Here is a 57,671-nt window from a genome sequence, read left to right as displayed (position 1 = left end):
CCGGACCGACTCCGCCCGTCACCGCCCCGCCGCGGCGGGGCTTCCCCCCGGAGTAGCCCATGCGCACCGCGTACCGGCCCCGCAGGACCCTCGTCTCCGCAGCCCTGTCCTTCCTCACCGCCGCCGCACTCCTGGTCCCGGCAGGGGCCGTGGCGGCCGCCCCCGTCCCCGAGGACGCGGCGGCTCCTGCGTCCGCCGAAGCCGCCCAGGCGGCCCTGGTGTGGTCCGACGAGTTCGACGGCGCCGCCGGAAGCGCCCCCGACCCCGCCAACTGGAACCACGAGACCGGCGACCACGGCTGGGGCAACAACGAACTCCAGAACTACACCGACAACCGCGCCAACTCCGCCCTCGACGGCAACGGCAACCTCGTCATCACCGCACGCCAGGAAGCGGACGGCAGCTACACCTCCGCACGCATGACCACCCAGAACAAGGTCGAACACGCCTACGGCCGCATCGAGGCACGCATCAAGATCCCCCGCGGCCAGGGCATCTGGCCCGCCTTCTGGATGCTCGGCGCCGACTTCCCCGACACCCCCTGGCCCGACTCCGGCGAGATCGACATCATGGAGAACATCGGCCGCGAACCCCACATGGTCCACGGCAGCCTCCACGGCCCCGGCTACTCCGGGGGCAACCCCCTGACCGGCTCCTACATGCACCCCCAGGGCTGGTCCTTCGCCGACGACTTCCACACCTTCGCCGTCGACTGGAGCCCCGGCTCCATCACCTGGTCCGTGGGCGGCAACGCCTACCAGACCTACACCCCGGCCGACACGCGCGGAAACCCCTGGGTCTACGACCAGCCCTTCTTCATGATCCTCAACATCGCCGTGGGCGGGAACTGGCCCGGATACCCCGACGGCACCACCCAGTTCCCCCAGCAGATGCTCGTCGACTACGTCCGGATCTACTCGGACGGCGGCGGCTCCGGCGGTACCGGTACGATCACCGCCTCCAACGGCATCTGCCTCGACGTGGCCGGGGCCGCGACGGGCGACGGGACCCCGATCCAGCTGGCGCACTGCAACGGCAACCAGGCCCAGCAGTGGACCGAGGGCGCCGACGGCACTCTGCGGGCGTTCAACAAGTGCCTGGACGTGGCGGGCGGCGCCACCGCCGCGGGCACTCCGGTACAGCTGTGGACCTGCAACGGAACCGGCGCGCAGCGGTGGACCCACGACAGCGGGACGCAGGCCCTGCGCAACCCGCAGTCGGGCCGCTGCCTGCAACCCCAGGGCCGGGCGCAGAGCGACGGCACCCGCATGGTGATCGCCGACTGTGACGGCAGCGCCGTCCAGCGCTGGAGCCTGAACGGCTGACCCCTCTCCCCAGCGCCGCCCGCCGACCCCCTCCGGCGGGCGGCGCTCCGCCCCGCCGCCTCTCAGTCCAACAGCGGCATCCGCCCCTCAGCCCCGGGGGGCCGACGTGTCCACCATCCGCCACGCCCCGGGGTCGGCCGGGGCGTCGGTGAAGGCGTAGCGCACGGTCTCGCGGTCCATGGCCAGCAGGGTCACCGACCCGGTCTCCCACGTCCTGCCCCCGCCCAGGTCGGCGCGGGCGACCAGGCCCGTCGGGTCGCCGGACTCGTCGGGGCCCGCCGAGCGGGGCGCGGAGTTGGCGGCCTCGTTGACCAGGCGCGGCCACTCCCCCCAGATCTCCTCCACCCCCTTCGCGCGGGACAGGTCGGCCGGGTCGGGTCGGGTGCGCGCGAACTCGGGCGTGTGGCGGGCGGCGCGCGGGCCGTCCGGGTCCAGCCCGGTGTTGACCACCATGCTCACGCCGACCGGCAGCGGACGGGTGTCCAGGCACCGGCCGTCCCAGCTGCGCAGTCCGGCCCGGTGGGCGTCGGCGTCCAGCAGGTGGAAGGGCGCGTAGAGGGTGGGGTCGTCGCCGTGCAGCGGGTCGCGGCCCGGGTTCCTGCCCGCGTGCGCGAGGGCGCGCAGCGGCAGTTCGCCCCGGCTGGCCGGGTAGGTGCCCTCCCAGGGCATGCGCCCGTCCCAGGGCCAGCCGTTGAGCAGGGCCGCCGTGCGCGGGCCCGTCGGGTCCACCGCCAGCCAGGTGCCCCCGGCGAGGCGGTCACGGCCGCCGACGAGGTCGGGCCGGTCGGGCCAGTGGCGGGCGGGCCGGTCCCAGGGACGGGAGGACATCTCGTCCCTGAGCGCGGCGATGACCAGGGGCGTGTCCGCGCCGGGGTCGAAGCCGACGATGACGGTGCACATGACGACCTTGTGACCTTTGCTGTGGGTCCCCGGTGTGGTGCGGTCCCCGCGACGGTGCGGGCGGAACGGGGATGTGGACAAGAGGTAGACGCAACCGTACCCGGAGGGGACCCTCGGCGGCGCTCCGCACGGGCCCGGGTGGTGCGGGCACCACCGGCGTCCGGGGGGACGGTGTGCCTGTTCCTGGTCCGGGAGTCTTCTAGTCTGTAGTCTCCCTCACCCTTCGCGTGTGCGGGGCGGATGCCGCGTCCAAGGCGCCTCCCGCCCGTCTCGTTTCCCGGACCACACAGGAGTAGTGCGTGCCCGAGCAACCCGACCGGACCGACGGCGGTGCGGACAGCACCGCGGACAGGCCGCAGGACGCGGTTCCCCAAGCCCCCGCCGGGGCCTCCGCCGATCCTGTCCCCGCAGGTCCCAAGGGCCCGTCGGGGCCTCCGCCCGAGACCGGCCTGACCGGTCAGCAGGTCGCCGAGCGGGTGTCGGCGGGGCGGACCAACGACGTCCCCGTGCGCGCGAGCCGCACGGTCGGCCAGATCATCCGCGGCAACGTGTTCACCCGGATCAACGCCATGGTCGCGGTGCTGTTCTCGATCATCGCCGTGATCGGCCCGGTGCAGGATGGCCTGTTCGCGATGGTCATCCTCTTCAACACGCTGATCGGCATCGTCCAGGAGCTGCGGGCCAAGCGCACCCTGGACAAGCTCGCCATCGTCAACGCCGCCCGGCCCCGGGTGGTGCGCGACGGCGCCACCGTGCGCGTGGCCACGCAGGAGATCGTCCTGGACGAGGTCCTGGAGGTGGGCGTGGGCGACCAGATCGTGGTCGACGGCACCGTCACCTGGGCCGGGGGGCTGGAGGTCGACGAGTCGCTGCTGACCGGCGAGGCCGACCCCGTGGTCAAGCGGCCCGGGGACACCGTGATGTCGGGCAGCTTCGTGGTGGCGGGCACCGGCCGGTTCCGGGCCACCAAGGTGGGGCGGCACGCCTACGCGGCGCGGCTGGCCGAGGAGGCGAGCCGCTTCTCGCTGGTGCACTCGGAGCTGCGGTCGGGCATCAACCGCATCCTGACCTGGATCACCTACGCGCTGTTCCCGATCGGCGCCCTGCTGATCTACAGCCAGCTGGTCCTGGGCGGGCACGTGGGCCTGGAGGAGTCGACCGCGGGCGGCCAGATCTCCGGCCCGCTGGCGGACGCCCTGCGCAGCATGGTCGCGGCCCTGGTGTCGATGATCCCCGAGGGTCTGGTCCTGCTCACCAGCATCGCGTTCGCGGTCGGGGTGATCCGGCTGGGGCGGCACAAGTGCCTGGTGCAGGAGCTGCCCGCGATCGAGGGCCTGGCCCGCGTGGACGTGGTGTGCACCGACAAGACGGGCACGCTGACCGAGGCGGGCATGAAGCTGGCCGGGATCCGCGACCTGGGCGGGCACGGCGGTGAGGCGTCCCCCTCGCTCGTGCTGGCGGCGCTTGCGGCCAGCGACCCCGACCACAACGCGAGCATGGCGGCGATCGCGCGCGGGTGCGAGGCCGCGGGCCAGGCGGCGCCCGACTGGACGCTCTCGGCGCTGGCGCCGTTCTCGTCCGCCCGCAAGTGGAGCGGGGCCAGCTTCCTGACCTCCGGTGGCGAGGAGCACTGGGTGCTGGGCGCGGCCGACGTACTGGCCTCCCCGCGGGACCCGGCGGCCGCCGAGGCGGCCCGCCTGGGCGCGCAGGGCCACCGGGTGCTGCTGCTGGCCCGCGCGTCGGTGCGGGTGGACTCCGACGAGGCGCCCGGGACCGTGCTGCCGGTGGCCCTGGTGGTGCTGGACCAGAGGCTGCGCGAGGACGCCGGTCCGACCCTGGACTACTTCGAGGAACAGGGCGTGGGCGTCAAGATCGTCTCGGGCGACCACGCGGCGTCGGTGGGCGCGGTGGGCCGTGAGCTGGGACTGGCGGGCGCGGACCAGCCGGTGGACGCGCGGGCGCTGCCGGAGGACGGCGACGAGCTGGCCCGCGAGGTGGAGGAGCGCTCCGCGTTCGGCCGGGTGACGCCCGAGCGCAAGCGCGACATGGTCAAGGGTCTGCGCGACCGCGGGCACACCGTGGCGATGACCGGCGACGGCGTCAACGACGTGCTGGCGCTGAAGGAGGCCGACATCGGCGTGGCGATGGGCTCGGGGAGCCCGGCGTCGCGGTCGGTGGCCCAGCTGGTGCTGCTGGACAACCGGTTCGCGGTGCTGCCGCGCGTGGTGGCCGAGGGCCGCCGGGTCATCGGCAACATCGAGCGGGTGGCCAACCTGTTCCTGACCAAGACCGTGTACACGATGACGCTGGCGATCATCGTGGGCCTGCTTGCTGTGGCCTACCCGTTCTTCCCCCGCCACGCGACGCTCATCAACGCGGTGACGTTCGGTATCCCGTCGTTCTTCCTGGCGCTGGCGCCCAACACCGACATCGCCCGTCCGGGGTTCGTGATGCGGACGCTGCGGCTGGCGATCCCCTCGGGCATGGTGGCGGGCTTCGCCGCGGTGACGACCTACCTGCTGGTGCTGGGCGGCCGGACGGTGCCCGACCCGGCCGACCGGACGGCGGTGGTCATCACGCTGTGCGCGACGACGCTGTGGGTGCTGCTGCTGGTGGCCAAGCCGTACGTGTGGTGGAAGGTGCTGATGGTGGGCTCCATGGTGGGCCTGTTGACGCTGGCGATGGTGACACCGCTGGGGCAGTGGTTCTTCGACCTGGACGTGAGCGATCCGACCAAGGTGCTGACCGGTCTGGCCGTGGCGGGTGTGGCGATCGTGGTGATCACGGTGATCCGGGTGGTGGACGACCGGATGATGGCCCGGTCCGAGGCGCGTGAGGCGGAGAGGGAGGACGAGCGCGAGACCGAGGAACGCACTCCTGAGCCGGTGTAGGAGGAACCCGGGCGAGCGGCCCGCCGCAGGAGGCTGAAGCGGGACAGCCGGTTACGGTTCACCCCCGAGAGCCGGCGTGGAGCCTCCCGTGGCGGTGCCCCGTAGGGGGTTGAGCCCTCCGCGGAGCCCGACCACCCACCCGTGGAGCCCGGACCGGCGGGAAGCTCCCGGAGGGTGTCGTGGACCGGACCGGCATCCGTGGCCGTCCACTCGCCCGCAAGCCCCCTGCCCCCGACCGTCGCACGGCCCCAGAAGGCAGGGCGTGGACGTTCCCTCTGCGGGGCCGGGGGCTACGCGGGTTCCACGGCGGAGCCCGGGAGAGAGCGAGGAGAAAGGACAGGGAGCATGCTGAGCGAAACCGACATGCGCCACCTGCGGCGCGCGGTCGATCTGGCCGAGGAGGCCCTGGAGGCGGGTGACGAGCCCTTCGGTTCGGTGCTGGTGTCCCGGGCGGGAACAGTGCTCTTCGAGGACCGCAACCGCGTCGCCGGGGGCGACCCGACACAGCACCCGGAGTTCGCCATCGCCCGGTGGTCGACCACCCACCTGAGCCCCGCCGAACGGGCGGCGGCGACCGTCTACACCTCCGGGGAGCACTGCCCCATGTGCTCGGCCGCCCACGGCTGGGCGGGTCTGGACCGGATCGTCTACGTGAGCTCCTCGGCGCAGCTCGTCTCGTGGCTGGAGGAGTGGGGCGTGCCCCCGGCGCCGGTGCGGGCCCTGCCGATCGGCGAGGTCGTACCCGGAATCGCGGTGGAGGGCCCGGTGGACTCCCTGGTCACGCGGGTGCGGTCTCTACAGGCCCGCTTCCACAGCCGGAGCTGACACCAGCTCCGACCGCCTACAGCGCGGTCAGCGGGGTGAGCCCGGTCAGTTCCTGTCGTCGTCGCTGGGCTCGAACTGCCCCTGGATGACGCGGCCCCGGTTCTTCGGGGCGGCGTCCCCGTCGGCCCGGGGACCGAACGGGCTCTGGCCGGGACCGAACGGCCCCGCTGCCGGACCCGCCCCCGGGCCGGGGGCGGTGGACCCGCGGACGACGAACTCCTCGTTCATCCGCTCCTGCATCCCGCGCACACGGCGCTGCGCCCAGGAGGCGAAGGCCCAGCGCAGGACGGGACGGGTGAAGGGGAGGACCATCAGCAGGCCGAGCACGGCGGTGATGAACCCGGGGATCACGAGCAGGATGCCGCCCGCCATGAGCATCAGCGGGTCGAGCAGGCCGCCGCGCGGCTGCTCGCCCGAACGCATGGCCTGGTCCGCGTCCCGGAAGGCCCTGGTCCCGGCCCGGCGCAGCACGGCCACGCCCAGGACCATCAGCGAGACCAGCGCGGCCAGCGTCCACGGAACGCCGATCCAACCGCCGACGGCGATCATCAGCCACACTTCGAGGAACGGCAGCGCCATCAGCGCCAGCACTGTCAGCAGCGGCATGCGTAACCATCCTCCGGGTCATCGGCGGGAGCTCCCTACAGGAGAGAACGCGCGCGCGGGCGCCAGGGTTCCCCCGGGCGTGTTCCTCTCGGAGGCGATGCGGACGCGGCCCTCCCAGCCGCGACGCGGGCGTCCCCCCTCAGCCACCACGACGTCAGGCGTGCGGCTGTGTCGGCGTACCCGCCCGTCCCTCCCGCTCAGACACGACGACGGCGCGTCAGGACAACCGCCACGACCGCCGCACCCAGCCCCAGAGCGCTCAGGAGGGCCTCCGGCACCGCGCCGAGACGGGTCGCGACCGTGGTGCCCTCCATCGCCTCCAACTCGGCCACGTGGATGTCAGGCACCCCCTCGGGCGAGCTGTAGGCCAGGGTCCCGTCGGGGTTGACCACCGCGCTGACGCCACTCGTGGAGACGACCACCGCCGGACGCCCGTGCTCGACGGCGCGCAGCTGGGTGATGGCCAGCTGCTGGTTGGTCTGGCCGGTGAAGTTGTAGTTGGCGTTGTTGGTGGGGATCACGATGACCTGTCCGCCCGCGGCGACGGACTCGCGCACCGGGAGGTCGAAGGCCACGTCGAAGCAGATGCCCACGGCCAGGGTGGTGTCGCCCACGGCCAGGGCCCCGGGCTCGCTGCCGGGGACGGCGTCGGAGCTGACCTGCTGGAGGCGGGACACGAACTGCGTGAAGAAGTCGCGGAAGGGGACGTACTCGCCGAACGGCACCAGGTAGCGCTTGTCGTAGATCTCGCCCGGTCCGGCCTCAGGGTCCCAGACCACGCTGCTGACGTACCGGGTTCCGTCGTCGTTGAAGCGGCTCATGCCCCACAGCAGGGGGACGCCCGCGTCGGCCGCGGCGGCGTCGATGATCTCGCGCGCCTGGGGGTCGCGGAAGGGGTCGATGTCGCTGGCGTTCTCCGGCAGCAGCACCATGTCCGGCCGGGGGTACTCCCCCGCGCGGACGGCGTCGGCGAGCTCGTGGACCCCGTCGGCGTGGTTGTTGAGGACCTGCATGCGCTCGCCCGCGATGGACATCTGTCCGACGTTGGGCACGTTGCCCTGGACCATGCCGACGGTGACGGTGTGGGAGACGTCGGGACGGCCGATCGCGGGGGCCAGCGTGCCGCCGACGACGACGGCCGCACCCGCGACCAGTCCGAGGGCGGCCGGGACCCAGCCGGACCGCGGCGGGCCGCCCTTCCGCGTGTCCGTCGCCCGCGGCGCGTTCTGATCGTTTCGGTCGTCCCGATCGTCGTTCCGATCACCGCGTCCGGCCCACCGGGCCCCCGCCGCCAGCCGCAGCGCGCTCCACAGCAGAAGGCCGCCGGTGAGGGCGACCGCGAAGGTCACCAGTGCCGAGGAGCCGAGAGCGGCGTAGCCGACGAAGGGCGTGTCGGGCTGGGCGAAGGCGAGCTTGCCCCAGGGGAAGCCGCCCAGCGGCCAGCGGGCTCGCAGGGCCTCCTGGGCCACCCACAGGGCCGCGGTCCACAGCGGCCAGCCCGGCAGGCGCATGGCCAGCGCCAGGGCCATCGCCATGGGGAGGAAGTAGACGGTCTCGGCTCCGGCGATGAGCAGCCACACGTCGATGCCGAAGATGTCCTGCCAGTGCACCAGCGGCACCATGAGCGCGGCCCCGGACAGGGCGCCGAGCCAGGCGGCGCGGCGCATCCGGCTTCCGGCGACGGCGAGGGCGAGCAGCGCGGCGCTGAGGGGGCCCAGCCACCACAGGCCGTAGGGCGGCAGCGCGAAGAGCTGGGCGAGACCGGATCCGACCGCGGCGAGCACCCGCCACAGCAGGTCGTGGCGCCCCCAGCGGTGTCCCAGTGCGAAGGCGGAGACGGAGGAGCGTGCCGGGTTCGCCGTCCGCTCCCGCCCCACCGGTTCCGGCGAGGGTCTGTCGGAGCCGTGGGCGCTGCCCTGCTCGGTGTGCTCGGCAACCACGTGGGGTGCTCGCTTTCCGCTGGTTGGTGAGAGGTGCTCGCGGTCAGCATATGGGGGGACGCGGAAAAGGCCCGAGCCACCCTTCGGACCGGCTCCGTCCCGTCGGCGGCGAGCTCGGAAGACCGTTGTCTACTGGATGTTCGGGCCTTTTCCGGGTCCAACCCCCCGCCCGGTCGCGGTACTCCACCCCTCACCCGATCCCAACTGCACCTGGCGCGTGATGCAGCGTCCAATCGGACGAGTGGGGGCCGCACAACCGGTCCGTCCAGTGCTGGACTGGTCGTTAGGTTACCCAGACTCCCCGACCCGATGCCTCAACCCGGCTGCCGTGTCGTGGCCGCCGACCCGAGGGCGTGGAGGGGAGAAAGGAAGGAACCGTCGGACAGGCTAACGCACCTGGGGCCGCCACGCCAGCTGAGCGGACGGGGTTTGTGTCTGACCGCAATCGGATCGACATCGACTCAAGTATGGACTTTTCGATCAGGATCGTGTCTGATGTGATCAGCACAACGGCCTGGTTCGATCAACTACGAAAGATCCAGGTCGGCGGCGCGGACACCCCGAGATCCGCGTCACCCCACATCTCGACCCCGGCCCGGGAGCTGACAACCATGGCGGAGATCGTCCTCGATGGCGTTGACAAGATCTACGGCGGCGACGTCAAGGCCGTCGACAACCTGAACCTGAAGATCGAGGACGGCGAGTTCATGGTGCTCGTCGGCCCCTCCGGCTGCGGCAAGTCCACCGCGCTGCGCATGATCGCGGGCCTGGAGGAGATCACGGGGGGCACGCTGGTCATCGGCGACGAGATCGTCAACGACCGTCCCCCCAAGGACCGCGACATCGCGATGGTCTTCCAGAACTACGCGCTCTACCCCCACATGACCGTCGAGCAGAACCTGGCCTTCGGTCTGAAGCTGCGCAAGGTGGCCAAGCCCGAGATCGCGCGCCGCGTGAAGGAGGCGGCCGAGATGCTGGGCCTGGAGCCCTACCTCAAGCGCAAGCCGGGCGCCCTCTCCGGCGGTCAGCGCCAGCGTGTGGCCATGGGCCGCGCGATCGTGCGCGAGCCGCGCGCGTTCCTCATGGACGAGCCGCTGTCCAACCTGGACGCCAAGCTGCGCGTGCAGATGCGCGCCTCCCTCAACCAGCTCCACGAGCGCCTGGGCGTCACCACCATCTACGTCACCCACGACCAGATCGAGGCCATGACCCTGGGCGACCGGGTCGCGGTGATGCGCGACGGACGCCTCCAGCAGGTGGACACCCCCAAGCGCCTGTTCGACGCCCCCAACAACCTGTTCGTGGCCGGGTTCATCGGCTCCCCGGCGATGAACTTCGTCGACGCCGAGCTGGTCGCCGAGGGCGACGACGCGGTGCTCACCTTCGCCGAGCACAAGCTGCCGGTCCCGGCCAGCGTCCTCGGGGAGCGCCAGGGCCTGCGCGACTACCTGGGCCGCAGCCTCATCCTGGGCATCCGCCCCTCCGACTTCAACGACGCCGACCTGGACAGCAACGGCGACCCGCAGATCCAGGTCAAGGCGAGCGTGACCGAGGAACTGGGCACGGAGATCAACGTGATCTTCACCGTGGACGCCCCGCCGGTGCGCCACGAGGACGCCGCCGCCCTGGCCAAGGACGCCGCGGGCGAGGAGGGCGAGGGCGACGGCCTGCCGCTGGGCGGCAACACCTCGCTGTTCACCGCCCGGGTCAGCCCCCGCAGCAACGTGCGCCCGGGCCAGCCGATCAGCCTGTCGGTGGACGTGAGCCAGCTGCACTTCTTCGACCCGGAGAGCGGTCTGGCCATCGGCCACCCCAACAACGACTGAGCCCGTCTCCCAGCGCCCCGCCGGGCCCTCCCCCTCCTCCTCCGGGAGGGCCCGGCGGGGCGCACCCGTGCGCGGGGTTCCCGGCCCGAGGGGGCGGCGTTGCCCGGTCGGCACCGCCGCAAACCTTGCCCTGAAGACACAGTCGCGCACCCCTGGGCAAGGCATCTGTTCCTTGACCCCCGGATGAGCGCACCCCAACGATTGTGTGGTGTCCAACCGAGCCCCCGGAGCCGCTCTCGTCACCGAGTCCGCTCCCGAGCCCGAGCCCGCCGTCGACCTCCTGCACGGTCGTCCCGTACCCGACCCCTACCGGTGGCTGGAGTCCGCGGACTCCCCCGAGACGCTGAGCTGGCTGGAGGAGCGGGGCCGCGAGTACGCGGCGGAGGCGCTCACCTGGCCCCTGCGGGAACGCCTGGCCGGACTCATCCGCTCCCTGGTGGACACCGACCTGTGGAGTCCTCCCGTACACCGGCCCGGCGCGGTGTTCGCCACCGTGCGCCCGGCCGGGAGCGAGCACCCCCGCCTGGTGGTCCTGGCCGGGGACGGGCCGCCGCGCACCGTCTACGACCCCGTCGCCGAGGACCCCGCCGGACACACCACCCTGGACGCCTGGGAACCCTCCCCCGACGGAAGCCTGGTCGCCGTGCAGACCTCGTCGGGGGGCGTGGAGCGCGGCGCCCTGCGCGTGATCGGCACGGAGGGCGGGGAGCCGGTCGGCCCCGCCGTGCCGGGGGTGCGCTACTCCCACGTGGCCTGGTCGCCCCGGGGCGTCCCCGCCTTCTACTACGTGCGCCGTGACGGCGCCAGGGGCGTGCGCGGCGTGTGGCTGCGCCGGGTCCTCGACGGCGCCGAGACGCTCGTCCACGCCTGCACGGCGCCCGGCACCGTGCCCGGAGTGCGCGTCCTGGGCGACCGGTGGCTGCTGGTGACCGAGAGCCACGGCACCGGGCACCGCACCGACCTGTGGCTGGCCGACCTGACCGCCCCGGCCACCCCGGGCGGCCTCACCGACCCGGCCGACCTGACCGCCCCGGCCGGCCTCACCGATCCGGCCGACGCCCCCGCACACCCCCCGCTACGGCCGGTCCAGGTGGGCGAGGAGGCCGAGACCGAGGCCCGGCTGGGCCCGGACGGCCTCCTGTACCTGCGCACCACCCTGGGCGCGCCGTGGCGGCGGATCTGCGCGGTCTCCCCCGAGGAGCCGGGGGTGGGGCACTGGCGCGAGGTGGTGCCCGAGGAGGACGGGGCGACCCTGGACGCCTTCGCGCCCTGCCCCGCCGGAGCGGAGGGCGGCACCGCCCTGTTCGTCGCGCGCACCCGCCTGGGGATCAGCGCCGCGGCCGTCCACGACACCCGCACGGGCGGACTCCTGTACACGGTGGTCCTGCCCGGTGAGGGGATGGTCTCCGCCCCGGAGGCGGCACCCGACGGTTCGGTGTACCTGGGGTACGCGGACGTGTCCGTCCAGCAGCGGATCCTGCGCCTGGCCCCAGGGGAGCGGACCCCGCGTCCCTGGCCGCCCGGAACAGCCGAGGCCCGGCCCTCCCCGGCCGTGGAGCGCTCGGTGGTCTGGTGCCGCTCCGCGGACGGCACCCGGGTCCCGGTGACCGTGTTCACCGCCGCGGGCCGCGACCGCACCGCGCCCGGCACGGGGCTGATCCCCGAGCCGACCCTCCTGCACGCCTACGGCGGCTTCGGGCGCCCGCGCCAGTTCGGGTTCAGCGCGACCGTGCTGGCCTGGCTGCTCTCGGGCGGCCGGTACGCCGTCGCCCACGTGCGCGGCGGCGGGGACGCGGGCCGCGACTGGCACCTGGCCGGTTCGGGCCGCGGCAAGCCGCGCGCCGTGGAGGACCTGGTGGCCGCGGCGGCGGCCCTGGTCGGCGCGGGGATGTGCACCCGCGACCAGCTGTGCCTGTCGGGCGGGTCGGCGGGCGGACTGCTCGTCCTGGCCGCCGCGACCGCGCGCCCGGACCTGTGCGGGGCGGTGATCGCCTCCGCGCCGCTCGCGGACATGGCCCGCTTCGAGCGGATGGGCCTGGGCCGGATGTGGACCCGCGAGTTCGGCACCGCCGCCGACCCCGACGACTTCGCCGCCCTGATGTCCTACTCCCCCTACCACCGGGCGCTGGAGGGCGCCGGGGACGGACCCGGACGGAGCTTCCCCAGCGTCCTGCTCACCGGCTTCCACGGTGACACCCGCACCGACGCCGCCCACCCGCGCAAGATGTGCGCGGCGCTGCTGGCGGCGGCCGCGCGGGAGGAGGGGCGCCCACCCGTCCTGCTCCGGTACGAGCGCGACGTGGGCCACGGCCCGCGCGCGGTCAGCCGGGCGGTGGGACTGGCCGCCGACGCGCACGCGTTCGCGGCCCACCGGACGGGGCTGTCGCCGCGCTGAGCGCGCGGGGGCGGTCCTGGCAAGAGAAACGGCACACAGAAAGCGAGGTGTGGTGCGTATGGACCCGATCGAGGTCGAGACCGAGGACCTGGCCGAGGTGACCTCCCGCGACATCACCGCGGGCGGCGACAGCGACGGCACCGACTCCAGTTCCGACTTCATCTGACCGCGTCCCGCCCGGCCCGGTCCCCCCGGGCCGGGCGGGGCCCCACCCCCGTGCACGGAGAGGACGCCCCCTCATGACCGATCCCGGCCACCTGTTCACCCGGACCCTGAGCGACGTCGTGGGAAGGGAGGCCCTCACCGAGCGCCTGTCCGAGGAGTTCGTCTTCGCCGACCTGGGCGCGGACGCGGTGCGCTCGCTGCTGACCTTCGACGACCTCAACGACCTGCTGGCCACGTGCTCCCCCGAGCCGCCCAGGCTGCGCCTGCACCGGGACGGGGCTCCGGTCCCGGCCGACCGCTACACCGGGGCGGCGACCTCCTCGCGGAGCGCGCGGCGGGTGGTGCGGCCCGAGGCGCTGTACCGGGAGCTGCGGGAGGGGGCGAGCCTGGTCCTGGACAGCGTGGACCGGATGCACCCGCCGGTGGGCGCGGCGGCCGACGACCTCATGCGGCTGGTGCGCGAGCGCGCGCAGGCCAACCTGTACCTGATCTGGGGCGGCTCGCGCGGCTTCGACACCCACTGGGACGACCACGACACGGTGATCGTCCAGGTGGAGGGGACCAAGCACTGGCAGGTGCACGGCCCGGGGTCGCGCCCGTACCCGATGAAGAACGACGTGGACCACGCCCACACGCCGCCGCGCGACGCCGACGGCGAGCTGCACCTGGTGTGGGAGGGCGTGCTGCGGCCCGGCCAGGTCATCCACGTGCCGCGCGGCTGGTGGCACACGGTGACCGGGACCGGCGGGGTGAGCATGCACCTGACCTTCGGCTTCACCCGGGCGACCGGGGTGGAGTGGGCGGACGCGCTGGTGCGCCGGCTGTTCGAGGAGGAGGTGTTCCGCAGGGACCTGCCGCGCTTCGCCGACCCGGACGTGCGGCGCAAGCACCAGGGCGAGCTGGTGGCCCGGATGGCGGAGCTGGCCGAGGAGCTGGACCTGGACGGCTTCCTGGCCGAGCGGGACGCGCGCTTCCCGCGCCGGACCTCGTTCTCGCTGCCGTGGCCGGTGGAGGAGAGTGCGCCGCCCGCGCACGCGCGGGTGGAGTTCGTGCCGATCCTGCCGCCGCCGCTGTCGCGGGACGGCGAGAGGGTGGCCGTGACGGTGGGCGGACGCCGGTACCGGTTCCCGGCCGTGGTCGGGCCGGTCCTGGAGGCGCTCGCCGAGCACCGGGAGCTGACCGTGGCCGGACTGGCCGAGCGCGTGGGCGCGGAGGTCGAGCGGACGGCGGAGGTCGTGTCCGTGCTGTCGCGACACCACCTGGTGGTGGTGCGGTAGTCGTCCACAGGCTCTCGGAGGTCGTCCACAGGCACGCGAAGGGCCTGGTGGGCCCGGCCCTCACGCGCCTACCGTAGTACTAGGGGGGTCCCCGACCCCTCCGCTTCGGGCTGCCCGCGCCCGGCGGCCACGGGCACCGCGCTAGGGAAGGCGGGCCAGCACGTGGGCGTCGAGGAAGCCCCGCTCGGAGGCCGGATCGTGGAGCAGCCGGGCGAAGGTGACGAGCCCGGCCCCGGTCAGCAGCTCGACGAACCGGTCCACCGGCCAGCTGTAGGCGGGCGCCACCTTGTGGTCGAAGCGGACCGGCTCCGGTCCGTCGGTCGCGAAGAACGAGGCCAGGAGCAGGCCCCCCGGCGCCAGGACACGCGTCTGCCCGGCGAGCAGCGCGGGCAGCTCCCCGGGCGGGGTGTGGATCATCGAGTAGTGGGCCAGCACGCCGCCGAGCTCACCGTCGCCGACCGGCAGGGCCTCCATCCGCGCCTCGTCGAACCGCAGCGCCGGATGGGCCCGCCGGGCGTGCTCGACCATGGCCGGGGAGAGGTCGAACCCGCGGGCGTCCAGCCCCAGTTCGCACAGCATGGCCGTCAGGTGCCCGGGCCCGCACCCGACGTCGGCCGCACGCGGGTTCCCCGTCCCGCGCACCAGCTCGGCGAAGGTGCCGATCATGTTCCGCGAGAACGGCTGCGTCTCCAACCGGTCGGCGAACATCGACGCGTACAGCTCGACGACCCCGTCGTAGGCCGCCCTGGTCTCGTCCTGGTGCTCCGTCATGGGAGAGGAAGCTAGCACCCGCGCGCGTTCACCGCCTCTCCTGCCCCCCGCTCCCCCGCGCACGGGGACCGTTCGGCTCGGGGCGGCCAGGACAAGGTGGACGCCGGCGCTACTCCCCCGCGCCCGGGGCCGATCCCCGCTCCCCCGCGGCGCGCTGGCGCTCCACGTACACATCGATACCGTCCAGGACCCGGCGGATGGAGAAGTCCAGGTCCTCCGTGGGCCCGCCCGTGTTCTCCTCCTCGGTGTCCGGGAGCTCCTCCATGACCCCCTCCCGGAGCAGCCGGGTGATGGTGGGGAACTCCTCCTCGGTGACGACCCTGCGCAGCCCCCTGCTGTAGTCGCGCACGGTGTCGGCCATCGTGCTGCCCGCCGCCCGGGCCGCGCGGCTCATGTCCAGCTCGATGCGGACCGTCTCGCGCAGGATGGCGGACAGCATCGTCAGCATCTGGAGGGACCAGCCCATCTCCAGGCCGGACCGGGAGATCTCACGCAGGCCCGACTCCATCCAGCGCAGCCCGTTGGGTCCGCTGGGCGGCCCGTTCAGGGTGAGGTAGACCCCCCACGGGTGGCGGCGGTACATGGCCACCGACTCGCGGACCCACTCCTCCACACCGGAGCGCCAGTCCCCGTCCTCGCGCGGCGGGGGCGGATCCCCCTCCAGGACCGCGTCGCTCATGAGGGCGAGCATGTCCTCCTTGCTGTCCACGTACCGGTACAGCGACATCGTGGTGTAGCCCAGCTCCTTGGCCACCCGCTGCATGGACACGGCCTCCAGACCCTCCGCGTCGGCGATGGCGACCGCCGCCGCCACCACCCCCTCCCGGCTGAGTCTGGGCTTGGGCCCCCTCCTCGGTTCGGGCTGGCGCAGCCCCCACAGGAGCTCGACCTCCCGCTCCATCCGGTTCGTCCCCTGCTGCTCGGCCGTCATACCCCACCCGTCGTCGACTGCGTCGTTGACACCATCCTAGATCTGTGTATTACTTACACCAATACATGTACGCCATAAACAGTTTATGGAGCACACTGACATGTCCCATATGACCCCGGCCATCAGCGCCGAGGGGTTGCGCAAGGATTACGGCGCCACCCGCGCCCTGGCCGGCCTCGACCTCACCGTCGGAACCGGGACCGTCTTCGGCCTGCTCGGCCCCAACGGCGCCGGTAAGACCACCGCCGTCCGCGTCCTGGCCACCCTGCTGCGCCCCGACTCCGGACACGCCAGCGTCGCCGGGTACGACGTGTTCACCCAGGCCGACCGCGTGCGCGCCGCGATCGGCCTGACCGGCCAGTACGCCTCGGTCGACGAACTCCTCACCGGCCGCGAGAACCTCGTCATGTTCGGCCGCCTGTACGGCCTCTCCCCCCGGGGCGCCGACGAGCGCGCCCGTGCCCTGCTGGAGCGCTTCGACCTCGTCGAGGCCGCCGACCGCCGCGCCGACGGCTACTCCGGGGGGATGCGCCGCCGCCTGGACCTGGCCGTCAGCCTCATCCAGGAGCCCAGCGTCCTGTTCCTGGACGAGCCCACCACCGGGCTGGACCCCCGCAGCCGCCTCCAGGTCTGGGAGTCGGTGCGCGCCCTGACCGCCTCCGGGACGACCGTGCTGCTCACCACGCAGTACCTGGAGGAGGCCGACCAGCTCGCCGACGCCGTCGCCGTCATCGACCACGGCCGCGTCATCGCCGAGGGCACCCCCGACTCCCTCAAGTCGCAGGTGGGCGGCGACCGCCTCGACGTGGTCGTGCGCGACCCCGCCGAACTGGACGCCACCGCACGGATCCTGGGCGAGGCCGTGTCCGCCCGGGCCAGCGTGCACCGCGACGAGCAGCGCGTCAGCGTTCCGGCCGAGGACCGCATGGACGCGCTGACCCGGGCCGTGCGCGCCCTGGACGGCTCCGGACTGCGGGTGGAGGACATCGGCGTCCGCCGCCCGAGCCTGGACGAGGTCTTCCTCGGCCTGACCGGAACGACCGCCACCGACCACGAAGGCGCCCACCGCGCCCCTCAGGAGGTGTCCCGATGACCACCGCAGCCGCCGCCCCCTCCGCCGGTCCGCGCCCGCTGACCCGGGGGAGCCTGCCGCCCCGCCAGCTCACCCGGGCCCAGCGCCTGCGCAAGACCGGCGCCGACACCCTGGTGCTGACCCGCCGCAACTTCCGGCACATGGTCCGCGACCCCTTCGAACCGGTCATCGCGATCACCATGCCGGTGATGATGGTGCTCCTGTTCGGCTACGTGTTCGGCGACGTGATGGCGCCCCCTGGAACGGAGAACTACCGCGAGTTCCTGGTCCCGGCGATGCTGGCGATGGTCATGCTCTACGGCGTCGGCGGCACCGCCTCCGGGATCTCCCGCGACACCGCCCGCGACGTGATGAGCCGCTTCCGGTCCATGCCCATGTCCCCCGCGGCCCTGCTCGGCGCCCGCGCCCTGGCGGACATGGCGCGCGCCTGCCTGGAGGTGGCCCTGCTGCTCCTGGTCGGGTTCGCGATGGGCTGGCGCGCCGAGGACGGGGTCCTCGGAGCCCTGGCCGCCGTCGGCGTGCTGCTGTTCTTCCGGCTGGCCCTGGTGTGGCTCGGGGTGCTGTTGGGTCTGGTGCTGCCCACGGCCGACTCCGTGAGCATGGTCGTCTACCCGCTGACGTTCCCGCTCAGCATGCTCTCGACGAGCTTCGTGCCGTCCGAGGCCATGCCCTCCTGGCTGGCGCCCGTCGCCGAGTGGAACCCGCTGTCGGCGGTGGTCACCGCCACACGCGACCTGTTCGGCAACCCGTCCCTGCCCTCGGACGCCTGGCCCGCGGAGAACGCGCTGCTCATGGCCGTGGCCCTGCCGCTGGCCGTCATGGTCCTGGTCACCCCGCTGGCCCTGCGCCGCTTCCGGCGGCTCAGCCGCTGAACCGGACGTGCTGGTTCCGTCCCCTGCCCCGGACGCACCGACCCGGGCTCGCTGACCACGCCCCGACGGCCCGATGCCCAAGGCCCGGGCGGCTCCCACGGAGGCGGAGCCGCCCGGACGCCCGCGGACCACGCGCCCCTGTCCGACACCGCCCCCGTGTGAGGCTGGAGGGACGCAGGAGTCTCTCTCTGCCATCCCTTCCGACACTTGCGTCACACCGCACACGCAGCGGAAACGGCGCCGGTGACGCACGCCACGCCCGCCGCTCCCCCCGGAGAAAAACGCCCGTACCTGCATCTTCTGCCCGCGTGGCGGTTAGGGGATAATCCGGTGATCATTGCGGCGCACGCGTTCGTTAGGGTAGCCTCACTTAAGAGGCGCAGATGCACTCGTTCCCCGAAGGTCACTGCACCCACACGACCCCGGACATGACGGCATCGTGCGACGAAGGGCAGGTTACGCGGTGGCTCCAGATCCGCTCGACGCGTTGCGCGACGCCTGTGCGCCGCTGAAGTTCGCGCCCCTGCCCGACCTGCTCTCCTTCGAGGAGCTCTCCACCCTTCCCCGCGGCCGCGTGCACTGGCACCAGGCGGGCGCCATGGCCGCGGACGGCTGGCTGCCGGTCCTGTACGACCGGCTCCGCAGCGAGCACGGCCCCGGCCACCGCCTCCCCGCCGCCACCAACTTCCTGCGGGTGACCCTGCGCGAGCCCATCTTCCTGGTCTCGGCCTCGCTGTACCTGACCGGTCGCGCCCCGCTGCTGAGCCCGGACACCCTCTACCTGCCCTGGGACTCCGGCCTGGCGCGCTTCGGCACACCCGCCTCGGTCGGCACCCGGACGGCCGTCCTTCCGGACGACCCCGCCGTCGGCCACCCCGGCACCGTGGTCGCCGAGGACGAGGACGCCCAGCTGCGGATGGCGGCCGAGGCCCTGTTCGCCACGTTCGAGCCGATCATCGACGCCCTGCACGGGCACACGCGCTCGGGCAAGCGCACCCTGTGGGGCTGGGTGCTCGACACCCTGCACTTCTACATGCTCAACCCGGCCCGCTACCTGGGCCGCGACCCCGAGCAGGCCTGGGAGCTGGCCACCCGCCTGGGCGACGCGGTGGTCGCGGCGGGCGCGGTGACCCGCAGGCGTCCGCGCCTGTTCCCCTTCGCTCCCGACCACCCGCGCGGGACCTGGGCGGTGCGGGGCACCTGCTGCTTCGACTACAAGGGCGACCCGGAGCACGGATACTGCACCACGTGCCCGCTCAAGTGCGACGGCGAGCGCCAGCAGGACCTGTCGGAGTGGCTGCGCGACCCGGCGCTGGCCCCCTGAGCCGTCTCCCGGTCCTTTCCGCGGCGCCGCCGGTCAGCTGACCGGCACCTCCACCGGTTCGCCGAAGAAGGGGGAGAAGACCACGGTCTCGGGCTCCACGTCCCCCTCCACCGTGATCACCCCGGAGACGCTCTGCCCCGGGGCGAGCGTGCGCGCACCGATCTCGTCGGCGTCCATGCCGACGGCCTCGGAGGTGCTGTGCTGGTCGCCCCGGGCGTCCACGACCCGGAAGTAGAGCGGGTTGACCTCGATGTCCTCCTGGCCGGTGTTCGTCACCGACACGTCCACGCTCGTGTACTCGCCCTCGGTGTAGAGCGGCCCGGGGTCGAAGCCGGTGGGGGCGGCGGTGAGCTCGACCCGGGGCCCGGCCGCCTCGCCGCCCTCCTGCCGGGACTCGGTCTCCTCCACCGGGGTCTGCCTGTGGGCCGCCGCGAACAGGGCGACGGTCGTGCACCCGGCGATGACGAACATCAGCAGCAGGAGAGCGCCGCAGCTGAGGCCGATGATCTTGCCCCACGGGGTGGGTCTGGTCTCCCGAGGCCCGTAACCGCCCTGGGGCGGGTAGGCCTGGCCCGCTCCGGGCTCCGGCCCGTAACCGTAGGCCTGTCCGTAACCGCCGGCCTGCCCCGGCGCGTACCCCGGCCCCTGGCCCGAGGGGTAACCGCCCGCCGCGGCGTAGCCCGGACCCTGGCCGGAGCTGAAGCCGTCCGGCGGCCCGCCGGGCGGCTGACCGCCCGCGCCGGTCGTGGGCCCGTCCGACTCCCCGTACCCGGGGGCGTATCCCGCGTGCTCGTATCCGGCCTGGCCGGGGCCGCTGGGACCCTCGGAGAGCTCACCGGTCACCGGTTCGGGGGGCGCGCCCGTCGGGTGTCCGCCCGGGGGGACGTCTCCGGGGGCGCGTCCCCCGGCCGGGGGCTCCCCGTAGGCGTGTGCTCCCGTGGAGGGAGGGCTCTCGTGGCGGCCGTGCGGGAGCCGGCCTTCCCCGGGGCGCGTCTCCTGGTGGGGGAAGCGGTGCGGCGGCTCCCCCGGCGGCTGCGGCCCGCCCTCGATCGGATCACCGGGGTCACCGGGACGCCACTCCTCCGGCGGACGGTGGTTCACCGGGTCCGGGCGCTGTCCCGACTGCTCCTGCGGCACACCCTCGGACTCCCGATCGGACACTGAGAACACCCCTCATGTCAGCGCGGTCCGCCCACCGGAAACCGCCGTTGGGCGCTTCACGCCTGCACGGTAACCGCGAGGACGGGCCTGGGCGTGGAGATCACGGGGCGTTTTCGGTAAAGGCCCGGGCAAATGACACGGGAGAGGGGCGCGGCGCAAAAGGGCACAAGGCAGGGGGCGCACAGGGCGCGGTCACCGGGCCGTCCGGACCGGACAGCCCGGACGGCCCGGGTTCCCGTTCCCGGGGACCCACGCCCCGGCGACGGGCCGGTCGGCGGTCAACGCACTCCCGCGGCCCGCTCCCGCCGGTCCCCCCGGGCCAGCCGGGCGCGCAGGGCGAGCACGAACACCGGCACGGTGAACACGGCCGCGAACAGGTTGAGTCCGCCGAAGCCCGCCTGGGCCAGCACCACACCCGACAGGGCGCCCGCCGCCGCGCCGCCCAGGTTCATCACCAGGTCGCTCACGCCCTGCACGCGGGGGCGCACATCCGCCGCCAGGGACTCCGCCAGCAGGGCCGTCCCGGACACCAGTCCGAACGACCACCCCAGCCCCAGCAGCACCAGTCCGACCGTCACCCTGGCCTCGTCGTGCCCGGCCGTGCCCGCCACCACCGCGGAGGCGACCAGGACTCCCTGTCCGGCCAGCAGCACGGGCACCCGGCCGAACCGGTCGGTGAGCCACCCCACCACCGGGGACAGGGCGTACATACCGGCGATGTGCAGGGAGATGGTCAGGCCGATCACGGTCAGCGCCGCGCCGTGGTGGGACATGTGCACCGGAGTCATGGTCATGACCGCGACCATCACCGTGTGGCTGGCCACGATGCCGACCACCGCGAGCAGCGCCCCCGGGCTGGCCGCGATCACCCGCAGCGCCCCGGCCACGGACAGCCGTGCACCGGAGGGGGCCGCTCCGGAGGGCCGGTCCGCGGTGGCCGCGCGCAGCGGGTCCGGGCGCAGCAGGGCAAGGATCAGCAGTCCGCCCAGGACGAACCCGGTGGTGGTGAACAGCACCGGGCCCAGCAGGTCGGGCAGTCCGAACAGGGCGGCCACGCGCGCGCCGGGGCCGGTGAGGTTGGGGCCCACCACCGAGCCGACGGTGGTCGCCCAGACCACGATCGACAGGTCCCGGCCCCGGCTGCGTTCGGAGGCCAGGTCGGCGGCGGCGTGGCGCGCCTGGAGGTTGGTGGCGGTGCCGGCGCCGACCAGGACCATGCCGGCGAGGAACAGCGCGAACGCCTCCAGCACCGTGGCGGCGATGACGACGGTGCCGCCGAGCGCGCCGAGCACCCAGCCCAGCGCGAGGCCGGGGCGGCGGCCGCGCCGGGCGGCCAGCGAGGCCAGGGGCAGGGCGAACACGGCGGCGCCCAGGGTGATCATGGTGGTGGCCATACCGGACCAGGTGTCGGAGCCGGTGAGTTCGAGGGCGATGAGCGCGCCCACCGCGATCATCGCGCCCATGCCCACGCCCCCTACCACCTGGGCGAGCATGAGGACCAGGACGGTGCGCCGCTGGATCCGGGCCCGTTCCGGCTCGGTGAGGGCGTTCCCTGGCTGAGCGGTGTGTCTCGACACGCGTCCGTCCTCTGTTTGGTCCTATCAACGGAGGAATCCTAGTCAGAAGCGTGTTATGTCCGCCATGTCGTAATAGCCACCCTTACGGACGTCGCTCAGCCGCGTCCGTAGCGCCACCGCAGGAAGTCGTGCTCGCGCTCGACGTAGCGCATCTCCGAGTACAGGGCGTGCGGGTCGCGCGCGCTGATGACGACGCCGCCCGCGGGGACCACCGGCCAGCACGCGAACGCCCAGAAACAGCGGGTGTAGGGACCCCACAGGACCACCCACGCACCCTGCTTCTGCCACTCGATGTGTTCGGCGATCCGGCGCTGTTCCTGCTCCCCAGTCCTGTCCATGCCGATGGTGGACATACCCGGCACGGGGACGGGTGATCAGGCCGGAACCGGCCACGCCACCGGTGACCTGCGACCCTTGCCGAACACGGGATTCGGACTCCCGCTCCGGAGGTTTCGGCTGCGCGGGAGCGGGTCCGTGCGCCGCGCAAGCGCCGCACCGGCGCTCCGGGGACGGCGCCCCGGCACCGCGGGAACGCGTCCCGCCTGCGAGGCCACCGGTCCCCGTACGACGACGGTGCCCGCGGCGACGCGGGGGCGTCGACGCGGGCACCGCGGGGGTCCGGCGGCCGGGGCCGGGCGGACCCGGGTTCGGAGAGGCGGATTCAGCGAACCGGGTTCAGCGTCCGGAGACCAGCGTGCTTCCCGGCACCGGCTCGGCCGGGTCCTCACCCAAGGAGATGATCCTGTTGTCGCGGTCCACGTGCACGATGTGCTGGACGTGCTCGGCCCGCTCGGCCTCGGTGAGCTGGGCGTAGGAGATGATGATGACCAGGTCGCCGGGGCTGACCAGCCGGGCGGCGGCGCCGTTGATGCCGATGACGCCCGTACCGCGTTCGCCGGTGATCGCGTAGGTGACCAGCCGGGCGCCGTTGTCGATGTCGACGATGTGGACCTGCTCGCCGTCGACGATGTCGGCGGCGTCCATCAGGTCGGCGTCGATCGTGACCGACCCGACGTAGTGCAGATCGGCCTGCGTGACCGTGGCGCGGTGGATCTTGCCGTTGATGAGGGTGCGCAGCACTGCTCAAGCCTCGTTTCAGGTGTCTTGCCAACTACAGGCCCAAGGGTCCCGTGTCTCTCCATGATGGCCCCCTCCGGGTGCCGCTCCGGCCATCGGGGTCCATCAACGCGTCCAACAGCCCCCGCCACCGGGGTGTTCCGCGTGTGGCGTCCACCACCCGGGCGCGCTCTCCGCCCGCGCGGCCCCCGCCGACCGTCCCCCCGCGGCCGGGGACGCGGCTGTCGCTTTCCCCGCTCGCCCACCGGGGTCTCTGGGGCACAATGGGACCGCGCGTGCCCGGACCTCCCTGAGCCCCCGGGCGGTCGCCCCGCGCGGCGTCCCCTCCTCGTGCCGGGGACGCCGCGGACGGTATCGGGACGAGGGGGTAGTAGCGGTGAACCACAACGGCGATCGGCGGGCCACGGCGGACCCGGTGCGCCGGGCCACCATGCGCGACGTCGCGGCCCTGTCCGGGGTGAGCGTCAAGACGGTCTCACGCGTGGTCAACGACGTCTCCACCGTCTCCGAGGAACTGCGCGACCGCGTCATGCGGGCCGTCACGCAGCTGGACTTCCGGCCGAACCTGGCCGCCTCCAGCCTGCGCCGCACCGACGGCGCCACCCGCCAGATCGCCCTGCTGCTGGAGAACGTGGCCAATCCCTTCTCCGCCACGCTGAGCCGGGCGGTGGAGAACGCGGCCCGCGAGCACGGCACCCTGGTCCTCGCCGGGAGCCTGGACGAGGACCCCCGGCGCGAACTGGAGCTGGTGCGGGCGGCCACCCTGCACCGGGTGGACGGGATCCTGCTGGTCCCGGCCGCGCCCGACCACGGCTACCTGCACCACGAGATCCGCACCGGCACCCCGGTGGTCTTCGCCGACCGCCCGCCGCGCGGCCTGGACGCCGACGCGGTCATGGCCGCCAACACCGAGGGAGCCCGCGAGGCGGTGCTGCACCTGGCCGACCACGGGCACACCGAGATCGCCTTCCTCGGCCACGAACGCGGCATCAGCACCGCGGACGAGCGCCTGACCGGCTACCGGACGGCCCTGGCCGAGCGGGGCCTGCCCCAGCGCCCCGGGCATGTGGTGTGCGGTCTGACCGGCTCCGCCGGAGCGGCGCGGGCGGCCGGCGCGCTGCTGGACTCCGCGCACCCGCCCACGGCGCTGTTCACCGCCCAGAACCTGGTGACCATCGGCGCCATCCAGGCCCTCCAGGAACGCGGCCTGCACGAGCGCGTCGCGGTGGTGGGCTTCGACGACTTCCCCATGGCCGACCTGCTCACGCCCCGGGTGACCGTGATCGCCCAGGACGTGATGCGGATCGGCGCCCTGGCGGTGCGTCGGCTCTTCGCGCGCATCGCGGGCGACGACGGCCCGCCCCGCGAGGAGCGGGTGCCCGCCGCGCTCGTCGTGCGCGGGTCCGGGGAGATCCTCCCGCCGGGCCCGCGTTAGCGGCCCTCCCCCGCCCCCTTCGCCGTGATCTTGTACCTATAGCGAGGTTGGACGGTCGAGACGCGCTATAAGTACAAGATCATCGCAGGTCAGAACCCTTGCGTCACACCGGCAACGGTTCCGGCCGGTCCACTAGGCGAACGAGGAGTAGGCCACCACCCCGCGCCGCACCAGGTCACCGGCCTTGCGCGCGGTGGAGCGCACCTCGGCGTCGCCGCTGGCCCCGGCGATCTGGCTGAGCATGTCCACCAGCATCTTGGCGGTGCGCACGAAGTCCCCGGCGGTCATGTCGGACTGGCGCAGGATGGCGTCCAGCCGGTCGCCGCCCGCCCACCGGTGCGCCGTCCACACGAAGCCCAGGTCGGGCTGGCGCAGGAACGACACCCGGTGCCGGGACTCGACCTCCCCCAGCTCGCCCCACAGGCGCACCATCTCCGCGAGCGTCTCCTCGATCCGCCCGCCGGGCAGACGCGGGTAGGCGTCATCGCCCCTGCGCGACTCGTAGACCAGCGAGGCGGCGCAGGCCGCCAGCTCGACCGGGGTCAGCCCCTTCCACAGGCCGCGGCGCAGGCACTCGGCCACGAGCAGGTCCAGCTCGGAGTAGACCTTGGCCAGCCGCGCCCCGTCGTCGGAGACGCTGTCGCCCTCCAGGTACCCCAGGTCCTCCAGCACCCCGCACACGCGGTCGAAGGTGCGGGAGATGACGTGCGAGCGGCCCTCCACCCGGCGGCGCAGGCTGTCGGTCTCCCGGCGCAGGCGGAAGTAGCGCTCGGCCCAGCGCGCGTGGTCCTCGCGGTCGGCGCACCCGTGGCAGGGGTGCTGGCGCATCTCCCCGCGCAGGCGCAGCACCTCGGAGTCCTCCCCCGCCTCGCGCGAGCCCCGCTCGTAGACGGGGTCGGTGCCGCGCTCCTTGAGCTTGTTGCGCAGTGTGGAGGCCAGGTCCTGGCGCGAGCGCGGCGACTTGGCCGAGAACGACTTGGGCACGCGGATGCGCCCGGAGGGGTGCACCGGCACGGTGAAGTCGCTGGCGTTGACCCGCTTGACCTGCTTGTCCACGGTGAGTACCAGGGGCGCGGGCAGGTCGTGGCGCAGACCCGGGTCCAGCACGACCGCGTGCCCGGAGTAGCGGCCCGAGGGGATGCGGATGATGTCGCCGGTGCGCAGCTTCTCCAGGCTCTCCAGGGCCTCGTCGCGGCGCCGGACCGAGCGGTTCTTGGAGAGCATGGACTCGCGGTCGCTCAGGGCACGGCGCAGCGCGGCGTACTCCATGAAGTCGCCCAGGTGGCACTCGGCCGCCTGGGCGTAGCCCTCCAGGGCCTCCTCGCTCTTGCGCAGCTGCTTGACCAGGCCCACGACGGCGCGGTCGGCCTGGAACTGGGCGAAGGACGCCTCCAGCATGTTGCGGCTGCGCTGACGGCCGACCTGGCCGACCAGGTTCACCGCCATGTTGTAGGAGGGCTGGAAGCTGGAGTTGAGGGGGTAGGTGCGGGTGCCCGCGAGGCTGGCCACCGACTCGGGGTCGGTCCCGGCCTGCCACACGACCACCGCGTGGCCCTCCACGTCGATGCCGCGCCGCCCGGCGCGTCCGGTGAGCTGCGTGTACTCGCCGGGGGTGAGCTGGGCGTGGGTCTCGCCGTTCCACTTGTCGAGCTTCTCGATGACCACCGTGCGCGCGGGCATGTTGATGCCCAGGGCCAGGGTCTCGGTGGCGAACACCGCGCGGATGAGGCCGCGCGAGAACAGGTGCTCGACGATCTCCTTGAACGTGGGCAGCATCCCGGCGTGGTGGGAGGAGATGCCCGCCTCCAGGGCGCGCAGCCACTGCTCGAAGCCGAGCACCGCCAGGTCCGCGGGCGGGATGTCGGCGCACCGCGTCTCGGCGTACTCGCGGATCTCGTCGGCCTCCTCCGGGGTGGTGAGCACCAGCCCGGCCGCCAGGCACTGGCGGACGGCGTCGTCGCACCCCGCCCGGCTGAAGACGAAGGTGATCGCGGGCAGCAGGCCGCCGTCGTCGAGCTCCTCGATGATGGTGGGCCGCGAGGGCGGCGCGAACCGGGAGCGGGGACGCACGCTGCCGCGGGCCCGCGACTGCGGATGGCGGCGCCGGTTGGCCAGCTGGGTGACGCGCGAGTCCTCCTCGGCGAAACGGGTCAGCCGGGGGTTGATCCGCAGCCTCTGCCCGCCGACCTCGATCTCGCGGGGCTGCCAGCCCTGGCGGCGGCGCTCGCGCCTGCGCTTCTTGGCGCGCCCGGTGGAGCCCTCCTGGCCGTCCCGGTCCTCCGTGTCGGAGGCGGGGTCCTCCTCCATGTCCACGAACAGGTCGTGGACGCGGTTGCCGACCATGACGTGCTGCCACAGCGGCACGGGCCGCTTCTCGTCGACGATGACGGTGGTGTCGCCGCGCACCTGCTGGAGCCACTCGCCGAACTCCTCGGCGTTGCTGACGGTGGCCGAGAGGGCGACCATGCGCACCGACTCGGGCAGGTGGATGATCACCTCCTCCCAGACCGCGCCGCGGAAGCGGTCGGCGAGGTAGTGCACCTCGTCCATCACCACGTAGGCCAGTCCGCCGAGGGTGGCCGAGCCCTCGTAGAGCATGTTGCGCAGCACCTCGGTGGTCATGACGACCACGGGCGCCTCGCCGTTGACGCTGTTGTCACCGGTCAGCAGTCCGACCTGGTCGGCGCCGTAGCGCTTGACGAGGTCGTTGTACTTCTGGTTGGACAGCGCCTTGATGGGCGTGGTGTAGAAGCACTTGGTGCCCTCGCCCAGGGCCAGGTGCACGGCGAACTCGCCGACCACGGTCTTGCCGGAGCCGGTGGGCGCGGCCACCAGCACCCCGTGGCCGCTCTCCAGGGCCTTGCAGGACCGGATCTGGAAAGGGTCGAACTCGAACCCGTAGAGGCCCTGGAAGGCCTCGATGGCGGCGCTGGAGGACTCCTGGCGCCGACGGAAGGCGGCGTACCGCTCAGCGTGACTACTCATATGGCCTCCAGCCTATGAGGTCAGCTCCAACATCTCGACCGCTTTGGGCGCCACCTCACAGACCAGGGGCGGCTCCCCGGTGCGCTCGCCGTCGGCGTAGGCGGTACCCGCCGCGCCGCGGATGGTGACGGTGCGCCCGCGCTCGACCACCACCTCGTCGAGGCCGGTGTGACTGCCGTTGAAGACGCGGGGGAACACGCGCAGGAAGCGGCCGATCGGGGTCTGGCGGACGAAGACCACGTCGAGGAGGCCGTCGTCGGGGACGGCGTCGGGGCACACGCGCATGCCGCCGCCGTAGGCGCTGGTGTTGCCGACCGCGACGAGCATCCCGGGCTCGGCGATGCGGCGCCCGTCCACCTCGATGTCGTAGTCGATGGGGCGGAAGGAGCGCAGCTCGGCCAGGAGCCCGGCCATGTACCCGGCGCGGCCGACGCGGTAGCGGAACCCGTTGACGCGCTCGTTGACCCGGGCGTCGAAGCCGCAGGCCAGAACGCTGAGGAAGTAGCGCTGCGTGCCGTCGGCCAGGGTCAGGCGCACGGCGTCGGCCGGGCGGGTGCGCCCCCGCAGGATCGCCTCGGCCACGTCCCGGGCCGACCCTCGCGGGCGGCCGAAGGCGCGGGCGATGTCGTTGCCGGTCCCGGTGGGGACCACAGCCAGGGGGACCCCCGTGCCCACCACCGCCTGCAGGGCCTGGTGGACGAGCCCGTCCCCGCCCACGGCCACGAGAGCGTCGGGCCGGTCGGAGGCGGCCAGGCGTGCCATGCGGCGGCTGTCGGCGGCCGAGCGTCCGGTGTAGACGTGCACGCGGGCCCCGGCATCGCGCAGCGCCTCCTTGAGGCGTACCGCGACGACGGCCGCGCGGCGCCGCCCGGAGTTCGGATTGACCAGAAGGGCGATGTGTGGGGGCATGGGAGTCCTAGCGGGAACGGGGGCGCGGGACGCGCCGGGGCGCCCCGTGCCCGGTGCGCTCGTCTCCCGCTGGCCACGGAGGCGGGAACGGAGCGCGGCGGTGTGGCTGCGGGCTCCCCGGCCCGGACCGCGGGCCCGGCCGGGGTACCCGATGGGTCACACTACCCATCCTCGCCCCGCCGCCGCACCAGTCGGCCACCAGGTTTGTGAAGGCCTCTGTCCCCGACCCGGGGTCGCGCCGCCGTACCCGCACCCGCCGAAGGCCCCAGCCTCCGGCCGTGCGCGGCCGGGCCCGCGGAGCGGCCTCAGTTCCCGGCGGTGTGGGGCTGCGCGGTGCCGTACTCGCCGGGGCTCATGATCCTGCCCTCCAGCGTCGGCTGCGCGACCGGATGCGCGACCGGCTGCTCGGGCTGGGACTGCGGCTGGGGCTGGGGCTGCGCGGCGGCCCGCTGCGGCTCGGCGGGCCGGGGCCGCGCGCCGTCGGCGTCGTCGTCACTGTGCATGCCCTTGGTCTCGGCCCTGAGGATGCGGGCGCTGCGCCCCAGGGAGCGCGCCAGGTCCGGGAGCCTCTTGGCTCCGAACAGCAGTAGCGCGATGACCAGGAGGATCAGGATCTCACGTGCCCCGAAACCCATCGTTCCCACTTCCTTCTTCCGCGGCGTGCCCCGTGGCACGGCCTCCTCGGCTCGGGCGCCCGGTCCCCCGGGTCCGCGGCCACTGACACAACGATGAACCACACGTGCGGCGCTCGTCATCCGGGGGGCTGGAAACGTTACCCCATGCCGGACTCGGTGATCATGCCGGACCCGGTGATGAGGAAGCACGGCCCCTTGGGCTCGGGGGCGAGCTTCTTGCGCAGCCGGGAGACGTACAGGCGCAGGCAACCGGTGCAGGTGACGTGCTCGGACCCCCACACGTCCATCAGCGGCCTCTGGCGTGTGACGAGCTTGCCCGCGTGGCGCATGAGGATCTCCGGGACGCGCCGCTCGCTGGACGGCGGATATCACGGCGGCGTAGAGCGCGGGCCAGATGCCGCCGCCGGGAACCTCCCGGGACCTCGCCGTGAGCGCACCGCCGGGATACCCCGGACCAGGGGCTTGAGTGTCTCGGTGCCGTTGACGTTGGCCGCGGAGATCTCGCAGGGCTTTTGAGATGGGCTCCAAGGGGAGTAATGGATTGAGGGGTAGGGAGGGGCCGCCATCGGGTCTCTCCCCTGCGCTGCTCTTGTCGGGAGTTGTTGGCGGCAACGAAAGCGCATCCGCTGCCGCGAAAGGGCGAGGGTTTCGAGAAACGGTAGTCGTCCGGTGGGGGCGAGGGGCCCCGACGAAAAGCGGCACCAAAGGCAGGAGCGACTGGCCCAGGGCGACCAACGCCCGGGGTTCGGGGACGGCCGGGGTGGGCGACGGTGGCACCCACGGCGAGGGATCATTTCTCCCGCGCCCTTTCTGGCGCCTTTCGGTTTGTCCCAATTGTGGCTTATCAATGAAGGACAAGCCTCCCGTGGGGGGAAATCCGGAAGGGTGGGTGAATTCGGTGCTGTGAATTCTGGCGCAATGGCTGCTGTTGGCTTATAATAAGAGGTATGGAGATGATGCTTGCAGCGCCCGACGCGGCCCCCGGGGTTTGTTCCCCGGGTGTGGCCGCGCTGGCCGGTGCGCGCGAGATCATCGACCAGACCTGGGACGCTGAGGTGCCGCCGGGGGCGAACGAGGCCGCCGCCGAGGAAGTCGCCGCCCTGTGGGACCAGGTGGAGAAGATCCGCTACCAGGCGCTGGTGCGGATGGCGCGTTTGTACGCGCGCGGTGAGGTGGCCCGCTACAGCGGTTACGGCACGTTGGACAAGTGGCTGGTGCACCAGTGCAAGATGCCGACTGGTCAGGCCAAGGATTTGGCCCGTCTGGCCCAGCACGTGCACGAGGAGACCCTGCCCGCCACCGCCGAGGCGGTAGGGGAGGGCGCTCTGGCCTTGGGTGAGGCGGTGGCGATCGCCAAGGTCACCGACAAAGCCGTCCAGACCCGGAATGAGGACCACTTCCCCGATGAGGGGGAGTATCGGCAGGGGTTTGAGTCGGCGTTGGTGGCGGCCAAGGCAGAGCGGCCCGCGTTGTCGGTCAACCAACTCCAGGCGGTGGCCCGCCAGGTCGCCTATCGACTGGACCCGCACCGCTTGGACCGCGACCACGAGGCCGCCCACGCCGCCCGTGGTCTGGCCGTGCACGACACGTTCCAGGACAGCTACCAACTCCAGGCCTGGGGCGGGGCCGGAGACGCGCTGATCGTGCGCGCCGCCATCGACACCTTCACCACCCCACCCGGAGAGGGTGACACCCGTAGCCGGTCTCAGCGCGAGCACGACGCGCTCATCGCGGCGCTGCGCTTTGCCACCACCCACACCGGGTGTGACAACACTCCGGCTCCGTTGGCGCAGATCCGCATCCTGGTGCCCGTGGAGACCTACCTGGACACCGAAGGCCAGGAAGCCCCCGCTCTGGACGAGAACGGCCGGGTAATCCCCGTCGGGCTGGTACACGAACTGGCTGGGGACTCCGAGGTGGTGCGGATGCTCACCGCACCCCCCACCGGACACGTGCTGGACGTGGCTCCCAGCCGCCGCCTGGCCTCCGCCCGACAGCGCACGGCAGCCTTCCACGGGCACGCCACGTGCGCGCATCCGGGCGGGTGCGAGGTGCCGATCACCTGGTGCCAGGCCGACCACATCACCTCCTTCTCCCGGGGAGGACGCACCGAGGTCGCGAACCTGCAACCACTATGCGGCCCGCACAACCGGGCCAAATACCAACGCGAACTGCGCACACACCAGCAGCGGGGGCGAGGGCGGCACCATCCGCCCGGCAGGGATCCGGACCCGCCGCCCCGGGAATGACCTCCGGCCGGGCCGGGCCCCGGCATGCCCGCACCCGGCATGCCCGCACCCGACAAACAGCCCGGGCCCCGCGCCCACCGTCGTCGCTGCCATCGTCTCCCGCCCCACCCCAGGGGCCGGTACCGCTGCCCGAGGCCCGACAGCCCCGCCGCCTTTGGTGCCGACGCAGCAGAGCCCCGCCACCCCCAACCCCCACCGTTGAACGCCCTCCCCCACCACTACGCGGCAGCTGCTGACGCAGGAGCGAGCGACCACACGCGCACAGCAAGCGTTGACCGCCCTCCCGGAGTCGCTCCCGCCCTTGATGCCAACGCAGCAGAGCCCCGCCACCTCCTGACCTCGGGCGTTGGCCGCGACCCGGACCACTACGCGGCAGCCGGTGCCGCCGCCTCGGCCACCACCCACAGGCCAAAGCGTTGAACGGGAACCCCAGACACCCACTGCCTTCGCTGCCAACGCAGCAAAGCCCAGCCACCCGGCTTCGACCAGCGTTACCCGTGGCCTGCACCACTACGCGGCAGCTGGCGCCACCGCTGGAGCGAGCAACCACCCCCAACCCCGACCGTTGACCGCCCTCCCCCAGCACCGCCCATGACAGCTCCAAGAGCCCGGGACAAGAACCTGCACACCGCGCGCGGGCACTCCTCCTCCCCAGCTCGCGTCACGGTCTGTCGCCGTCCCCGGCCATACTGGGGCCGACGGTCAGCGAGGACGCGGGAGGTGCGGTGCGGGTTCTGCACGGCGTGTGGACCGGGGACGCGCTTGCGGTGTGGGCCGAGGCCGACCCCTCCGCCGCACCCCCGGCCGAGGGCGCGCACGGCCGGGCGCGCCCGCACCCGTTCGCCCTGGAGGCCCGCGGTCTGCGCGCGCTTCTGGCGGACGCGGGAATCGGGGCGGACCCGGCCACGCAGGGGACCCTGGACCTGTCCCTGCCAGGGGACACCTCCGCTCCCTTCGCCTCCACCGGCGCCCCCGACACCGCCCCGGCCGCCTTCCACCCCTGGCTGGTACCCGCGCTGCGGCTGGACGCCGTCTCCGCCGAGGCCCTCCTGGCCGCGCCCGACGCCCCCGGCACCGCACCCGGCCCCTCACTGGCCCACCTGCGCGCGGTCCGCGACTTCGCCGAACTCCTGGTCGCCTCCGGGTGCGTGCTGCCCGACCTGGTGGGAGACCCCGCCCGGGCCCGTTGGCGACCCGCGCCACTGGACTGGGCGGAAGAGCACCTGGCCGCGCTCACCGGCGCCCTGCCGCCCTCCGCCCGCGCCCACCTGCCCGGCGAGCCGCCCGACGCGGTCGCCCGCGCCTGCGTGCTCGCCCCCCTGGAACTGCTCACCGACGCGGCGGCCCGTCGCCTGGCCCGGCCCCGCCGCGCGCTGTCCCCCGAGCTGGACAGCGGTGGGCGGAGAGTCAACGGCCGGACTGACGACGGCCGGGCTGACGACGGCCGGAACGCCGGGGGCGGGACCGCCTCTGAGCAGGCCGCCGACGACGGGTCGGCCCCCGGCCAGCGGCTGGCCGCCGCGCTCACCGGCGGCCGCGGCGGGATCGACGCCGACACCGCCGCCCGGTTGCGCGGACCCCTGCGCGAGTGGCGCTCGCGGGTGCGCGGCGCGGGGCGAGCCGCACTGCTGTTCCTGCTCCGCGAACCCGACCGCGCGGGGCCGTGGGCCCTGGAGTTCTGGGTGCGCTCGGTCACCGACCCGGGCCTGCGCCTGCCCCTGGAACAGGTGTGGCAGGGCGAGGGCGCCGCCTGGCTGCCCGCCGACGTGGGCGCCACCGCCCTGGCCGACCTGCGCCGGGCCGCGCGCCACCACCCGCCCCTGCACCGCGCGCTGCGCGACCTGGCCCCGGCCCGGCTGCTGATGGGCACCGAGGACGCCGAACGGTTCGTCGCCGAGGGCGCCGCCCGGCTGAGCGGCGCCGGGTTCGGCGTGGTCCTGCCCGAGTGGCGCGGCAGGCCCGCCCTGGGCCTGCGGGTGGCGGTCGAGGAGGCGCCCCGCAGGCGCGGGGGCGGCGGGGTGGGCCCCTCCGACCTGGTCAACGTGTCCTTCGAGGCCCTGCTCCGGGGCCGCGACGGCGAGGAGGCCGTACCACTCGGCGAGGACGAGCTGGCCGAACTCGCCGAGCTGGCCCGCCTCAAGCGTTCGCTGGTGCGCGTGCGCGGCCGGTGGCTGGAGGTGGACCCCGAGCGGATCAGCGCCACCCTGGACCTGGTCAAACGGCGCGGCGGCCACTGGATGCGCACCGACGAGGCGCTGCGCACGGCCATCGGTGTGGAGGGCACCGCTCCCCTGCCGGTCACCGACGCGGTCGCCTCCGGTCCGCTGGGCGCGCTGCTGGACGGGGGCGCCAAGGCCGAGCCGCGCCCGATGGGCACACCGCCCGGCTTCCAGGGCTCGCTGCGCCCCTACCAGGGCCGGGGCGCGGCCTGGCTGCGCTTCCTGGGCGAGCTGGGCCTGGGCGCGGTCCTGGCCGACGACATGGGCCTGGGCAAGACCGTGCAGCTGCTGGCCCTGCTCACCGACGAGCGGCTCCGGGAGCCCGCGCCGGGGCCGACCCTGCTGGTGTGCCCGGTCTCGCTCGTGGGCAACTGGCGGCGCGAGGCCGAGCGGTTCGCGCCCTCGCTGCGGGTGCACGTCCAGCACGGCCCGGACCGGCCCTCGGGCAACGCCCTGGCCCGCCTGGTGGGCTCGTGCGACCTGGTCGTCACCACCTACGGCGTGGTCACCCGCGACAGCGAGGAGTTGGCGGGCATGCCCTGGCACAGGGTGGTGTGCGACGAGGCGCAGGCGCTCAAGAACCACGGCACCCGGCAGGCCCGGGCGGTGCGGTCGCTGCCCGCGGCCACGCGGATCGCGCTCACCGGCACCCCGGTGGAGAACAACCTGGGCGAGCTGTGGTCGGTGATGGAGTTCGCCAACCCGGGGCTGCTGGGGAGCGCACCGGCCTTCGAGCGGGCGGTCGCGGGCGAGGAGGGACCCAACACCGAACTGGTGCGCCGCATGACCGGGCCGTTCGTGCTGCGCCGCCTCAAGACCGACCGGTCGATCATCGCCGACCTGCCCGAGAAGCTGGAGATGCGCACCTGGTGCACGCTCACCCCGGAGCAGGCCTCGCTGTACAAGGCGGTGGTGGACGAGATGGGCGAGCGGCTGGCCGAGGCGACCGAGAAGGAGCGCAAGGGGCTGGTGCTGGCGACGATGTCGCGGCTCAAGCAGATCTGCAACCATCCGGCGCAGTTCCTGGGGGACGGCTCGGCGCTGTCGGGGCGCTCGGGAAAGCTGGAGCGGGTGGAGGCGATCCTGGCCTCGGCCGCGGCCGAGGGCGACAAGGCCCTGTGCTTCACCCAGTACGCGCGGTTCGGCGAGCGCCTGGCCCCCTACCTGCGTTCGCGTCTGGGGGTGCCCGTGCTGTGGCTGCACGGGGGCACGCCGCGGGCGGAGCGGGAGGAGATGACGCAGCGCTTCCAGGAGATGGAGGGCCCTGCGGTGTTCCTGCTCTCGCTCAAGGCCGCCGGGACGGGGCTGAACCTGACCGCGGCCAACCACGTGGTGCACGTGGACCGGTGGTGGAACCCGGCGGTGGAGGACCAGGCCACCGACCGGGCGTTCCGGATCGGCCAGCGGCGGGACGTGCAGGTGCGCAAGATGGTGTGCGTGGGCACGGTCGAGGAGCGGGTGGACGAGATGATCGAGCGCAAGAGCGCGCTGGCCGACAGCGCCGTGGCCACCGGTGAGGCGTGGCTGACCGGGTTGTCGGTGCGGGACCTGCGCGAGGTCGTGCGGCTGTCCCCGGAGGCGGTGGCCGAGTGAGCGCGTGGTCGCCGCTGTTCGCGCAGGCTCTGGGAGAGCCGGGCCGGGCCGCCGGGAGCGCGCGGGTGGAGCGGCTGTCGGTGCGTCCGGGCGAGGTCACGGGACGGGTGCGCGGCCCGGGCGCGCACGAGGTGAGCCTGATCCGCACGGTGCCGCCGGAGGCCGAGTGGGAGCGCCTGTGCGCCGCGCTGGCCTCCCAGCCGGTGTTCCGCGCCCGGATCCTGGCCGGTGAGCTGCCGGTGGCGGCCGCCCGGGTGTTCTCGCTACTGGGGTGGGACCTGGTGCCGCGCGGGTGGGACGCGCTGGTGGCGACCTGCTCCTGTGACCGGTGGGACGCCAGGTGCGCGCACCTCGCGGCGGCGGTGGCGGGGCTGGGCGCCGAGGCCGACCGCGACCCGTTCGTGCTGACCCGGTGGCTGGGTCGGGATCGGCGCGCGCTCATGGCGCAGGTCAAAGCGCTTTCCCCGGTCACAGAAAAAGGATTTCCGGGCGCAGAGGAGACAATCGGGAAAAATGACGGAGAGGCGGTATTGCATACCACCTCCGGAGCCCCTCCCCCGGCGGTCGCACCGGCCCCCGGCTCAGCCGCCGCGTTCTGGTCCGCGCCGCCGCTTCCCGCCCGGCCGAGCCCCCCTGAGGACTCCGGCGAGCGCGTCAGGGCCGCGGCTCCCGGGATCGTGGCCGATGATCTGCCCGGTTTCGGACAACCGCCACCAGGGACCGGAACGTGAGCGTATGGGGTGCCGAATACGCACTTCGAACTTTGTTGTGGAAAACTCCACAACGCCGTGGAAACACGGTTACCATTCGGCCAGAGAACTCGCCTCGTCACTTCTTCGGATGGGTACCCTTCATGGCCGATCACTTCCCCCCCAACATCGACATGGAAACCCCCAGCATCGCACGCATGTACGACTACCTCCTGGGGGGCAAGGACAACTTCGAGGCCGACCGCAAGGCCTGCGAGGCACTCGCGGACGGCATCCCCGAACTGGTCGCCTTCGCCAACGACAACCGCGCCTACCTCTCACGCGCGGTGGAGTACGTGGCGGCCCAGGGGGTGGAGCAGTTCCTCGATCTCGGGGCCGGGCTGCCCACCGCCAACAACACCCACCACGCGGCCCACCAGGCCAACCCGCGGGCCCGGGTGGTCTACGTCGACCACGACCCCATCGTGCTCGCGCACGGCCGGGCGCTGATCAGCGACAGCGCGGAGACCGCGTTCCTGCTGGCCGACATCCGCAACACCGACGAGATCCTGGAGGCCCCCGAGACCACCAGGCTCATCGACACCGACCTGCCCGTGTGCGTGATGCTGGTCTCGCTGCTGCACTGCATCCCCGACGACAGCGATCCGTTCGGCATGGTGCGCGACCTCATGGACCGCCTGGCGCCGGGGTCGTGCCTGATCTTCTCCCACATCGTCTCCGACGATCCGGCCTCCGCCGTGTGGATGACCGACAAGATCCTGTCCTTCGGCACCCCGTGGGGCCGGGTGCGCAGCCCCGAGGAGGCCTCGGTGGTCTTCGAGGGCCTGGAGCTGGCCAGTCCCTGGACCGACGGGCGCGACGAGGGCCCCCGCGCGGTGGACTGCGCCACCTGGCGCCACCCGGACACCGACCCCGTGTTCCGCCCCGCCGACCCCAAGGTCAAGCTGTGGGAGCTGGCGGGCGTGGCCTTCAAGCGCTGACCCGGCAGCCCCGGCTCGACCGCGACCCGGTCCGGAGCCGCTGGAGCGCTGCCCCGGTCGAGCGCGGGCCCGCGTACGGCCGGGTGCGTCCGGGTGGAGCGCTCCGGTCGGCGTCGCGCCGTGGACCGCACGCACCCCGGGGCGGGTGCCCGAGGGCGCTGGTCAGCGCACGACCCTGACCAGCGCCCCACGCCTACGCGCCCTGCTCGGCGAAGACCTCCTGGGCGATGCCGAAGGCCCGGTTCGCCGCGGGCACCCCGCAGTAGACGGCGGCCTGGAGGAACACCTCGCCGATCTCGTCGGGCTCAAGCCCGTTGCGCAGCGCGGCGCGCACGTGCATGGCCAGTTCGTCCCAGTGCCCGTGCGCGACCAGCGCGGTGAGCACCATGCAGATGCGGGTGCGGCGGTCCAGCCCCGGGCGGGTCCAGATCTCACCCCAGGCGTAGCGGGTGATGAGGTCCTGGAACGGTTCGGTGAAGCCGGTCGTGCGCGCCCGGGCCCGGTCCACGTGCCCGTCGCCCAGCACGGCGCGGCGCACCCGCGTTCCCGCGTCATGGCGGTCGGCGGACGCGAAGTGCTGGGTGAGCAGGGTGTTGACCTTGGCGCTCCGCTGCCAGGACAGCAGGTGCGCGGCCTCCTCCAGCACCACCAGGCGCGCGCCGGGGACGCGCTCGGCGATCAGCTCGGCGTTGCCCTCGGGCGGGGTCGAGGGGTCGTCGGCCCCGGCGATGACCAGCGTGGGCGCGCTGATCCGGTGCAGGTCCTCGCGCACGTCGTGGGTCTCGATGGCCCCGCAGCAACCCGCGTACCCCTCCGGCTCGGTGGACGCGACCTGGTCGCGCAGCACGGCGACCTCGGCCGGGCGCTCCTTGACGAAGGCCGGGGTGAACCAGCGCTCCACCACCGAGTCCGCCACGGCCCCGGTGCCCTCGGCGCGCACCAGCGCGGCACGGTCCCGCCAGTTCCGGGCCGGGCCCGTGTAAGGGGAGGTGGCCAGCAGGGCCAGGCGGTCGATGCGCCCGGGGTGGTGGACGGCCAGCCACTGGCCGACCATGCCGCCGATGGACAGCCCCGCGTAGTGGGCGCGTTCGATGCCCAGCCGGTCCATCAGCGCGATGACGTCGCCGCCCAGGTCGGCCATGCTGTAGGGCCCCTCGGGCACGGGTGAGTCGCCGTGTCCGCGGTGGTCGAAGCGGATCACCCGGAACACGGTCGAGAGCGCCTCGACCTGCGGGTCCCACATCCGCGTGGTGGTGCCCAGGGAGCCGCCGAGCAGCAGGGGCGGTGCGTCGGCCGGTCCGCTCTCGGTGTGGTGCAGGTCAACGCTCATCGGGTCCTCGTGCTCCTTCTTCGCCGTCGGTGTTTTGCGTGCGTCCGGTGTTCCCAGCGGAGCTGGTGTTCCCCGCGCGGCCGCGGTGTTCTCCACGGAATCAGTTTCCCCCGGGGCCGGTGGCCGCCGCGTCGCCGGTCCTACCCGTTCCGACGCCGGTGACCCGGTCGGTGAACACGGGGGCCGAGCCCGGGTACCCGGCCGGGTCGAGCAGCGCGCGGATCCGCTCCAGCGGTAGACCAGCGCCCGCTCGGGTTCGATGGCATCGTGGTCGTAGGCGGCGAGCCTGCGCTCGCGCGCCTTCGGGTCGAGCGGGGCGGGTGAGGTCGTGGTCGAGTGCGCCGAGGCGGTCCTGGCCCAGGAAGGGCGCGGTCGTCTCGTGCGGCACCGGCTCCCGACGGCAGGGGGTGGCAAGGTCCTGATGGCCGAGGAGTTCCGGGTACGGCTCTCAGGCGGCCCCGGTCAGGGAGCGCACCGCCGTCAGCTCCCCGCGCGTGGGCTCGGGGGTGACGGCGAGGTCGTCGGCCACGGTGAGGTCCCAGCCGGTGGCCTCGCGGACCGCGTCCGCGTCCACCCCCGGGTGCACGCCGGTCAGGACGAGTTCGCGGGTGACGGGGTCGGGCTCCAGCACGCCGAGGTCGGTGATCACCCGCACCGGACCGGCGCCGCGCAGGCCCAGTCGCTCGCGGTCGCCGGGGCCCGATCCGTGGCCGACCGAGGTGACGAAGTCGACCTTCTCCACGAAGGCGCGGCGGCTGTGCCGCATGATGACGACGACCTCGCGGCAGGACGCGGCGATCTCGGGGGCGCCGCCCGCCCCGGGCAGGCGCACCTTCGGGTCGGTGTAGTCGCCGATGACGGTGGTGTTGATGTTGGCGTACCGGTCGATCTGGGCGGCGCCGAGGAAGCCGACGTCGATCCGCCCGGCCTGGAGCCAGTAGTTGAAGACCTCGGGGACCGAGACCACCGTGTCGGCGGTGTCGGCGAGGATCCCGTCGCCGATGGACAGCGGCAGGTGGTCGGGGACGGTGCCCAGGGTGCCGGACTCGTAGACCATCCACAGGCCCGGGGCGTGGGTGCGGCGGGCCACGTTCGCGGCGGTGCTGGGCAGGCCGATGCCGACGAAGCAGGACATCCCGTCACGCAGCGAGCGCGCCGCGGTCACGGTCATGATCTCGTCGGAGGTCCAGGTCGCGGTGGTCACGCGCCTCTCCCAGCGGGCTCGGGTGCGGTGGGGGCCGCGATGAGCTCCTCCAGCCAGGCGGTGAAGGCCTCGCGGTCGCGGCCGACGGCGTCCCAGGCGCGGTAGGCCTCGTTGTCGCGCTCGTAGTAGCCGTGCGCGTAGGAGGGCGCGGCGCCGCCGGGGACGACGCTGACCCGGTCGACCACGCGCGCGGGCAGGACGACCTGGCCGGGGACGGGGTCGAGGGCGTCCACGACCTCCTCGACGGTGGCCAGGGCCCGGTCGGCGGCCAGGACCGCCTCCTTCTGGATGCCGGTGATGCCCCACAGCTGCACGTTGCCGTCGCGGTCGGCGCGCTGGGCGTGCACGACGGTGACGTCGGGGTTCAGGGCGGGTACGGCGGCCAGTTCCTGCCCGGTGAAGGGGCAGGTGACGGCCTTGATGTTGGGGTTGTTGGCGACCAGGTCGGTGCCGGAGTAGCCCCGCAGGATGGCGAAGGGCAGGCCGGAGGCGCCCGCGACGTAGCGGTTGGCCATTCCGGCGTGGCTGTGCTCCTCGATCTCCAACGGCACCGGCCAGGAGGAGGTGACGGCGTCGCGGAAGCGGTGCAGCGAGCCGACCCCGGGGTTGCCGCCCCAGGAGAAGACGAGCCTGCTGGCGCACCCGGCGCCGATGAGCTGGTCGTAGACGATGTCGGGCGTCATGCGGACCAAGGTCAGGTCGCGCAGGCCCTGGCGGATGATCTCGTGCCCCGCCGCCACGGGGATGAGATGGGTGAACCCCTCCAGGGCGACGGTGTCGCCGTCGTGGACGAGTTCGCGTACCGCCTCGTCCAGGGGAACGATCATGGAGCACTCCCGTTCGGACAGCGAATGCATGTTCTCACAGCGAACATCTTGGCCATGACGGTAGCGCCGTTCCCGAACGTGGTCAAGGCACGCGTAAGGGACCGCTCCGCCCTCGCGACGGGGAGAACCGCGCCGAAGGGTCCGGCCTTCGCATCGGGGAAGGCCGGGAAGGACGCGTCTGGAGGCGGCCGGAGGCGGCGTTCTGCGACGGGGGCGGCGAAGCCGGGTTCAGTCGGAGGACAACCCGGCCGGGCAGCGGGGCATCCGGTCAGGTGACGGGCTCGCCGCGTCGCCACCTCTCGCTCTTCGCGCGCATCTCCTCGGTGTCGTTGAGGCGGGGGAACGGCTCGTCCGGGACGTCGGTGCCCAGGAACGCGCACAGGCGCTCCCACCCCTCCCCGACCCGGTACACCAGCAGCCGGTCGGCCGGGACCTCGGCGCACACACGGACCGCGTGCCGTTCGAAGGCCGCCACCGCGGTCGCCTCGTCGGGGACCTCACCGGGCGGCACGCCGAAGTGCGCGAGCCACATCCGCTCCATCAGGGGGCGGATCACGTCCATCTCCTGCGGCACCCGCACCCCCGAGGAGTCCTGTCCGGCCTGGCGCACGATCTCGAAGATGGTCGCGCGCATGCTCTCGTACCACCGGTGCGGGTCGCGGACGGTGAGCAGAACCCTCGCGTCGGGGAAGGCGTCGGCGAGTTCGCGCCAGAAGAACGACAGCGGCCAGTCCACGCCCGAGCGCCAGCCCTCCAGGAGGCGGGCCCAGTCCACCTCACCGGTGGGGGTGTCCGCGACCCCGGCCCAGAGGCCCGCCAGGTCCGAGGACCCCAACACCTCGGACATGTGGTGGCAGGGGCCGAAGCCGAGCCGTTCCAGCGCCGCCTTCATCGACGTCGTCCCGGTGCGCGGGAAGCCCGCTCCGATCACGTCCACCGTCGTCCCCCTCGGTCGCCACAGGGCTTCACGCCCGGATCAGGGACGCCCCCGATCGCTTTCTGTTGTAACACGGGCACTCTGCGCACAGGGGCCTGTTGTCGATATCCGGCGCCGGGCGCCCCGTGGCACCCCGCGAACGGGCTCTGCCGCTCCGTCCGGGCGGTGTGAGAACCTTTCCGGGGGCTGCGGCCGGCCGCCCCGCAACCGAACCGGGAAGAGCAGATGCCGACCGAAGAAGAAGAGGCCCGCGGCGCCCACTTCGTGCAGTCCCTCGAGCGCGGTCTGACGGTCATCCGCGCCTTCTCCGCCGAGCGGCGCTCCATGACGCTCAGCGAGGTCGCGCGCGAGACCGACCTGACCCGTGCCGCCGCCCGCCGCTTCCTGCTCACGCTGGTGGACCTGGGTTACGTGCGCACCGACGGCAGGCTGTTCTCGCTCACCCCGCGCGTGCTGGAGCTGGGTTACGCCTACGTGGCCTCCGCCGGGCTGCCCGACGTGGCCCAGCCCCACCTGGAGGACCTGTCCGCCCGGGTGCACGAGTCCGCCTCGGTGTCGGTGCTGGAGGGAGACGACGTGCTCTATGTGGCGCGTGTGGCGACCTCGCGGATCATGGCGGTGGCCATCCGGGTGGGCACCCGCTTCCCCGCCTCGGCCACCTCGATGGGCCGGGTCCTGCTGGCCGGACACGACGCCCGCGGCCTGGACGCCTACCTGGAGCGGGTGGAGCTCACCCCGCTGACCCGGTTCACCATCACCGACCCGGCCGAGCTGCGCGCCGAACTGGAGCGGGTGCGTGAGCAGGGGTACGCCCTCGTCGACCAGGAGCTGGAGGAGGGCCTGCGCTCGCTGGCCGCGCCCATCCGCGACGGGTCGGGCCGGGTGATCGCGGCCGCGAACGTGTCCGCACACGCCAACCGGGCCTCGATCGAGGACGTGCGCCGCGACCTGCTGCCCGCGTTGCTGGAGACCACCGCGCGCATCGAGGCCGACCTGGCCTCGGTGGCGCGCCGCGACGCGGGTTCCTGAGCCCGTCGATCCTCCCGTCACGCCCGTTCCGGTCCGCCGCCCGCGCCCCGGAACGGGCGTTCACCACCGGGGCGGCTGGTCGGCCGGTCCGCGCGTCAGGGCCGGACCGCGCGGGCGCGGTGACGCCGGACGGCGTCGCGGTTGCCGCAGGCGGGCGAACAGTAGCGCTGGCGTCCGCCGCGCGAGAAGTCGGCGTAGACGCGGACGCAGCCGTGCGCCGCGCACCGGCCGAGCCGGTCCATGCCCCGGCCGGTCAGGTGCAGGGCGGTGCCGACGGAGAGCAGCGCGGCCACCTGCCGGTGGGCGGGCAGCAGGTCGGGCCGGTAGTGCAGGTGCCATCCGGTGCCCGCGTGGTCGGTCAGGCGCGGGGCCGCGGAGAACTCGATGAGCAGCGGGTTGAGCCGGTCCGCGCGGGCGGGGGCGTCGGCGGCGTCGACCACCCGCGTCCAGCGCTCCAGGAACTCACCGACGGCGGCGACGTCGTCCTCGCCGACGGGGCGTTCGAGGAGGAATCCCACTTCGGCGCAGCGGCGTTCCAGGTCCGCCGCACCGGTCAGCGGCCGGTTGACCAGGTCCACGGCCAGGGCCACCGGATCCTGGCCGTAAGGGTTGAGATGCATAATGCCATTACATCAGACTGGCCCCATGCGTACACGGCACGAACACCACTGGACCACCGAGTCGGACCACACCACCAGCGAGGGCGTCGTCGCCTACCAGCGCTGCGCGTGCGGTGGGCGCAGGGTGACCCTGACCCGGGCCTTCGGGCTGCTCCAGGACGACCTGGCCTCGGTCGGCCCCGGGCGGGAGTGAACCGGCTCGGCGGCGTTCGAAGGGCGGCTCAGCCCTCGCGGCTCAGCCCCCTTCGGAGCCGAGGAGGGCCCGCAGCACCGCCACCGCCCGCTCCCCCGCTCCCTCGGGAACGAACACGTGGTCGTGGTGGAAGCCGGACACCACGTCGCACGGCAGACCGGCCCCGGTCAACGCGGCGGCCACCGCCGCCACCAGCGCCACCGCCTCCGCCCCGGCGGGGACCTCCAGCGTGATCCAGGAGACCGCGTCCTCGTAGGGCAGACCGGCCGCGTCGGCCTCCCTCCGGCGGCACACCACGGTCAGGGCCTCGTCCTCGGCCACCGTGACCACCGGACGCACCCCCTCGGGCAGGGACGCGCCGTCCGGCACGGTGGTGAAGACGTAACCGCCCGGCCGCAGCCGGACCCGGGTTCCCGCCAGCAACCGCTCCAGATCCCCCGCCACCCGGTTCTCCCCTCCCCCGCGCCCGTGGCGCCTTGCGGGCGCGCGCCGCCTCCTGAGATCCTGCCCGCAACACCGCCGGGGACGCGAATCCGCGCACACGGGAACCGTGCGGCGGCCCTGCCCCCTGAGAGTTCTGAGCACGCGGCCCCAGCGCCGTCCGGAAGGGACACCGTGACCGACGTACACGCCACACCACACATCGCCCGGGAGTCGGGGACCCTCGTGATCGGCGGCGACCTGCCGGTGCACCGCCTGGGCTTCGGGGCGATGCGCATCGTCGGCGAGGGGGTGTGGGGGCCGCCCCGCGACCGCGACGAGGCGCTGTCGGTGCTGCGGCGCGCGGTCGAGCTGGGCGTGAACCTCATCGACACCGCCGACTCCTACGGCCCCCAGATCAGCGAGCAGCTGATCCGCGAGGCGCTCTACCCCTACTCCGACGACCTGGTCATCGGCACCAAGACGGGCTTCGCGCGCACCGGTCCGGCGCAGTGGCACAGGCTGGGCCGCCCCGAGTACCTCAAGCAGCAGGTGGAGCTGAGCCTGCGCAACCTGGGGCTGGAGCGGATCGACCTGCTCCAACTGCACCGGATCGACCCCGAGGTGCCGCTGGCCGACCAGCTCGGCGCCCTGGTGGAACTGCGCGAACAGGGCAAGATCCGCCATATCGGACTGAGCGAGGTGTCGGTGGACGAGCTGTCCGCCGCCCGCGCGATCACTCCGGTGGCGTCGGTGCAGAACCAGTACGCGCCGTCGTTCCGCCAGTCCGAGGACGTGCTGGAACAGTGCGAGAAGGACGGGATCGCCTTCCTGCCCTGGGCGCCGGTCGGGCGCGGTGAGCTGGCGCGACCGGGTTCCCCGCTGACCGCGATGGCCGCCGAGCACGGGGTCACCCCGGTGCAGCTGTCCCTGGCCTGGCTGCTGCACCGCTCACCGGTGATGCTGCCCATCCCGGGCACGTCGCGGGTGGCACACCTGGAGGAGAACACGGCCGCCGCCGCGGTGAGGCTGTCGGAATCCGAGACCGAGCGCATCAGCCAGTACCTGGGCACCTGATCCGGGATCCGGGCTCCGCCGGGACCGCGTCACGGGCGCCGGGTCCGCCGGGGTCCGCGGCGGGCGAGGGGCACCGGACGGCGGGCAAAAGCGCCGTTGGCGGACTTCCTCCCCCCACCAGCACCGCACGCGGTCCGGGATCCGTCCCGACGCGCCCCGTGGTTCCTTGCGACCGCTCCCACCTGCTGAGATTCTTCCCAGGACACCGCCGGAGGCCCGGTCTCGCGCGTCTTCGCCCGGTTCCCGCCCCGGCTCCGCACGCTCGGCCCAGCGCCGTCCGGGAGGAACCTTCGTGACCGACGTACACGCCACACCACACATCGCCCTGGAGTCGGGGACCCTCGTGATCGGCGGCGACCTGCCGGTGCACCGCCTGGGGTACGGCTCGATGCAGCTCGTCGGCCGGGGGGCGTGGGGCCCGCCGCGCGACCGCGACGAGGCGCTGGCCGTGCTGCGGCGCGCGGTCGAGCTGGGCGTGAACCTCATCGACACCGCCGACTGCTACGGACCCCAGATCTGCGAGCAGCTGATCCGCGAGGCTCTGCACCCCTACCCCGAGGACCTGGTGGTCACCACCAAGGTGGGCTTCGCGCTCCCCGGACCGGGGCAGTGGCACCCCCTGGGCCGCCCCGAGTACCTCAAGCAGCAGGCGGAACTGAGCCTGCGCAACCTGGGGCTGGAGCGGATCGACCTGCTCCAGCTGCACCGGATCGACGCCCGGGTGCCGCTGGCCGACCAGCTCGGCGCCCTGGTGGAACTGCGCGAACAGGGCAAGGTCCGCCACATCGGGCTGACCGGGGTGACCGTGGAGCAGCTCTCGGCGGCCCGCGCGATCACTCCGGTGGCGTCGGTGCAGAACTGGTACGGGCCGGTCGCGCGCAAGTGCGAGGACGTGCTGGAACAGTGCGAGAGGGACGGGATCGCCTTCCTGCCCTGGGCGCCGTTGGAGCGCGGTGAGCTGGTGGGGCCGGACTCGCCGCTGGCCCCCTTGGCCGCCGAGCACGGGGTCACCCCGGCGCAGCTGGCGCTGGCGTGGCTGCTGCACCACTCTCCGGTGATGCTGCCCATCCCGGGCACGTCGCGGGTGGCACACCTGGAGGAGAACACGGCCGCCGCCGCGGTGAGGCTGTCGGAGTCCGAGACCGAGCGCGTCGCCAAGTTCCTGGACGGCTGAGCCGGTGGACGCGTGCGGCTCCGCCGGTTTCCCGACGGGGCCGCGGGTGTTCGGGGCGGGCGGCGGACCGCTCGCTCCACGGAAGCGGGCGGCGGGCCGTTCGCCTCGCTCAGCTCGGGCGCATGCGGAAGACCTGGAGGCGCATGTCGTAGTACTTCTCGGTCTCGCCGACCCACTCCATGCCCAGTCTGCGCGCCACGGCCATCGCCCGCTTGTTGTTGGGGCGCGCGACCGCGAAGACCTCCTCGATGCCCTGCTTGAACGCCCACGCGATGATGGCCTGGCTCGCCTCGGTGGCATACCCCTGGCCCCACACGTCCGGGCGCAGCACCCAGGAGAGTTCGAAGTCCTCCTCGAAGGGCGGGAGGAGCTTCAGCGAGAGCCCTCCCACGAGCTGTCCGTCCTCCTCGCGGACGATGGCCCAGCGTCCCGCGGGCGGAATCAGGTTGGGCCCCGCCTCGACCCAGGCGTGCAGCACCAGACGCATCGCGTCGGTGTCGTGCACCGGGTGCCACTCCGGCGTCAGCCAGTGCGCGACCTCGTCGGCCCCGTAGATGCGCAGGGCCTCCTCGGCGTCGTCCAGCTGCCACTCCCGGATGAGGAGTCGGTCGGTTGGCAACTCAAGGCTCATATCACCACCGTAACCCGCGACAAACCACCACGACAGGGGGGAAGGTCAACAGACTCGGCATCCGGCGGGACGGGCGCACGCGGCCGCCGCCCTGTCCACGGGCGTCGGCGCGGGAACCACGCGGGCAGGGCCCGGACCCGTACGTCACGACCCCTTTACACGGCGTATCACGGCGATTAGGGTGTCCAGCACGCTGGGAGCGCTCCCAGGCATGCGGCCCCGAAAACTCCGGCCGCCCCCGCCCCCTGGACCGAACGCGTGGGACACCGCGGAGGAATAAAGCGCAACAAAAGACCCGGACTGGCGTAAAAGGACTCGCGACGCCCGACTCCCGTTACGATACTGACCAGTCTGGACCGGGCCCCGCCGCCCACGCGGCGGGGTCCGCTCACGTGTCAGCACCCCGCAGCCCAGGAGCCGCCCCATGAAGTTCGTCCGCGACCCCCACCACGACGGATCCCCCGACCACGTCAGCCTCGGGGAGGGCCGGGCGAGGCTGCGCGTGCGCGTGCCCGGGGGCGCGGACGCGGTGTACGCCCGCGTGGTGGAGGACGGCGAGGGCGTCACCTTCCGGGCCGAGAGGACGCACGCGTCGGGCGACGCCGTCTGGTTCGAGGCGAACGTGCCGGTGCGCCCGGTGGTGACCAACTACCGGTTCGCGATCGTGCGCGGCGCGGAGTACACGTGGCTCAACCAGGAGGGCGTCCATGACCACGAGGTGACCGACGCGGCGGACTTCCGGCTGGTCGACGGGCCCCCGCCGCCCGCGTGGGTCACGGGCACGAGCGTCTACCAGATCTTCCCGGACCGCTTCGCCCGCGACGACGACTCCGTCGAGCCCCCGGCCGAGCACCCCGACTGGGCGCTGCCCCGCTCCTGGGACGACGAGCCCTCCGCCTTCGGGCTGACCGCGACCCGCGAGTACTTCGGCGGCACGCTCGACGGGGTCCGCCGCCGTCTGGACCACCTGGCCGCGCTGGGCGTGGAGGTGGTCTACCTGACGCCCGTCTTCCCCGCTCGTTCCACGCACCGCTACGACGCCGCCACCTTCTCCGAGGTGGACCCGCTGCTCGGCGGCGACCGGGCCCTGCGGGAGCTGGCACGGGCCGCGCACGAACGCGGCATGCGGGTGATGGGCGACCTGACCACCAACCACACCGGGGACGCCCACGAGTGGTTCCTGGCGGCGCGGGCCGACGCGGACTCCGCCGAGGCGGGGTTCTACCACTTCACCGACCACCCGGACGGCTACGTGGGCTGGCTGGGGGTGCCCAGCCTGCCGAAGCTGGACTACTCCTCGGCCGAACTGCGGCGCAGGGTCTACGGCGCCGACGACTCGGTGCTCGTGGGCTGGCTGAGCGGGCCGGACGCGCTGGACGGCTGGCGCATCGACGTGGCCAACATGACCGGGCGCAACGGCGCGCAGGACCTCAACCGCGAGGTCTCCGGCGAGATCGCGGCACGGATGCGCGAGGTGGACAACCAGCGGGGCGGTGACGGGTCGTGGCTGCTGGCCGAGCACTTCCACGACGCGGGCCCCGACACACACCACGACGGGTGGCACGGGGTGATGAACTACGCCGGGTTCACCCGGCCGGTGTGGACGTGGCTGAACACCGCACCCGAGCGGGTGCGCTACCTGCGCACGGACTCGCCGCTGCCGCGCGGCGGCGCCGAACAGGCGGTGCGGGCGATGCGCGCGACCAACGCCGGGCTGCCGTGGCGGGTGCTGACGCACAGCGTGAACGCGCTGAGCACGCACGACTCGACGCGCTTTCGGACCGTGGTGGGCGGCGACGCCGGTCGGCACGAGGTCGGGGTGGCGGCGCAGGTGACGCTGCCCGGCGTGCCGTTCGTGTTCGCGGGCGACGAGATCGGCATGGAGGGCGTGGACGGGGAGAACGCCCGCAGGCCGATGCCCTGGCACCGGCCCGAGGCGTGGGACCTGGGAACGATGGAGGCCCACACCCGGCTGCTGGCCCTGCGCCGGGAGCTGCCCGCGCTCCAGACCGGCGGTCTGCGCTGGCTGGACGCGGGCCCGCACCACATGACCTTCCTGCGTTCGCTCGGCGGCCAGGTGGTGCTGGTGCACCTGGCCGACGGCCCGCACGGGGCGCTGTCCGCGGCCCTGGCCGACCTGGACGTCCCGGGACTGGAGGTGCTCGCCCGAGGCGGCGGGGCACGGGCGGACCTGGAGGGCGCGGAGCGGGTGGAGCTGGCGGCGGACGGGCCCGGCTACGTCATCGCGGTCGGCCTCTGACGCCCCGGCGGGAGCGGAGGAGAGGTGGAACGGGTGACAGGGCGACCGGGCTCGGGAACGGACGGCGATGACGGCCGTGCGTGGGACGCGCGACTGGGCTGGACGTACGGACTGACGGCGGACGATCCCGCCGAACGCGCCGGGGCCCTGGTCCGCCTCTCCCAGGTCCAGAGGAACGTCGGGGACGCCGTCGCCCGGTTCAACGAGTGGTTGCGGACCCCGCTCCCCGAGGATCGGGAGCGGTACCGGAAGGCGGAGCACCTCAGGGCCTACGCGCCGCTCAGAGAGGCCCAGAGGCACACACTGCCCGACGCGTTGTGGAACCGTCCCGCCGGGGACGTCAGGGCATGGCCCGGCCTCCCCTACGCGCTGCTCTACCTGGAGTGGGAGGCGAAGTACCCGAGGGAGTGGACCCTGCACGCCAAGAAATGGGGCACGAAGGAACGTCTCCTACGCGATGTGGCGGTCGCCGGGCACGACGAGGCGGTCAGGACCAGGCTCAGCGACCTGGTCGAGACCGTCGTCCGGCGGCGTTACCGCTGCAAGGACCGCGAGTACGTGCGGGTGGCCCGCGTCCTGGACGGTGGGGACCTGCGCGACAGGCTGGCTGTGGCCGCCGGGTCGGAGCATCCGTGGGCGCGCCGCCACGCCGCCTATGTCCTCTGGCTCCTCGACCGTCCCGGAGTGCCCAACACACGGAGTGTCTGGCGGACGTGGAACACCGAGGAGTTCCGGGGCTGAACGGGCACCGAACGCCACGGGACAATGTGTCTAGACCTCCCGGGGCAGAGCGGCCTGGACGTCCTTGACGATGCGGGTGACCACGTCGCCGATCCGGCCGACGAAGTAGAAGTGCTCGCCGGGCAGGATGTGGCGCTCCACCGGTCCCGAGGCGCAGCCGTCCCAGGCGGCGAGGCGCTCGGGCGTGACGCCGGGGTCGTCCCGGCCGCCGAAGGCCGACAGCGGCGTCCGCAGCGGCGGGGCGCCCGGATCCGGGCGCCAGGTGTCGACGAGTTCGAGGTCGGCGCGGATCAGCGGCTCCACGAGCTTCCACTGTTCGGGGTCGGACGGGGACCCGGCGGCGGTCCCGCCCATGCGGGCGATGCTCCGGCGCAGCTGCTCGGAGGGCAGCAGGTGCCGGGGCTCGTCGCGCTCGGGGCCCGGGGCAGGGCTCCACGCCGACACCCCGAGCCAGGCGGGGGCGGCGGGGCCGTCGGCGGCCAGAAGGGCGGTCAGCTCGTAGGCCAGGAGCGCGCCCATGCTGTGGCCGAAGAACCCGAAGGGCGGGTCCAGTTCGGGGGCCAGGTGCGCGCGCAGGTGGCGGGCGAGCTCCCCGGCGTCGCGGAAGGGCTTGTCCGCCGAGCTCCGGCCGCGTCCGGGCGCCTCCACCAGGCACACCTCCCAGTCGGCCGGGAAGTGGCGCACCCAGGGCCGGTAGCCCAGGGAGGACCCGCCCGCGTGGTGCAGCAGGAAGATCCGGAAGCGGGCCCGGGGGACGGGTCGGGGCCGGATGAGGACGCCCTCGTGCACTGCTTGATTCCTCGCTGTCCGTGTCCGGGTGCGGCCGTACGGCCATCACGACAGAGCAAAGCTACCAGTCGGTAGTACCGGTGGGTAACAAAGCTCCCCGTCCCGGGGACGCACGCCCCGCCTGGAACACGACCCCCTACCCGTGGAACACGCGGGAACACCTCGGCCCCTCCCCGCCGCGGAGGTCGCGGGAGGCGGCTCCCCCTCCCGCGATCGCCGGAAAACCACTCGCCGGGCCGCGGGGACCACCGGCACACTGGGGGCTTTTCCCGAGGAGGCCCCATGCGCGCGCGTGCGCTGCCCCCGACCCTGCGCCACCGGGGGTTCCGCCTCCTCCTCGCGGGCAGGGGCGCCGGCGAACTCGGCTCGGCGATGCTGCCCGTGGCCGTGGTCGGCCTGGTGCTGGCCGGGCACGGGCCGCTGCTCCTGGGCCTGGTCCTGGGCGCGCGCGGTGTGGCGGGATCCCTGTGCACCCTGCTGGCGGGCGCCCTGGTGAGCCGGGTCCGCAAGTCCACCGCCCTGGCCGCGGGCGACCTGGCGCAGTGCGCGGTCATGCTCGGTTTCGCCCTGGGTCCCGACTCCGCTCCCTGGTTCGTGTGCCTGGCGGCGGCCAGCGGCGCGGCCGGTTCGGTGAGCGAACCCGCCACCGGATCGATCATGCCGCTGCTGGTCCCCGGCGACCGGCTGCGGGAGGCCAACGCCCTGCGCAACGTCGTGGGACGCGGCATGGGCGTGACCGGCCCCGCCGCGGCCGGGGTGCTGCTCGCCGCCCTGGAGGCACGGGCGGTGTTCGCGCTGATCGCCGCCGCCTTCGCGGTGGGCGGCGCCGTGCTGGCGCTGGTGCGCGAGGCGGCGCCGTCCGCCGAGCGCTCCGGGGCCACGATGGGCGCGAACTTCCGGGCGGGGCTGCGCGAGGTGGTGCGGCGGCCCTGGGTGGTGGCGATCATCGCGGTCGCCACCGTGCAGGCGCCGGCCACCCTCGCCCCCGGGTTCACCCTGCTGCCGATCGTGGTCGCCGACTCCTACGCCGAACCCGTCTACGGGCTGGCGCTGTCGTGCATGTCGGCGGGCCAGCTGCTGGGCGGGGTCGTCGCCGCCCGCTGGAACCCGGCGCGCCCCGGCCTGGTCTCCCTGGCGGGCGTGCTCGTCTACCCGCTGGTCCTGCTGGGCCTGGCCGCGACCGTGCCCGCCTGGCTGCTGCTGACCGGCTACGCCGCCACCGGCACGGGCTTCATGCTCCTGGGCGTGTACTGGTACACCGCCCTGCAACGGGCGATCCCCCAGGACCTGCTCAGCGTGGTGATCAGCGTCGACGAGGTGGGCAGCTTCGCGCTGGAACCGGTCGGCTACGCGCTGGCCGGGGCCCTGGCCCAGACCGTGGGCCCGCGCCCCGTGCTGGTCGGCGCCGCCGTGGCCGGGCTGGTGACCACGCTCCTGCCGCTGGCCGTTCCCGGCGTCCCACGCCTGGCCGACCCGGACCGGCCGGCCACCGCGCTCTGACGGCTGCCCTCAGACCGAGCGGTCGACGCGGCCCCGAAGCCATCCCAGGGCCGCCGCCGCGGAACGCCGCACCCCCGCGGCCAGCCCGGACATCCGACGGCGCCGCGCGGGCGCCCCGAGGTCCTCCCCCGGTTCCACGACCGTTCCGGGCGTCCCGTCCGTCCCGGCGGCCTCGGCCCGGGCGGCGCGCTCGCGCAACCGCTCCCTGACCTGTTCGGGGGTGTAGGCACGGCGCTGACGCTCGGACCGCGCGATCACCGCACCGGTCGCCGCGACGCCCACGAAAGCGGCCACTCCAAGGGCCTTCCACCAACGCATGTTCCCTAGGCTACTGGTGTGGCAGACACGAGCATGTCCCTGAACGAGGCGCTGGAGCTCACCCGGACCGGTGACGTCTGGGTCTTCCGCGGCACGAGCGCGGCCGACCGCGCCATCCAGATCACCACCAACAGCCCGGTCAACCACGTCGGCATGTCCATCGTGGTCGAGGACCTGCCGCCGCTGATGTGGCACGCCGAACTCGGCCGGTCCCTGCCCGACGTGTGGACCGGCAGGCACCAGCGCGGCGTACAGCTGCACGACCTGCGCGACGCCGTCCTGGTGTGGGGCCGCAAGTACGGCCAGCGCGGCTGGCTGCGCCAGCTCGACCCCCTGGCGGACGGCGCGATGGAGGACGCCGCCCTGCGCACGGTCGCCCGGCTCAACGGCACCCCCTTCCCCTCCACCACCCAGATGGCCGCCCGCTGGGCGCGCGGGCGCCTGCCCCTGCGGCGGCTGCCCTTCGGCCGGGGCCCGCGCGAGCGCGCGCTGGAGACCGCCTACTGCGCCGAGGTGATCGCCCTGACCTACGAGGCCATGGGGCTGCTGCCCCCGGGGCGCCTGCCCGGGTACTACGACCCGGGCCGGTTCTGGAGCGGCGACGACCTGGAACTGGAGGGCGGCGCGTCGCTCGGCGGGGAGATCCGCGTGGACCTGCCCGCCGAGTGATCCCCGGCGACGGTGAGGGGCCCGGCCGGGCCCCTCACCGGTCAGCCGAGCCGGAAGTCGGCCACGCGGATGGGCGTGGACGGTCCCGAACCGGCCTCCTGGTAGAAGACGGACAGGATCCCCTCCGAGGCCACCCGGGACTCGTCCACCAGCACCTCACCGAACGCGTCGACGCCCGCGCCGTCGTGGACCGTGGTCCACTCGCTCCACCCGGTGTCGGCGGTGGCGGCCAGGATGCGGCCGAAGGGCATGACCACGTAGGCGGTGTCGTCCTCGGTGAGCACCAGACGGGAGCGGCCGAAGGCGTCCAGCGGCTCGGGCAGCTCCACCTTGTGCCAGGTCCCGGCGTCGTCCTGGTGCAGGTGAAAGGTGCGCCCCTGCCGTCTGCGGTCGTCGACGAAGTCGGTCGAGCAGTGCCCGAACCTGCCCGGCCGGTAGCTGATGACCACGTGCGGGTTGCCCGAGGAGTCGATCGCCTGCGACTCCTGGTTCATGAGCGCGTAGTCGGGCGGCAGGGGGTCCACGACGTGTCCGGGGGTGTCCACGGAGACCCGCATCCGGGTGCCCGTGACCGCGGCGAGGCGGGCGTCGTCGGTACGCCAGGTGCGTCCGGCGTCGTCGCTGTAGACGTAGCCGGTGTCGTGGTTGGACAGCCCGCCCGGGTGGCAGAGGATGTCCCCGCCCGCCGCGGTCTCGCGCCAGGTGAACGAGGCGTGCAGCCGTCCGTCGTCGCCGTAGCCGATCCCGTGCAGGTACATGTTGCGGCTGTCGCTGACCGCCCCGTTGGCCTCGTAGGAGCCGTCCGGCGACGACCAGGCGCCCAGGTGGGTCCACCCCCCGTCGGCGTACTCGGCGAGTTCCTGGGTCCCGTCGCCCGAACCGCCGGTGCGGTAGGCGAACTGGAGGCCGCCGTCGGGTGTGGGAACGAAGCGGGGGTAGGTCATCGAGCCGGTGTCCAGGCCCGCCAGGTCGCGCTGGATCGGCTCGAAGGAGTCGGCGCTCCAGTCCGCCCCGCCCGTGACCAGCCCGGGCGCGGACCGCGTGTAGTGGATCGGGGTGTTGTGGGTGTCCATGCCCACGTGCAGGCGTCCGTCCGCGGCGGAGACGCCCAGCGAGATGGAGTTGTGCGAGTCGTCGACGCTCAGCCGGTGGGGCAGGCGGACGGTCCGCCAGGCGCCGCCGTCGAGGGAGCGGCGCGCGAGGAGGGCGTGGCGGTCCTCGGTGTACCAGGCGGCGTACTGGTACCGGCCGTGGGTGAGGATGCCGGACTGCTGGTAGGAGCCGTTGTTGACCAGGCCGTCGTAGGAGACGAAGTACAGGGCGTTCTCGTCCAGGGTCCAGCTGCCCAGCGGCGTGGCCGAGGGCGTGGCGGCCGCCGGGGCGGCCGTGTCGGCGGCGGCGGTCGCCGGTCCGGTGAGGGTCGTGGCCAGGGTCAGCGCCAGGGCGCCGGAGGCGAGTCCGGCCAGGGCGCGCAGCGGGGAGCGCGGGGCGGGGGGCACGGCGGTTCCTCTCGTGGGGGGTCGGGCGAGGCGGCGGTCAGGCGAGGTGGAAGACCTCGGTCAGGGGCACCATCCCCTCGTCGGGGCGGCCGGGCAGACCCTCGAAGAACGGCGCCATCTCGGCCTGCCAGCGGGCGTTGACGTCGGTCTCGGCCATCGCGGCGCGGGCGGCCTCGAAGTCCTCGGTCTCCAGGTAGCCGACGACCATGCCCTCCTCGGTGCAGAACAGCGAGTAGTTGTGCCAGCCGGTGGCGCTGAGGGCCTCGCGCATCTCCGGCCACACCTGGGCGTGCCGTTCCCGGTACTCGGCGAGGCGTTCCCGGCGGACCTTGAGGATGAAGCAGACGCGCTGCACGGACGTCCTTCCTGTGGGACGGGTCTGGAGAAGGCGTGACAGACCATGACGGTTATGTACGAAGCAGTACGGATTGCGGCACGTCGGGCCGGGCGGAGCCGCCCGGGCCCGCTTTCCGTGTGCCGGGCGCGCGGGAGACGCCTCCACGGCCGCGGGAACGGCTACCGGGCGGAAGGGGTGCGCAGGGCCGCGGAAGGCTCCCGGCGCCCCGGGGCCGCCCCGGACGGGGGCGGCCCCGGCGGCAGTCTCGGGGGCGGACTCAGAAGTCGAAGTCGTCCACGTTCCCGGCGTCGAAGACCTGCGGCGGGCCGAGCACGATCTCCCCGTCGGTCTCGAACGTGAACTCGCCCAGGCGCCCGGCCGTGAAGGTCTCGCCCTCGGCGCCGGTGATCTGCCCGGCCTTGAGCGCGGCGCCGGTGTACCCGGCCAGGTAGCCCAGGTCGAGCGGGTTCCACAGGGCGAACTGGCTCACGGTGCCGTCGTCCACGAACTCGCGCATCTGGTTGGGCGTGCCCAGACCGGTGACGGCGACCTCGCCCTGGTACTCGGAGTCGCTGATGTAGCGGGCCGCCGCGGCGATGCCCACGGTGGTCGGCGAGACCACGCCGTCCAGGTCGGGGTGGGACTGCATGAGGCCCTGCATCTCCTGGAAGGACTCCAGGTCGTCGTCGTTGCCGTAGACGGTCTCGACCAGCTCCAGGCCGGCGTACTCCTCCTCCTCGGCGAGCACCTCCTCCATCGCCGCGATCCAGGCGTTCTGGTTGGTGGCGTTGGGGGTGGCCGACAGCACCGCGAAGGTGCCCTCGCCGCCCAGGTCCTCGGCGATCATCTCGACCAGGGTGCGGCCGATGAGCTCGGTGGAGGACTGGTTGACGAACACGTCGGTGCAGTTGGCGTCGGAGTCGTAGCCGACGATGGCCGCGCCGTTGTCGCGGGCCTCGTTGAGCGCCGGGCAGACCGCGTCGGGGTCGTTGGCGGCGATCACGATGACGTCGCTGCCCGCCTGGCTGGCCGCGTTGATGTACTCCACCTGGGAGTCGGCCGTGGCCTCGGTGCCGCCGCGCTCGGTGGCCGTTCCGCCGACCTCCTCGACGGCCTCGGTGCCGCCCTGGTTGACGATCTCGAAGAAGGGGTTGTTGAGCTGCTTGGGCAGGAAGTCGATCTTCAGGCCCTCGGGGATCTGCGCGTCCGGGTCGGCGGTGCCGGTCGGCCCGGTCTCGTTCTCCTCCTGGGCGTCCTCGATGGTGGTGCCCCCGCCGCAGGCGGCGGTCATCAGCACCGCGAACGCGGACGCGGCCAGGAACAGGTGGCGTGGGCGGCCCTGGGTCATGAGTGTTCTCCCTTGGTGGGGGCGGACGCGGCGGACGGTGCCGCGGCCGGAGCTGAGGAGGGGCTGGGTCCGGGTGCGCGTCTGGCGCGCAGCCGGGCCACGAGGTTGGGGGTGACGACGGAGGCGATGAGGATGAGGCCGGTGACGATCTGGAGGACCTCGCTGCTGATGCCGAACAGCTGGAGGGCGTTGCGGATGGCGCCCAGCAGCACGACGCCGCTCATCACGCCCAGGATCGAGCCGACCCCGCCGAAGATCGACACTCCGCCGAGCAGGACGGCCGCCACGACCTGCAGTTCCAGGCCGAAGGCGGTGTCGGCGCGGGAGGTGCCGTACTGCAGGGTCCAGAAGACCCCGGCGCCGGCGGCCACCACTCCGCTGAGCGTGAAGAGCCAGAACTTGGTCCAGCGCACCGACACGCCGGTGAAGCGGGCGGCCTCGTCGTTGTTGCCGATGTCGAACAGCGAGCGGCCGACGGCGGTGGCGTGCAGCAGCACCCCGAACGCCACGGCCAGGACCAGGACCGCCACGGCGATCCACGGCAGGCCCTGGACGCCCAGGAAGGACTCCCGGGCGCCGCTGACCCAGCTCTGGGGGTAGCTGGCCACGGCGCGGTCGCCGAGCAGCACGTAGGCCAGGCCCCGGTACAGGGCCATGGTGCCGATGGTCACGGCCAGGGACGGCAGCCCGCACACGGTGACCAGGAACCCGTTGAGGGCGCCCAGCAGCGCGCCCACGGCCAGGCAGATCCACAGGGCCGTCTCGATGGCGACCCCGGCCTCCCACAGCACGCCCAGGGTGGCGCTGGTCAGGGCCAGGGTGCTGGCCACCGACAGGTCGATCTCGCCGGTGATGACGATGAGCGTCATCGGCAGGGCCATCAGGGCGATGGCGGCCACGCTCAGCACCAGGAAGTCGATGTTGCGCGCGGTGGCGAACATGTCCACGAACAGCCCGGCGGCCAGCAGGGTGACCACGAGCGCGCTCACCACCGGCATCTCGCGGGCCGAGAGCAGCGACCGGATCCGTGCGGGCCGACCGGGGCCCCGGTCCGGGGCGCCCTCGGGGACCCGGTCCGGAGCGGGCGCGGTGACGGTGCGTTCAGGCGCCACGGGCACCTCCTCCTCGAAGCCTGCGCGCGGTACGCACCGCGAGCAGCCGGTCCAGGCCGATGGCGGCCAGGATGAGTGCGCCCACCACCGCCTGGTGCCAGAACTGGTTGATCTGCCAGATGGGCAGGGCGGCGGTGATGGTGGTGAGCAGGACGGCGCCGAGCGCGGCGCCGTAGACGGTGCCCACACCGCCCGCGATGGCCACGCCGCCGACCACGGCCGCGGCGACGACCTGGAGTTCCATGCCGGTGCCGACGGTGGAGTCGACGGTGCCGTAGCGGGCGGCGAAGAGCACCCCGGCCAGCCCGGCCAGGGCGCCGTTGGCGGCGAAGGCCCAGGTGATGCGGCGCGAGGCGGGGATGCCCGAGAGCCGTGCGGCGTCGGCGTTGGAGCCGATGGCGTACAGCTCGCGGCCGGAGCGGTAGCCGGCGAGGTAGAAGCCCACGGCGGCGACCACGACGATGGCGACCGCGGCGGGCAGGGGCACCCCCAGGACGCTGAAGCGGCCCAGGAGCAGGAAGGAGTCGGGCATGTCGTGGGCGTTGACCTGCTCGCCCCCGGCCCACCAGTGGTTGAGGCCGCGGTAGGCGTACAGGGTGCCCAGGGTCACGACCAGGGCGGGGACCTGCACGGTGGTGACCAGCAGGCCGTTGAGCAGGCCCGCGACCAGGCCGATGGCGACCCCGGCGAGCATCGCGACGGGGACGGGCAGGCCGGGGAAGGTCACGAACAGCAGACCCGTGCCGAAGGCCGACAGGCCCATGATCGAGCCGACCGAGAGGTCGACGTTCTTGGTGATCAGGACCAGGGCCTGGCCGACGGCGAGGACGGACAGGACGGTGGCGCCCAGGAACAGGTCGCGTACGCCCTGGCTGGACAGGAACCCGGGGTTGTACATCCACGTGGCGGCCACGAGGATCACCACGGCCAGGAGCACGCCGAGTTCGCGGAACTGGAGCCTGCGGCGCGCGGGGGCGGGGGTGGG

General features: G+C 73.4%; 48 protein-coding genes and 3 pseudogenes. 23 read left to right on the top strand and 28 right to left on the bottom strand.

All coding sequences use genetic code 11. From position 1 onward, the window contains the following. Positions 1-59 precede the first annotated feature (59 nt). Together HGB44_RS26785 and HGB44_RS32910 are read left to right on the top strand one after the other, a co-directional pair. Positions 60-923, top strand: a pseudogene (locus tag HGB44_RS26785) (glycoside hydrolase family 16 protein); the annotation flags it as partial. Then, a complete protein-coding gene (locus HGB44_RS32910; protein ID WP_455430062.1) occupies positions 912-1,325 on the top strand; it encodes a ricin-type beta-trefoil lectin domain protein in 414 nt (137 codons plus the stop codon). The pseudogene HGB44_RS26785 and the gene HGB44_RS32910, both read left to right, overlap by 12 nt. A gap of 87 nt (positions 1,326-1,412) precedes the next feature. On the opposite strand, the gene HGB44_RS26780 is transcribed toward HGB44_RS32910, so the two are convergent. Further along, complete coding sequence (locus HGB44_RS26780) at positions 1,413-2,225, bottom strand: NRDE family protein (protein ID WP_061082491.1); 813 nt, start codon at positions 2,223-2,225, stop codon at positions 1,413-1,415. Between the two features lie 299 nt (positions 2,226-2,524). Here HGB44_RS26780 and HGB44_RS26775 point away from each other — a divergent pair, with 299 nt between their 5' ends. Beyond that, complete coding sequence (locus HGB44_RS26775) at positions 2,525-5,116, top strand: HAD-IC family P-type ATPase (protein ID WP_061082492.1); 2,592 nt, start codon at positions 2,525-2,527, stop codon at positions 5,114-5,116. 345 nt (positions 5,117-5,461) lie between these two features. Then, the gene (locus HGB44_RS26770; protein ID WP_061082493.1) at positions 5,462-5,941 is read left to right on the top strand and encodes a nucleoside deaminase; all 480 of its coding nucleotides are present in this window, start codon (positions 5,462-5,464) and stop codon (positions 5,939-5,941) included. 45 nt (positions 5,942-5,986) lie between these two features. On the opposite strand, the gene HGB44_RS26765 is transcribed toward HGB44_RS26770, so the two are convergent. Both HGB44_RS26765 and lnt read right to left on the bottom strand, forming a co-directional pair. Further along, on the bottom strand, positions 5,987-6,547 hold the full coding sequence (locus HGB44_RS26765; protein WP_061082494.1) for an FxsA family protein: 561 nt from the start codon (positions 6,545-6,547) through the stop codon (positions 5,987-5,989). 197 nt (positions 6,548-6,744) lie between these two features. Then, entirely contained in the window at positions 6,745-8,487 is a 1,743-nt protein-coding gene (gene lnt / locus HGB44_RS26760; protein ID WP_061082495.1) for an apolipoprotein N-acyltransferase, read from the bottom strand. A 611-nt stretch (positions 8,488-9,098) separates the two neighbouring features. Here lnt and HGB44_RS26755 point away from each other — a divergent pair. The 3 genes from HGB44_RS26755 (at position 9,099) to HGB44_RS26745 (ending at position 14,150) form a co-directional block, all read left to right on the top strand. Further along, positions 9,099-10,313: an ABC transporter ATP-binding protein gene (locus HGB44_RS26755; RefSeq protein ID WP_061082496.1), complete on the top strand. Its 1,215-nt coding sequence runs from the start codon at positions 9,099-9,101 to the stop codon at positions 10,311-10,313. A gap of 205 nt (positions 10,314-10,518) precedes the next feature. Next, positions 10,519-12,708 (top strand): prolyl oligopeptidase family serine peptidase, encoded by a 2,190-nt coding sequence (locus HGB44_RS26750; RefSeq protein WP_061082497.1) that lies wholly within the window; start codon positions 10,519-10,521, stop codon positions 12,706-12,708. Positions 12,709-12,947: 239 nt separating this feature from the next. Continuing rightward, complete coding sequence (locus HGB44_RS26745; RefSeq protein WP_061082498.1) at positions 12,948-14,150, top strand: JmjC domain-containing protein; 1,203 nt, start codon at positions 12,948-12,950, stop codon at positions 14,148-14,150. Positions 14,151-14,291: 141 nt separating this feature from the next. Here HGB44_RS26745 and HGB44_RS26740 read toward each other — a convergent pair whose 3' ends face one another. Together HGB44_RS26740 and HGB44_RS26735 are read right to left on the bottom strand one after the other, a co-directional pair. Further along, complete coding sequence (locus HGB44_RS26740) at positions 14,292-14,921, bottom strand: class I SAM-dependent methyltransferase (protein ID WP_061082499.1); 630 nt, start codon at positions 14,919-14,921, stop codon at positions 14,292-14,294. Between the two features lie 109 nt (positions 14,922-15,030). Then, positions 15,031-15,852, bottom strand: a complete 822-nt coding sequence (locus tag HGB44_RS26735) for a TetR/AcrR family transcriptional regulator (RefSeq protein ID WP_061082500.1) — start codon at positions 15,850-15,852, stop codon at positions 15,031-15,033. Between the two features lie 100 nt (positions 15,853-15,952). On the opposite strand from HGB44_RS26735, the gene HGB44_RS26730 reads away from it, so the two are divergent. The 3 genes from HGB44_RS26730 (at position 15,953) to HGB44_RS26720 (ending at position 19,141) form a co-directional block, all read left to right on the top strand. Then, positions 15,953-16,945 (top strand): ATP-binding cassette domain-containing protein, encoded by a 993-nt coding sequence (locus HGB44_RS26730; RefSeq protein ID WP_061082501.1) that lies wholly within the window; start codon positions 15,953-15,955, stop codon positions 16,943-16,945. Then, positions 16,942-17,817, top strand: a complete 876-nt coding sequence (locus HGB44_RS26725) for an ABC transporter permease (protein WP_061082502.1) — start codon at positions 16,942-16,944, stop codon at positions 17,815-17,817. Before HGB44_RS26730 ends, HGB44_RS26725 begins: the two co-directional genes overlap by 4 nt. 463 nt (positions 17,818-18,280) lie before the next feature. Then, positions 18,281-19,141 carry a (2Fe-2S)-binding protein gene (locus HGB44_RS26720; protein WP_061082503.1) on the top strand — a complete coding sequence of 287 codons (861 nt, stop codon included), beginning with the start codon at positions 18,281-18,283 and terminating at the stop codon, positions 19,139-19,141. Positions 19,142-19,174: 33 nt separating this feature from the next. Here HGB44_RS26720 and HGB44_RS32750 read toward each other — a convergent pair whose 3' ends face one another. The 4 genes from HGB44_RS32750 to panD form a co-directional block, all read right to left on the bottom strand. Continuing rightward, the gene (locus HGB44_RS32750; RefSeq protein WP_231972575.1) at positions 19,175-20,302 is read right to left on the bottom strand and encodes a DUF4352 domain-containing protein; all 1,128 of its coding nucleotides are present in this window, start codon (positions 20,300-20,302) and stop codon (positions 19,175-19,177) included. Positions 20,303-20,580: 278 nt separating this feature from the next. Next, positions 20,581-21,879 (bottom strand): MFS transporter, encoded by a 1,299-nt coding sequence (locus HGB44_RS26710; protein ID WP_061082504.1) that lies wholly within the window; start codon positions 21,877-21,879, stop codon positions 20,581-20,583. A 95-nt stretch (positions 21,880-21,974) separates the two neighbouring features. After that, positions 21,975-22,232 carry a hypothetical protein gene (locus tag HGB44_RS26705; protein WP_061082505.1) on the bottom strand — a complete coding sequence of 86 codons (258 nt, stop codon included), beginning with the start codon at positions 22,230-22,232 and terminating at the stop codon, positions 21,975-21,977. A gap of 322 nt (positions 22,233-22,554) precedes the next feature. Continuing rightward, entirely contained in the window at positions 22,555-22,959 is a 405-nt protein-coding gene (panD, locus tag HGB44_RS26700; protein ID WP_061082506.1) for an aspartate 1-decarboxylase, read from the bottom strand. Positions 22,960-23,386: 427 nt separating this feature from the next. Between panD and HGB44_RS26695 the strand changes: the two genes are divergently transcribed. Beyond that, a complete protein-coding gene (locus HGB44_RS26695) occupies positions 23,387-24,391 on the top strand; it encodes a LacI family DNA-binding transcriptional regulator (RefSeq protein ID WP_061082514.1) in 1,005 nt (334 codons plus the stop codon). Between the two features lie 132 nt (positions 24,392-24,523). On the opposite strand, the gene HGB44_RS26690 is transcribed toward HGB44_RS26695, so the two are convergent. The 5 genes and pseudogenes from HGB44_RS26690 to HGB44_RS32875 all read right to left on the bottom strand — a co-directional run. Next, positions 24,524-27,376 (bottom strand): DEAD/DEAH box helicase, encoded by a 2,853-nt coding sequence (locus HGB44_RS26690; RefSeq protein WP_061082507.1) that lies wholly within the window; start codon positions 27,374-27,376, stop codon positions 24,524-24,526. A 12-nt stretch (positions 27,377-27,388) separates the two neighbouring features. After that, entirely contained in the window at positions 27,389-28,285 is an 897-nt protein-coding gene (locus HGB44_RS26685; protein ID WP_061082508.1) for a diacylglycerol/lipid kinase family protein, read from the bottom strand. Between the two features lie 305 nt (positions 28,286-28,590). Then, positions 28,591-28,920 carry a Sec-independent protein translocase subunit TatA gene (gene tatA, locus HGB44_RS26680; protein ID WP_061082509.1) on the bottom strand — a complete coding sequence of 110 codons (330 nt, stop codon included), beginning with the start codon at positions 28,918-28,920 and terminating at the stop codon, positions 28,591-28,593. Positions 28,921-29,057: 137 nt separating this feature from the next. Continuing rightward, positions 29,058-29,264: pseudogene (locus HGB44_RS26675) on the bottom strand (winged helix-turn-helix domain-containing protein); the annotation flags it as partial. A 66-nt stretch (positions 29,265-29,330) separates the two neighbouring features. Beyond that, positions 29,331-29,420 (bottom strand): annotated as a pseudogene (locus HGB44_RS32875) (IS5/IS1182 family transposase); the annotation flags it as partial. Positions 29,421-29,876: 456 nt separating this feature from the next. Here HGB44_RS32875 and HGB44_RS26670 point away from each other — a divergent pair. The 4 genes from HGB44_RS26670 (at position 29,877) to HGB44_RS26655 (ending at position 36,671) form a co-directional block, all read left to right on the top strand. Further along, positions 29,877-31,169: an HNH endonuclease signature motif containing protein gene (locus HGB44_RS26670; RefSeq protein WP_168444156.1), complete on the top strand. Its 1,293-nt coding sequence runs from the start codon at positions 29,877-29,879 to the stop codon at positions 31,167-31,169. Positions 31,170-31,894: 725 nt separating this feature from the next. Further along, on the top strand, positions 31,895-34,981 hold the full coding sequence (locus HGB44_RS26665; protein WP_061083059.1) for a DEAD/DEAH box helicase: 3,087 nt from the start codon (positions 31,895-31,897) through the stop codon (positions 34,979-34,981). Further along, the gene (locus tag HGB44_RS26660) at positions 34,978-35,712 is read left to right on the top strand and encodes a hypothetical protein (RefSeq protein ID WP_061083058.1); all 735 of its coding nucleotides are present in this window, start codon (positions 34,978-34,980) and stop codon (positions 35,710-35,712) included. The genes HGB44_RS26665 and HGB44_RS26660 overlap by 4 nt, the downstream gene beginning before the upstream one ends. Before the next feature lie 122 nt (positions 35,713-35,834). Further along, on the top strand, positions 35,835-36,671 hold the full coding sequence (locus HGB44_RS26655) for an SAM-dependent methyltransferase (RefSeq protein WP_061083057.1): 837 nt from the start codon (positions 35,835-35,837) through the stop codon (positions 36,669-36,671). 193 nt (positions 36,672-36,864) lie between these two features. On the opposite strand, the gene pcaDC is transcribed toward HGB44_RS26655, so the two are convergent. The 4 genes from pcaDC to HGB44_RS26635 all read right to left on the bottom strand — a co-directional run bounded on the left by pcaDC (position 36,865) and on the right by HGB44_RS26635 (position 40,969). After that, the gene (pcaDC, locus tag HGB44_RS26650) at positions 36,865-38,001 is read right to left on the bottom strand and encodes a bifunctional 3-oxoadipate enol-lactonase/4-carboxymuconolactone decarboxylase PcaDC (RefSeq protein ID WP_061083056.1); all 1,137 of its coding nucleotides are present in this window, start codon (positions 37,999-38,001) and stop codon (positions 36,865-36,867) included. 448 nt (positions 38,002-38,449) lie between these two features. Continuing rightward, positions 38,450-39,205, bottom strand: a complete 756-nt coding sequence (locus HGB44_RS26645; RefSeq protein WP_061083055.1) for a CoA-transferase subunit beta — start codon at positions 39,203-39,205, stop codon at positions 38,450-38,452. After that, complete coding sequence (locus HGB44_RS26640; protein WP_061083054.1) at positions 39,202-40,032, bottom strand: CoA transferase subunit A; 831 nt, start codon at positions 40,030-40,032, stop codon at positions 39,202-39,204. The genes HGB44_RS26645 and HGB44_RS26640 overlap by 4 nt, the downstream gene beginning before the upstream one ends. A 268-nt stretch (positions 40,033-40,300) precedes the next feature. Further along, positions 40,301-40,969: a sulfotransferase family protein gene (locus HGB44_RS26635; RefSeq protein WP_061083053.1), complete on the bottom strand. Its 669-nt coding sequence runs from the start codon at positions 40,967-40,969 to the stop codon at positions 40,301-40,303. 225 nt (positions 40,970-41,194) lie between these two features. Between HGB44_RS26635 and HGB44_RS26630 the strand changes: the two genes are divergently transcribed. After that, positions 41,195-41,998, top strand: coding sequence for an IclR family transcriptional regulator domain-containing protein (locus HGB44_RS26630; RefSeq protein ID WP_061083052.1), 804 nt, complete (start codon positions 41,195-41,197; stop codon positions 41,996-41,998). Positions 41,999-42,093: 95 nt separating this feature from the next. Here HGB44_RS26630 and HGB44_RS26625 read toward each other — a convergent pair whose 3' ends face one another. Next, positions 42,094-42,618, bottom strand: a complete 525-nt coding sequence (locus HGB44_RS26625; protein ID WP_061083051.1) for a CGNR zinc finger domain-containing protein — start codon at positions 42,616-42,618, stop codon at positions 42,094-42,096. A gap of 25 nt (positions 42,619-42,643) precedes the next feature. Here HGB44_RS26625 and HGB44_RS26620 point away from each other — a divergent pair, with 25 nt between their 5' ends. After that, the gene (locus HGB44_RS26620) at positions 42,644-42,811 is read left to right on the top strand and encodes a hypothetical protein (RefSeq protein WP_168444152.1); all 168 of its coding nucleotides are present in this window, start codon (positions 42,644-42,646) and stop codon (positions 42,809-42,811) included. 42 nt (positions 42,812-42,853) lie between these two features. On the opposite strand, the gene HGB44_RS26615 is transcribed toward HGB44_RS26620, so the two are convergent. After that, on the bottom strand, positions 42,854-43,255 hold the full coding sequence (locus tag HGB44_RS26615; protein ID WP_061083050.1) for an ACT domain-containing protein: 402 nt from the start codon (positions 43,253-43,255) through the stop codon (positions 42,854-42,856). 171 nt (positions 43,256-43,426) lie between these two features. Between HGB44_RS26615 and HGB44_RS26610 the strand changes: the two genes are divergently transcribed. Both HGB44_RS26610 and HGB44_RS26605 read left to right on the top strand, forming a co-directional pair. Next, complete coding sequence (locus HGB44_RS26610) at positions 43,427-44,308, top strand: aldo/keto reductase (RefSeq protein ID WP_061083049.1); 882 nt, start codon at positions 43,427-43,429, stop codon at positions 44,306-44,308. 292 nt (positions 44,309-44,600) lie between these two features. After that, a complete protein-coding gene (locus HGB44_RS26605) occupies positions 44,601-45,482 on the top strand; it encodes an aldo/keto reductase (protein WP_061083048.1) in 882 nt (293 codons plus the stop codon). 109 nt (positions 45,483-45,591) lie between these two features. Here HGB44_RS26605 and HGB44_RS26600 read toward each other — a convergent pair whose 3' ends face one another. Beyond that, entirely contained in the window at positions 45,592-46,113 is a 522-nt protein-coding gene (locus HGB44_RS26600) for a GNAT family N-acetyltransferase (protein ID WP_026115190.1), read from the bottom strand. Between the two features lie 424 nt (positions 46,114-46,537). Between HGB44_RS26600 and HGB44_RS26595 the strand changes: the two genes are divergently transcribed. Then, complete coding sequence (locus HGB44_RS26595; RefSeq protein ID WP_061083047.1) at positions 46,538-48,373, top strand: glycoside hydrolase family 13 protein; 1,836 nt, start codon at positions 46,538-46,540, stop codon at positions 48,371-48,373. A gap of 33 nt (positions 48,374-48,406) precedes the next feature. Next, a complete protein-coding gene (locus HGB44_RS26590; protein ID WP_061083061.1) occupies positions 48,407-49,114 on the top strand; it encodes a hypothetical protein in 708 nt (235 codons plus the stop codon). Between the two features lie 30 nt (positions 49,115-49,144). Here the strand turns inward: HGB44_RS26590 and HGB44_RS26585 are convergent, their stop codons facing one another. Continuing rightward, entirely contained in the window at positions 49,145-49,903 is a 759-nt protein-coding gene (locus tag HGB44_RS26585) for a thioesterase II family protein (RefSeq protein WP_061083046.1), read from the bottom strand. A 282-nt stretch (positions 49,904-50,185) separates the two neighbouring features. On the opposite strand from HGB44_RS26585, the gene HGB44_RS26580 reads away from it, so the two are divergent. Beyond that, a complete protein-coding gene (locus HGB44_RS26580) occupies positions 50,186-51,403 on the top strand; it encodes an MFS transporter (RefSeq protein WP_061083045.1) in 1,218 nt (405 codons plus the stop codon). 9 nt (positions 51,404-51,412) lie between these two features. On the opposite strand, the gene HGB44_RS26575 is transcribed toward HGB44_RS26580, so the two are convergent. Next, complete coding sequence (locus HGB44_RS26575) at positions 51,413-51,697, bottom strand: hypothetical protein (protein WP_061083044.1); 285 nt, start codon at positions 51,695-51,697, stop codon at positions 51,413-51,415. 57 nt (positions 51,698-51,754) lie between these two features. Here HGB44_RS26575 and HGB44_RS26570 point away from each other — a divergent pair, with 57 nt between their 5' ends. Further along, positions 51,755-52,390, top strand: a complete 636-nt coding sequence (locus tag HGB44_RS26570; protein WP_061083043.1) for a hypothetical protein — start codon at positions 51,755-51,757, stop codon at positions 52,388-52,390. A 41-nt stretch (positions 52,391-52,431) separates the two neighbouring features. Here HGB44_RS26570 and HGB44_RS26565 read toward each other — a convergent pair whose 3' ends face one another. The 5 genes from HGB44_RS26565 to HGB44_RS26545 form a co-directional block, all read right to left on the bottom strand. Continuing rightward, entirely contained in the window at positions 52,432-53,889 is a 1,458-nt protein-coding gene (locus HGB44_RS26565; protein ID WP_061083042.1) for a BNR repeat-containing protein, read from the bottom strand. Between the two features lie 37 nt (positions 53,890-53,926). After that, entirely contained in the window at positions 53,927-54,244 is a 318-nt protein-coding gene (locus tag HGB44_RS26560) for an L-rhamnose mutarotase (RefSeq protein ID WP_061083041.1), read from the bottom strand. 259 nt (positions 54,245-54,503) lie between these two features. Continuing rightward, the gene (gene rhaS, locus HGB44_RS26555) at positions 54,504-55,574 is read right to left on the bottom strand and encodes a rhamnose ABC transporter substrate-binding protein (RefSeq protein ID WP_061083040.1); all 1,071 of its coding nucleotides are present in this window, start codon (positions 55,572-55,574) and stop codon (positions 54,504-54,506) included. Beyond that, positions 55,571-56,692 (bottom strand): ABC transporter permease, encoded by a 1,122-nt coding sequence (locus tag HGB44_RS26550; protein ID WP_082768594.1) that lies wholly within the window; start codon positions 56,690-56,692, stop codon positions 55,571-55,573. The genes rhaS and HGB44_RS26550 overlap by 4 nt, the downstream gene beginning before the upstream one ends. After that, a partial coding sequence (locus HGB44_RS26545) for an ABC transporter permease (protein ID WP_233458913.1) occupies positions 56,676-57,671 on the bottom strand: 996 nt, incomplete at its 5' end. The genes HGB44_RS26550 and HGB44_RS26545, both read right to left, overlap by 17 nt.

The sequence above is a fragment of the Nocardiopsis alborubida genome (assembly GCF_012396365.1).
GTDB classification, from domain to species: Bacteria; Actinomycetota; Actinomycetes; order Streptosporangiales; family Streptosporangiaceae; genus Nocardiopsis; species Nocardiopsis alborubida.
The sequence above is the reverse complement of the archived record's forward strand: the minus strand, read 5'-3'. Positions and strand labels throughout refer to the sequence as shown.

Coding starts and splice junctions, on each gene's coding strand:
- HGB44_RS26630 (WP_061083052.1), top strand. CDS start 41,195: ATGCCGACCGAAGAAGAAGAGGCCCGCGGCGCCCACTTCGTGCAGTCC.
- pcaDC (WP_061083056.1), bottom strand. CDS start 38,001: ATGAGCGTTGACCTGCACCACACCGAGAGCGGACCGGCCGACGCACCG.
- HGB44_RS26600 (WP_026115190.1), bottom strand. CDS start 46,113: ATGAGCCTTGAGTTGCCAACCGACCGACTCCTCATCCGGGAGTGGCAG.
- HGB44_RS26765 (WP_061082494.1), bottom strand. CDS start 6,547: ATGCCGCTGCTGACAGTGCTGGCGCTGATGGCGCTGCCGTTCCTCGAA.
- HGB44_RS26625 (WP_061083051.1), bottom strand. CDS start 42,618: ATGCATCTCAACCCTTACGGCCAGGATCCGGTGGCCCTGGCCGTGGAC.
- HGB44_RS26770 (WP_061082493.1), top strand. CDS start 5,462: ATGCTGAGCGAAACCGACATGCGCCACCTGCGGCGCGCGGTCGATCTG.
- HGB44_RS26735 (WP_061082500.1), bottom strand. CDS start 15,852: ATGACGGCCGAGCAGCAGGGGACGAACCGGATGGAGCGGGAGGTCGAG.
- HGB44_RS26620 (WP_168444152.1), top strand. CDS start 42,644: ATGCGTACACGGCACGAACACCACTGGACCACCGAGTCGGACCACACC.
- HGB44_RS26570 (WP_061083043.1), top strand. CDS start 51,755: ATGTCCCTGAACGAGGCGCTGGAGCTCACCCGGACCGGTGACGTCTGG.
- HGB44_RS26725 (WP_061082502.1), top strand. CDS start 16,942: ATGACCACCGCAGCCGCCGCCCCCTCCGCCGGTCCGCGCCCGCTGACC.
- HGB44_RS26695 (WP_061082514.1), top strand. CDS start 23,387: ATGCGCGACGTCGCGGCCCTGTCCGGGGTGAGCGTCAAGACGGTCTCA.
- HGB44_RS26730 (WP_061082501.1), top strand. CDS start 15,953: ATGTCCCATATGACCCCGGCCATCAGCGCCGAGGGGTTGCGCAAGGAT.
- tatA (WP_061082509.1), bottom strand. CDS start 28,920: ATGGGTTTCGGGGCACGTGAGATCCTGATCCTCCTGGTCATCGCGCTA.
- HGB44_RS26780 (WP_061082491.1), bottom strand. CDS start 2,225: ATGTGCACCGTCATCGTCGGCTTCGACCCCGGCGCGGACACGCCCCTG.
- HGB44_RS26745 (WP_061082498.1), top strand. CDS start 12,948: ATGACCGATCCCGGCCACCTGTTCACCCGGACCCTGAGCGACGTCGTG.
- HGB44_RS26670 (WP_168444156.1), top strand. CDS start 29,877: ATGCTTGCAGCGCCCGACGCGGCCCCCGGGGTTTGTTCCCCGGGTGTG.
- HGB44_RS26705 (WP_061082505.1), bottom strand. CDS start 22,232: ATGTCCACCATCGGCATGGACAGGACTGGGGAGCAGGAACAGCGCCGG.
- HGB44_RS26595 (WP_061083047.1), top strand. CDS start 46,538: ATGAAGTTCGTCCGCGACCCCCACCACGACGGATCCCCCGACCACGTC.
- rhaS (WP_061083040.1), bottom strand. CDS start 55,574: ATGACCCAGGGCCGCCCACGCCACCTGTTCCTGGCCGCGTCCGCGTTC.
- HGB44_RS26640 (WP_061083054.1), bottom strand. CDS start 40,032: ATGATCGTTCCCCTGGACGAGGCGGTACGCGAACTCGTCCACGACGGC.
- HGB44_RS26690 (WP_061082507.1), bottom strand. CDS start 27,376: ATGAGTAGTCACGCTGAGCGGTACGCCGCCTTCCGTCGGCGCCAGGAG.
- HGB44_RS26580 (WP_061083045.1), top strand. CDS start 50,186: ATGCGCGCGCGTGCGCTGCCCCCGACCCTGCGCCACCGGGGGTTCCGC.
- HGB44_RS26740 (WP_061082499.1), bottom strand. CDS start 14,921: ATGACGGAGCACCAGGACGAGACCAGGGCGGCCTACGACGGGGTCGTC.
- HGB44_RS26685 (WP_061082508.1), bottom strand. CDS start 28,285: ATGCCCCCACACATCGCCCTTCTGGTCAATCCGAACTCCGGGCGGCGC.
- HGB44_RS26755 (WP_061082496.1), top strand. CDS start 9,099: ATGGCGGAGATCGTCCTCGATGGCGTTGACAAGATCTACGGCGGCGAC.
- HGB44_RS26655 (WP_061083057.1), top strand. CDS start 35,835: ATGGCCGATCACTTCCCCCCCAACATCGACATGGAAACCCCCAGCATC.